This is a genomic window from Aurantimonas sp. 22II-16-19i, from assembly GCF_002088275.1.
GTDB lineage: Bacteria > Pseudomonadota > Alphaproteobacteria > Rhizobiales > Rhizobiaceae > Jiella.
In genome coordinates this window covers 1-56,848 of record NZ_AQQS01000005.1, presented here as the reverse complement: position 1 = coordinate 56,848, position 56,848 = coordinate 1, and the positions used below count along the sequence as shown (strand labels likewise).

The 56,848-nt window shown below is 67.8% G+C and carries 49 protein-coding genes; 28 read left to right on the top strand and 21 right to left on the bottom strand.

Translation table 11 applies throughout. The annotated features are described in order from the left end of the window. The first annotated feature begins 58 nt into the window (after positions 1-58). From ATO4_RS28050 to ATO4_RS06470, 5 genes are all read left to right on the top strand, one after another. Positions 59-1,306, top strand: a complete 1,248-nt coding sequence (locus ATO4_RS28050; RefSeq protein ID WP_210191032.1) for a TRAP transporter small permease subunit — start codon at positions 59-61, stop codon at positions 1,304-1,306. A 3-nt stretch (positions 1,307-1,309) separates the two neighbouring features. After that, positions 1,310-2,665, top strand: coding sequence for a TRAP transporter large permease subunit (locus ATO4_RS06485; protein WP_210191031.1), 1,356 nt, complete (start codon positions 1,310-1,312; stop codon positions 2,663-2,665). Positions 2,666-2,831: 166 nt separating this feature from the next. Further along, complete coding sequence (locus ATO4_RS06480; RefSeq protein WP_083590714.1) at positions 2,832-4,649, top strand: potassium/proton antiporter; 1,818 nt, start codon at positions 2,832-2,834, stop codon at positions 4,647-4,649. Between the two features lie 128 nt (positions 4,650-4,777). Next, complete coding sequence (locus ATO4_RS06475) at positions 4,778-5,971, top strand: phosphoglycerate kinase (RefSeq protein WP_083590619.1); 1,194 nt, start codon at positions 4,778-4,780, stop codon at positions 5,969-5,971. Further along, a complete protein-coding gene (locus tag ATO4_RS06470; RefSeq protein WP_083590618.1) occupies positions 5,968-6,780 on the top strand; it encodes an SGNH/GDSL hydrolase family protein in 813 nt (270 codons plus the stop codon). Before ATO4_RS06475 ends, ATO4_RS06470 begins: the two co-directional genes overlap by 4 nt. Positions 6,781-7,024: 244 nt before the next feature. On the opposite strand, the gene ATO4_RS06465 is transcribed toward ATO4_RS06470, so the two are convergent. From ATO4_RS06465 to ATO4_RS06425, 9 genes are all read right to left on the bottom strand, one after another. Further along, on the bottom strand, positions 7,025-7,450 hold the full coding sequence (locus ATO4_RS06465; RefSeq protein WP_083590617.1) for a MucR family transcriptional regulator: 426 nt from the start codon (positions 7,448-7,450) through the stop codon (positions 7,025-7,027). A 1,424-nt stretch (positions 7,451-8,874) separates the two neighbouring features. After that, on the bottom strand, positions 8,875-10,536 hold the full coding sequence (locus ATO4_RS06460) for a DUF882 domain-containing protein (protein ID WP_083590616.1): 1,662 nt from the start codon (positions 10,534-10,536) through the stop codon (positions 8,875-8,877). A gap of 324 nt (positions 10,537-10,860) precedes the next feature. Then, a complete protein-coding gene (locus ATO4_RS06455) occupies positions 10,861-11,841 on the bottom strand; it encodes an alpha/beta hydrolase (protein ID WP_083590615.1) in 981 nt (326 codons plus the stop codon). A gap of 121 nt (positions 11,842-11,962) precedes the next feature. After that, the gene (locus tag ATO4_RS06450; RefSeq protein WP_083590614.1) at positions 11,963-14,788 is read right to left on the bottom strand and encodes an SEL1-like repeat protein; all 2,826 of its coding nucleotides are present in this window, start codon (positions 14,786-14,788) and stop codon (positions 11,963-11,965) included. Positions 14,789-15,251: 463 nt separating this feature from the next. After that, positions 15,252-16,409 (bottom strand): glutathionylspermidine synthase family protein, encoded by a 1,158-nt coding sequence (locus tag ATO4_RS06445; protein WP_083590613.1) that lies wholly within the window; start codon positions 16,407-16,409, stop codon positions 15,252-15,254. Positions 16,410-16,481: 72 nt separating this feature from the next. Then, the gene (locus tag ATO4_RS06440; protein WP_083590612.1) at positions 16,482-17,066 is read right to left on the bottom strand and encodes a DUF1190 domain-containing protein; all 585 of its coding nucleotides are present in this window, start codon (positions 17,064-17,066) and stop codon (positions 16,482-16,484) included. A gap of 10 nt (positions 17,067-17,076) precedes the next feature. Continuing rightward, positions 17,077-17,478: a DUF350 domain-containing protein gene (locus ATO4_RS06435; RefSeq protein ID WP_083590611.1), complete on the bottom strand. Its 402-nt coding sequence runs from the start codon at positions 17,476-17,478 to the stop codon at positions 17,077-17,079. 107 nt (positions 17,479-17,585) lie between these two features. Next, a complete protein-coding gene (locus ATO4_RS06430) occupies positions 17,586-18,248 on the bottom strand; it encodes a DUF2491 family protein (RefSeq protein ID WP_139802291.1) in 663 nt (220 codons plus the stop codon). Next, positions 18,245-19,303, bottom strand: a complete 1,059-nt coding sequence (locus ATO4_RS06425; protein WP_083590610.1) for an ion channel — start codon at positions 19,301-19,303, stop codon at positions 18,245-18,247. Before ATO4_RS06425 ends, ATO4_RS06430 begins: the two co-directional genes overlap by 4 nt. Before the next feature lie 150 nt (positions 19,304-19,453). Between ATO4_RS06425 and ATO4_RS06420 the strand changes: the two genes are divergently transcribed. The 4 genes from ATO4_RS06420 to ATO4_RS06405 all read left to right on the top strand — a co-directional run bounded on the left by ATO4_RS06420 (position 19,454) and on the right by ATO4_RS06405 (position 22,441). Next, positions 19,454-19,885: a DUF2170 family protein gene (locus ATO4_RS06420; protein ID WP_083590609.1), complete on the top strand. Its 432-nt coding sequence runs from the start codon at positions 19,454-19,456 to the stop codon at positions 19,883-19,885. Further along, on the top strand, positions 19,882-20,628 hold the full coding sequence (locus ATO4_RS06415) for a PspA/IM30 family protein (protein WP_083590608.1): 747 nt from the start codon (positions 19,882-19,884) through the stop codon (positions 20,626-20,628). Before ATO4_RS06420 ends, ATO4_RS06415 begins: the two co-directional genes overlap by 4 nt. A gap of 135 nt (positions 20,629-20,763) precedes the next feature. Then, entirely contained in the window at positions 20,764-21,621 is an 858-nt protein-coding gene (locus ATO4_RS06410) for a DMT family transporter (RefSeq protein WP_139802290.1), read from the top strand. A gap of 136 nt (positions 21,622-21,757) precedes the next feature. Then, a complete protein-coding gene (locus tag ATO4_RS06405) occupies positions 21,758-22,441 on the top strand; it encodes a fumarylacetoacetate hydrolase family protein (protein WP_083590606.1) in 684 nt (227 codons plus the stop codon). 171 nt (positions 22,442-22,612) lie between these two features. Here ATO4_RS06405 and ATO4_RS06400 read toward each other — a convergent pair whose 3' ends face one another. Both ATO4_RS06400 and ATO4_RS06395 read right to left on the bottom strand, forming a co-directional pair. After that, positions 22,613-23,614, bottom strand: a complete 1,002-nt coding sequence (locus ATO4_RS06400; RefSeq protein ID WP_083590605.1) for an SDR family oxidoreductase — start codon at positions 23,612-23,614, stop codon at positions 22,613-22,615. A 192-nt stretch (positions 23,615-23,806) separates the two neighbouring features. Next, entirely contained in the window at positions 23,807-24,514 is a 708-nt protein-coding gene (locus tag ATO4_RS06395) for a GntR family transcriptional regulator (protein WP_083590604.1), read from the bottom strand. A 186-nt stretch (positions 24,515-24,700) separates the two neighbouring features. Here ATO4_RS06395 and ATO4_RS06390 point away from each other — a divergent pair, with 186 nt between their 5' ends. The 6 genes from ATO4_RS06390 to ATO4_RS06370 all read left to right on the top strand — a co-directional run bounded on the left by ATO4_RS06390 (position 24,701) and on the right by ATO4_RS06370 (position 30,823). Further along, the gene (locus ATO4_RS06390; protein WP_083590603.1) at positions 24,701-25,657 is read left to right on the top strand and encodes a tripartite tricarboxylate transporter substrate binding protein; all 957 of its coding nucleotides are present in this window, start codon (positions 24,701-24,703) and stop codon (positions 25,655-25,657) included. Positions 25,658-25,732: 75 nt separating this feature from the next. Then, complete coding sequence (locus tag ATO4_RS06385; RefSeq protein WP_139802289.1) at positions 25,733-27,274, top strand: tripartite tricarboxylate transporter permease; 1,542 nt, start codon at positions 25,733-25,735, stop codon at positions 27,272-27,274. Next, positions 27,261-27,761 carry a tripartite tricarboxylate transporter TctB family protein gene (locus ATO4_RS26950; protein WP_139802288.1) on the top strand — a complete coding sequence of 167 codons (501 nt, stop codon included), beginning with the start codon at positions 27,261-27,263 and terminating at the stop codon, positions 27,759-27,761. The genes ATO4_RS06385 and ATO4_RS26950 overlap by 14 nt, the downstream gene beginning before the upstream one ends. A gap of 184 nt (positions 27,762-27,945) precedes the next feature. Further along, a complete protein-coding gene (locus ATO4_RS06380; protein WP_083590602.1) occupies positions 27,946-29,022 on the top strand; it encodes a tartrate dehydrogenase in 1,077 nt (358 codons plus the stop codon). A gap of 65 nt (positions 29,023-29,087) precedes the next feature. Continuing rightward, complete coding sequence (locus ATO4_RS06375) at positions 29,088-30,257, top strand: mandelate racemase/muconate lactonizing enzyme family protein (protein WP_083590601.1); 1,170 nt, start codon at positions 29,088-29,090, stop codon at positions 30,255-30,257. A 113-nt stretch (positions 30,258-30,370) separates the two neighbouring features. Next, entirely contained in the window at positions 30,371-30,823 is a 453-nt protein-coding gene (locus ATO4_RS06370) for an Imm50 family immunity protein (protein ID WP_083590600.1), read from the top strand. A 59-nt stretch (positions 30,824-30,882) separates the two neighbouring features. Here the strand turns inward: ATO4_RS06370 and ATO4_RS06365 are convergent, their stop codons facing one another. The 4 genes from ATO4_RS06365 to ATO4_RS06350 all read right to left on the bottom strand — a co-directional run bounded on the left by ATO4_RS06365 (position 30,883) and on the right by ATO4_RS06350 (position 34,711). Beyond that, positions 30,883-31,878, bottom strand: a complete 996-nt coding sequence (locus ATO4_RS06365) for an Ldh family oxidoreductase (RefSeq protein ID WP_083590599.1) — start codon at positions 31,876-31,878, stop codon at positions 30,883-30,885. Beyond that, complete coding sequence (locus ATO4_RS06360) at positions 31,875-32,810, bottom strand: hydroxyacid dehydrogenase (protein ID WP_083590598.1); 936 nt, start codon at positions 32,808-32,810, stop codon at positions 31,875-31,877. Before ATO4_RS06360 ends, ATO4_RS06365 begins: the two co-directional genes overlap by 4 nt. A gap of 345 nt (positions 32,811-33,155) precedes the next feature. Further along, positions 33,156-34,334 (bottom strand): UxaA family hydrolase, encoded by a 1,179-nt coding sequence (locus tag ATO4_RS06355; RefSeq protein WP_083590597.1) that lies wholly within the window; start codon positions 34,332-34,334, stop codon positions 33,156-33,158. 86 nt (positions 34,335-34,420) lie between these two features. Then, on the bottom strand, positions 34,421-34,711 hold the full coding sequence (locus tag ATO4_RS06350; protein WP_083590596.1) for a UxaA family hydrolase: 291 nt from the start codon (positions 34,709-34,711) through the stop codon (positions 34,421-34,423). 255 nt (positions 34,712-34,966) lie between these two features. On the opposite strand from ATO4_RS06350, the gene ATO4_RS06345 reads away from it, so the two are divergent. Together ATO4_RS06345 and ATO4_RS06340 are read left to right on the top strand one after the other, a co-directional pair. Next, positions 34,967-35,698 carry a GntR family transcriptional regulator gene (locus tag ATO4_RS06345; RefSeq protein ID WP_083590595.1) on the top strand — a complete coding sequence of 244 codons (732 nt, stop codon included), beginning with the start codon at positions 34,967-34,969 and terminating at the stop codon, positions 35,696-35,698. Positions 35,699-35,777: 79 nt separating this feature from the next. Beyond that, on the top strand, positions 35,778-36,788 hold the full coding sequence (locus ATO4_RS06340; protein ID WP_083590594.1) for a putative sulfate exporter family transporter: 1,011 nt from the start codon (positions 35,778-35,780) through the stop codon (positions 36,786-36,788). Positions 36,789-37,420: 632 nt separating this feature from the next. On the opposite strand, the gene ATO4_RS06335 is transcribed toward ATO4_RS06340, so the two are convergent. From ATO4_RS06335 to ATO4_RS06325, 3 genes are all read right to left on the bottom strand, one after another. Further along, on the bottom strand, positions 37,421-38,917 hold the full coding sequence (locus ATO4_RS06335; protein WP_083590712.1) for a tripartite tricarboxylate transporter permease: 1,497 nt from the start codon (positions 38,915-38,917) through the stop codon (positions 37,421-37,423). Beyond that, positions 38,917-39,399 carry a tripartite tricarboxylate transporter TctB family protein gene (locus tag ATO4_RS06330; protein WP_176222880.1) on the bottom strand — a complete coding sequence of 161 codons (483 nt, stop codon included), beginning with the start codon at positions 39,397-39,399 and terminating at the stop codon, positions 38,917-38,919. Before ATO4_RS06330 ends, ATO4_RS06335 begins: the two co-directional genes overlap by 1 nt. A 276-nt stretch (positions 39,400-39,675) precedes the next feature. Beyond that, positions 39,676-40,596 carry a tripartite tricarboxylate transporter substrate binding protein gene (locus ATO4_RS06325; protein ID WP_176222879.1) on the bottom strand — a complete coding sequence of 307 codons (921 nt, stop codon included), beginning with the start codon at positions 40,594-40,596 and terminating at the stop codon, positions 39,676-39,678. Between the two features lie 533 nt (positions 40,597-41,129). Between ATO4_RS06325 and araD the strand changes: the two genes are divergently transcribed. Together araD and ATO4_RS06315 are read left to right on the top strand one after the other, a co-directional pair. Continuing rightward, entirely contained in the window at positions 41,130-42,860 is a 1,731-nt protein-coding gene (gene araD / locus ATO4_RS06320; RefSeq protein ID WP_083590591.1) for an L-arabinonate dehydratase, read from the top strand. Between the two features lie 10 nt (positions 42,861-42,870). Then, positions 42,871-43,683: an aldolase/citrate lyase family protein gene (locus tag ATO4_RS06315; RefSeq protein WP_083590590.1), complete on the top strand. Its 813-nt coding sequence runs from the start codon at positions 42,871-42,873 to the stop codon at positions 43,681-43,683. Between the two features lie 49 nt (positions 43,684-43,732). Here ATO4_RS06315 and ATO4_RS06310 read toward each other — a convergent pair whose 3' ends face one another. From ATO4_RS06310 to ATO4_RS06300, 3 genes are all read right to left on the bottom strand, one after another. Further along, positions 43,733-44,713 (bottom strand): LacI family DNA-binding transcriptional regulator, encoded by a 981-nt coding sequence (locus ATO4_RS06310; RefSeq protein ID WP_083590711.1) that lies wholly within the window; start codon positions 44,711-44,713, stop codon positions 43,733-43,735. 140 nt (positions 44,714-44,853) lie between these two features. Continuing rightward, a complete protein-coding gene (locus ATO4_RS06305) occupies positions 44,854-45,996 on the bottom strand; it encodes a mandelate racemase/muconate lactonizing enzyme family protein (RefSeq protein WP_083590589.1) in 1,143 nt (380 codons plus the stop codon). 67 nt (positions 45,997-46,063) lie between these two features. Next, the gene (locus ATO4_RS06300; protein ID WP_083590588.1) at positions 46,064-47,119 is read right to left on the bottom strand and encodes a LacI family DNA-binding transcriptional regulator; all 1,056 of its coding nucleotides are present in this window, start codon (positions 47,117-47,119) and stop codon (positions 46,064-46,066) included. Positions 47,120-47,336: 217 nt separating this feature from the next. On the opposite strand from ATO4_RS06300, the gene ATO4_RS06295 reads away from it, so the two are divergent. The 9 genes from ATO4_RS06295 to ATO4_RS06255 all read left to right on the top strand — a co-directional run bounded on the left by ATO4_RS06295 (position 47,337) and on the right by ATO4_RS06255 (position 56,804). After that, complete coding sequence (locus ATO4_RS06295; protein ID WP_083590587.1) at positions 47,337-48,641, top strand: sugar ABC transporter substrate-binding protein; 1,305 nt, start codon at positions 47,337-47,339, stop codon at positions 48,639-48,641. A 111-nt stretch (positions 48,642-48,752) separates the two neighbouring features. Next, positions 48,753-49,478, top strand: coding sequence for an SDR family oxidoreductase (locus ATO4_RS06290; protein ID WP_083590586.1), 726 nt, complete (start codon positions 48,753-48,755; stop codon positions 49,476-49,478). A 5-nt stretch (positions 49,479-49,483) separates the two neighbouring features. Next, positions 49,484-50,344: a sugar ABC transporter permease gene (locus tag ATO4_RS06285; protein ID WP_083590585.1), complete on the top strand. Its 861-nt coding sequence runs from the start codon at positions 49,484-49,486 to the stop codon at positions 50,342-50,344. A gap of 4 nt (positions 50,345-50,348) precedes the next feature. Then, positions 50,349-51,182: a carbohydrate ABC transporter permease gene (locus ATO4_RS06280; RefSeq protein WP_083590584.1), complete on the top strand. Its 834-nt coding sequence runs from the start codon at positions 50,349-50,351 to the stop codon at positions 51,180-51,182. Between the two features lie 5 nt (positions 51,183-51,187). Beyond that, complete coding sequence (locus ATO4_RS06275; RefSeq protein WP_245308600.1) at positions 51,188-52,189, top strand: alcohol dehydrogenase catalytic domain-containing protein; 1,002 nt, start codon at positions 51,188-51,190, stop codon at positions 52,187-52,189. Beyond that, on the top strand, positions 52,189-53,259 hold the full coding sequence (gene ugpC, locus ATO4_RS06270; protein WP_083590583.1) for a sn-glycerol-3-phosphate ABC transporter ATP-binding protein UgpC: 1,071 nt from the start codon (positions 52,189-52,191) through the stop codon (positions 53,257-53,259). The genes ATO4_RS06275 and ugpC overlap by 1 nt, the downstream gene beginning before the upstream one ends. A gap of 112 nt (positions 53,260-53,371) precedes the next feature. Beyond that, the gene (locus ATO4_RS06265) at positions 53,372-54,832 is read left to right on the top strand and encodes an NAD-dependent succinate-semialdehyde dehydrogenase (RefSeq protein ID WP_083590582.1); all 1,461 of its coding nucleotides are present in this window, start codon (positions 53,372-53,374) and stop codon (positions 54,830-54,832) included. Further along, entirely contained in the window at positions 54,829-55,770 is a 942-nt protein-coding gene (locus ATO4_RS06260) for a sugar kinase (RefSeq protein WP_083590581.1), read from the top strand. The genes ATO4_RS06265 and ATO4_RS06260 overlap by 4 nt, the downstream gene beginning before the upstream one ends. Next, entirely contained in the window at positions 55,767-56,804 is a 1,038-nt protein-coding gene (locus tag ATO4_RS06255; RefSeq protein WP_083590580.1) for a tagatose 1,6-diphosphate aldolase, read from the top strand. Before ATO4_RS06260 ends, ATO4_RS06255 begins: the two co-directional genes overlap by 4 nt. The last annotated feature ends 44 nt before the right edge of the window (positions 56,805-56,848 follow it).

The window sequence follows — 56,848 nt, the reverse complement described above, 5'->3', positions numbered from 1 at the left end:
GCGGTCGTGCCGGACCAGGGGCCGGCGCGCTTTTTTTCCCCTCACCAGGATCAGACCCATGCCGAGCTTGACGTTCGTACTGCCGCACTGGCTGTACTGGGCGCTGCTCGTCGTCTTCCCGCTCTTCGCCATGGCCATGGCGCGGCGCGGGCGAAGCGACGGGCCGCGCGTCTATTCGCTGCCGCTTGCCTATTTCGTGCTGGTTACCGGCGGCATGCTCGGCCTCCATCGCTTCTATCTGAAGAGCATCCCCTGGGGGCTGGTCTTCCTGCCGCTCTTTGCCGCGATCCTCTACGCCAACGCCCACCAGCGCGATGCCCGGTCCGCCTATTCCGACGCCGCCAACATCGTGCGCGTCTCGACCAGCACGATCGAGCGGGAGGAGCCGCGGCTGGCCGAGGCCGACGCCTCGCTGGCCGGGCTGCGCGCCGAGGTGGCCGCAGCCGAGGAAGGCTCCTTCACCCGGCGGGCGGCCGAGCGCCGGCTGCAGCGCGAGGAGCGACGGCTGGAGAGCTCGCGCCAGCGCCTCGAAGCCGCCCGCATCGATCTTCGCGAGCAGCAGGCGATCGCCCAGACGACCGGGGAAAGTCGCGATTTCTGGGAAAACGTCGCCTTCATCGCCTTCGTGGCGATCCTCTGTCTCGTCGCCGTCGATGCCCTGCTGCTGCCCTTCCTGGTCCGCAGCGCCAACCGGAAGCTGGCGACCGAGGGGGCGGACGAGGAACCGCTGCAGCCTCTCAGCGGCGAGTTTCTCAAGGACCGCGCCAACATCCATCCCGGCCCGTCCGGCTGGATCGACCGATTGTCCTTCTATTCCGGCGAGTTCGTCTCCTACTGGGCGGTCATCGCCGTCTTCGTCTACTACTACGAGGTCGTCGCCAGATACGTCTTCAACTCGCCGACCAACTGGGCCCATGAGGGCATGTATCTCATGTTCGGGATGCAATATCTCATCATGGGCGCCTATGCGATGCTGAGCGAAAGCCATGTGCGCGTCGATATCTTCTATGCGCCGCTGTCGCCGCGCCGCAAAGCCTTGGCCGACATCCTGACCTCGGTGTTCTTCTTCATCTTCGCGGGCGTGCTCCTCGTCACCGGCTGGATCTTCGCGGCAGACGCGACGCGCGTGAGCGAGGTCTCCTTCACCGACTGGCAGCTCGCCTACTGGCCGTTCAAATGGGCGATCGTCGTCGGCGCGGCCCTCCTCGTCCTGCAGGGCCTCGCCAAGCTCGCCCAGGATTTCCGAACCCTCGCAAGCGGGGTGCCCAGCACCCCCGGCGCCTCCAGCACTCCCGGAAAGGCCTGAACGATGGGTCTCGAAATCGACATCGGCTGGCTGACGCTGATCATGTTCGGCAGCCTGCTCCTGCTCTTGATGGCCGGGCTGCCGCTGGCCTTCGTCACCGGCGGCCTCGCCTGCGTCTTCCTCTTCATCCTCGGCGACTGGCAGACGCTGAACATCGTGCCGTCGCGCATCTTCCCGCTGATGACCAACTACCAGCTCTCGGCCATCCCGCTGTTCATCTTCATGGCGGCGATGCTCGAGCGCGCCGGCATCATCAACGACATGTTCGACGTCATCTACAAGGTGCTCGGCGGGGTGAAGGGCGGCCTCGCCGCCGCGACGATCATCGCCTCGACGATTCTCGCCGCCATGGTCGGCGTCATCGGCGCGGCGGTCGTCACCATGGGCATCATCGCGCTCCCGGCCATGCTCAAGCGCCACTACAATCCCGAGATCGCCATGGGCTCGATCATGGCCGGCGGCACCCTCGGCATCCTGATCCCGCCATCGATCCTCGCCATCATCTACGCCGTCGTCGCCGAACAGTCGGTGGGCGAACTGTTCATCGGCGCGGTGTTTCCGGGGCTGCTCCTGTCCGGCCTCTACATCCTCTACGTCGTCGCCCGGTCCTACATCGACCCGAGCCTCGGCCCGCCGGCGCCCCTGGAAGAGCGCATCTCGTTCCGCGAGAAGATCCAGGTGATGTCGAAGATGTCGGCGCCGGTCGCGCTCATCGTCGTCGTCCTCGGCGTCATCTTCTCCGGCGTCGCGACGCCGGTGGAAGCCGCCGGCATCGGCACCTTCGGCGCCTTCATCGTCGCGGCGATCCACCGCAAGCTCGACTGGCCGACCGTCCAGGGCGCATGCCTCACGACGCTGAAGGCCACCGCCATGGTCATCTGGATCATGTTCGGCGCGACGATCTTCGTCGGCCTCTACGTCCTCGAAGGCGGCCAGCAGTTCGTCGCCGGCGCCATGCAGGGCATGGGGCTGGGGCCGTGGGGGATCCTGATCTTCATGCAGATCATCCTGATCTTCCTCGGCATGTTCCTCGACTGGGTCGGCATCCTGCTTCTCTGCGTCCCGATCTTCGTGCCGATCATCAAGGGCCTCGGCGCCGCCGCCTTCGGCCTCGATACCGCCGACGACCTCGTCCTGTGGTTCGGCGTCCTCTATCTCGTCAACATGCAGATGAGCTTCCTGTCGCCGCCCTTCGGCTACGCGCTGTTCTATCTGCGCGGCGTCGCCCCGCCGGAAATCCCGATGGCCCGGATCTTCAAGGCGGCGATGCCCTTCCTGACGATCCAGCTGATCGGCCTCGTCCTGTGCATGGTGTTCCCGGAGATCATCACCTGGCTGCCGAAGGTCGTCTATGGCTGAGACGGAAGGACAGGCGCGGGGCGAGCCGTGAGTTCGCTCTCGCCGCGGTCGTTTTGTCGGCCCCGTCGAATGGTCATGGCGCGGCAGCCCCCTATATCGGCTGGGGCGGAGCTTGGGTTCCGCCTTCTCCTGTGACCGCCAGCCGAAAGATCGACCGCAGCATATGCTGGAGTCCCTCTATGTCCTGATTCTCGTCTCGACCGTGCTCATCGTGGTCGCCGCCTTCTCCAGCCTGCTCGCCTTCCGCTTCGGGGCGCCGCTGTTGCTCCTGTTCCTGTCGATCGGCCTTCTCGCCGGCGTCGACGGCATGGGCATCGATTTCGACAATGCCGGCCTTGCCTATTTCGTCGGGACGATCGCCCTCGCGGTCATCCTGTTCGATTCGGGCTTCGGCACCCGCCTCTCCACCTTCCGGCTCGCGGCGGCGCCGGCCCTGACGCTGGCGACCGTCGGCGTTCTGGCGACCGCCATCCTCTTCGGCCTCGCCGCGACCTGGCTCCTCGCCATTCCGCTGGTCGAGGGCCTTCTCCTCGGCGCCATCGTCGGCTCGACCGACGCGGCGGCAGTGTTCTTCCTCCTGCGCGTCGGCGGCATCACCGTGCGCGAGCGGGTCCGCTCGCTGCTCGAGATCGAATCCGGCACCAACGATCCGATGGCGATCTTCCTGACCGTCGCGCTGGTCGAGACGATCCGCACCGGTTCCGGGGTCGAGGCGGTCGGCATCGACGTCGCCCTCGGCCTTCTCGGCCAGATGACCATCGGTCTCCTCGGCGGCCTCATCGGCGGCGCGATGATCGTGGCGATGGTCCGGCGGCTGACGATCGACCGCGGCCTCCTGCCGATCATCACGCTGGCCCTGGCACTGTCGGTGTTCGCCGCCGTCGGCGCCGTCGGCGGCTCGGGCTTCCTCGCCGTCTACGTCGCCGGCCTCTATGCGGGCAACGCCAAGCTGTCCAACGCCGCCATCATCAAGCGCTTCCAGGACGGGCTGACCTGGCTCGCCCAGATCGTCATGTTCCTGATCCTCGGCCTTCTGGCGACGCCGTCCCAGTTCGAGGCGATCCTGTGGCCCTCGCTGGCGCTGGCCGCCTTCCTGATCTTCGTCGCAAGGCCATTCGCCGTCTGGCTCTGCCTCCTGCCCTTCGACTTCCAGCGCCGCGAGATGGCCTTCGTCTCCTGGGTCGGCCTGCGCGGCGCCGTGTCGATCCTGCTCGCCATCGTGCCGCTGATCGGCGGGCTCGACGATTCCCGCCTGTTCTTCAATGCCGCCTTCATCATCGTCCTGACGTCGCTGCTGGTCCAGGGCTGGACCATCGCCAGCGTCGCAAGGCGGCTCGGCCTGGTCGTTCCGCCGCGCACCGGCGCCATCGAGAAGCACGAGCTGGAGCTGCCGGGCTCGCCCGACCACGAGCTCCTCTCCTACCGCGTCGTCGAGGGCAGCCCGGTCGCCCGCGGCGAGCGCATCCCGCGCTGGGCCCGGCCGTCTCTCGTCATCCGCGAGGGCCGCTCGATGGCGTATCAGTATGCCGGCCGCCTCAGGGCCGGCGACTACGTCTTCCTGTTCATCTCGCCGCGCTATCCGCCGCTGCTCGACCGGCTGTTCGCGCGTCCCGCAGACCTCAGCCCCGACGATTCGGAGTTCTTCGGGGAGTTTTCGGTCGATCCCGGCGCCAAGGCCGCGGCACTGGCCGAGGCCTACGGGATCCGGCTGCAACCGGGCGAAGAGGCGATGACGATCTCGGAATTCATGAAGGCGCGGCTCGGCGGCGAGGCGGACTATGGCGACAGGGTGCCGGCGGCGCCCGTCGAGCTGATCGTGCGCCAGATCGGCCTCGACGGCGCCGTGGTCGCGGCCGGCCTGTCGCTCGTTCCCGAAAGCGGACGCGGCAGCGCGATCCCGCTGTTCTTCAGCCGGCGCGACCTGGTCGCGATCATGCGCCGCGCCTTTTCCCGCTGGACGAAGGATTCCTCACGGCGGCGCTAAGATCGGCTGATCTGGACGATGCCTTGCCGGAGCGATACGAGAACGACAGCGAGACAGAGCGGGCATGGCGTTGGGTCGCCGCAGAGACCCGCACCGCATCGTTGGCCACACCCCAAGGAGGACCTATCGTGACGCCATTCAACACCCTCGACGACGCGGACGTGGCCGGCAAGCGCGTGCTCCTGCGCGTCGATCTGAACGTTCCGATGAAGGACGGCGTCGTCACCGACAGGACCCGCATCGAGCGCGTCCTGCCGACCATCCGCGAGATCGCCGACAAGGGCGGCCGGGTCGTGCTCCTGGCGCATTTCGGCCGCCCGAAGGGACAGCCGAACACGGAGATGTCGCTGGCGCCGGTGGCGCCCGTCCTGTCCGAGATGCTGGGCAAACCCGTCGGCTTTGCCGAAGACTGCGTCGGACCGGTGGCGGCAGGGGTGGTCGCCGCGCTGCAGGACGGCGACGTCGTGCTCCTGGAGAACACCCGCTTCCACGCCGGCGAAGAAAACAACGAGCCGGCCTTCGTCGACGCCCTCGCCTCGCTCGGCGACCTCTACGTGAACGACGCCTTCTCGGCCGCCCACCGCGCCCATGCCTCGACTGAGGGCCTTGCCCACCACCTGCCCGCCTATGCCGGACGGACCATGCAGGCCGAGCTGGAAGCCCTGGAGAAGGGCCTCGGCCAGCCCGAGCGGCCGGTGGTCGCCGTCGTCGGCGGCGCCAAGGTCTCCTCGAAGATCGATCTGTTGCAGAACCTCGTCACCCGCGTCGATGCGCTGGTGATCGGCGGCGGCATGGCCAACACCTTCCTCGCCGCACAAGGGATCTCGGTCGGCAAGTCGCTGTGCGAGCACGATCTCGCCGAGACGGCCCATGCGATCGTCAAGGCCGCCGAGGCGTCCGGCTGCGCCATCGTCCTGCCCACCGACGCGGTGGTCGCGCGCGAGTTCAAGGCGGGCGCTGCGAGCGAGACGGTCGACGTCGACGCGGTGCCGGCGGATGCGATGATCCTCGACACCGGCCCGAGAAGCGTCGAAGCCGTCAATCAGTGGCTCGACAAGGCCAAGACGCTGGTCTGGAACGGCCCGCTCGGCGCCTTCGAGATCGCGCCCTTCGACAAGGCGACGGTCGCGGCCGCGCGCCATGCGGCGGAGCTCACCCGGGCAGGCAAGCTGATCTCGGTCGCCGGCGGCGGCGACACGGTCGCGGCCCTCAATCAGGCTGGCGCGGCGTCCGACTTCAGCTATGTTTCGACGGCGGGTGGCGCTTTCCTGGAGTGGATGGAAGGAAAGGCCCTGCCAGGCGTCGAGGTTCTGAAGCGATGACAGCACCGCAAGGCCGCTTTTCCGCCGAGCCGGCAAGCAGCTTCGAAGATTTCGCCAACCAGTTCGATCCGGGCGGACTGGCCGCCTCGTTCAAGACCGGCGTGATCTCCTGGCTGCTCCTGCCGGTCTATGTCTGGCAGGGCCTGCAGACGCGGCGCCGCGTCCTGCGCATGGTGCCGCCGATGGGCAGGACCAGCGGTTGTCTCGGCGCCGAGACGGCGGGCGATGCGGAGGTGAAGCTTCTGGTCATCGGCGATTCCTCCGCCGCCGGCGTCGGTGTCGACCGCATCGACGACTCGCTCGGGCCGAAGCTCGCCGAGCGAATCGCCGCCCTCACCGGCCTCTCGGTGTTCTGGCGCGCCGCCGGCGCGAATTCCGCCGTCTCGGCCGAGATCCGCGACCACGTCGTGCCCAATCTCCCGCGCGAGGCCTTCACCCACATCGTCCTGATGATCGGCACCAACGACGCCAAGAATTTCCACGGCGGCCGGCGCTTCAAGAAGAGCTTCGGCAGCCTCCTCTACGCGCTGAAGGCGAAATGGCCGGAGGCGCGGATCGTCTGGTCGCCGCCGGTGGATCTGAAGCGCGTGCCGGCCCTGCCGCGTGGGCTCGCCCATGTCCTGGAACTGCGCGCCCGGATCGTGCGCAAGATCGGCGCCCGGCTTTGCGCCGAGCGGGGCGCGATCGTCGCCACCACCCTGCCCCGGGTCGAGCCGGCGGGCTTCTCCCGCGACGGCTTCCATGCCTCGGTCGAGGGCTACGCCTATTACGCCAACCACCTCGTCAACTACGTCATCGGCAAGCGGTAGCCCAAAAAGGCTCGCGTCGTCGACGTGAGAGCGTGGCTGAGCCGCGAGGGCTCGCAGGCTGGTCGGTCGGACCGCTTCTCACGCCGACGGCCCGGAACACGCGAAGTGCCGGGCCGCCGATCATATCCGTCTCTCGTCGTTACGCCTGGCGGAATGTCGCACAGACGAACGGAAGTCTCTCAATGCGCCGTTGGACACTGGAGCGCCCATCCCGCGTCCCACAGAACGCCAGGGCGCCCCGGGATCACCGACCCCGGCGACGCTTGTGGCCGAGACCCATCTGCTTGGCCAGGCGCGACCGCGCCGCCGCGTAGTTCGGTGCGACCATCGGATAGTCCGGCGCCAGATCCCACTTCTCGCGGTACTCTTCCGGCGTCAGGCTGTAGTGCGTCATCAAGTGCCGCTTCAGCGACTTGAACTTCTTGCCGTCCTCGAGGCAGATGATGAAATCATCGGTCACGGACTTCTTCACCGGAACGGCCGGCTTCGGCTTCTCGGCCTGCGGAGCCGCCGCCACGGTCGTCGTCCGGCCGAGTGCTCCGTAGACGTCGGAGATCAGGCCGGGAAGCTCGGAAACGGGAAGGGAGTTGTTGCTCACATAGGCAGCGACGACCTCGGCCGTAAGCTCCATGAGCATCTCATTGTTGTCGATGGACTCGATCTGATCCAATTTATCACCCGATCTTTTTGATATGAGGCAGTGTCACAAGCTGTCTGGCCCCGTCTGCCTGAAAGCACTGCCGACCTTCCGCGAACGCTCTGGAGCACGAGAACCGTCGCTGTGCCTTGCCACCTGTATTTATGTGGTTTTACTTGCTGTCAATAGGACCTTTCTGATTTTTTAGATTTTTCCCCTTAACAAGCGCCGAAATGAGCGTTCAGCGCCAAGCAAAATTCCGGAGGAGCTTGTCGTTCCGCGCCAACTACGCGACGTCCTCACGACATCATGTTCGCTGAGCTGTCACAACCGTTAGATGATTTCTACCGGAAGAGGCGAAGATGTCTGGCTTTCGGAGCGTGCTGAAATGATTGCTGCGTGAATGTACCTTGCGCGTCGACTGCGAGAGAATTGCGCCGGGCTGAAACGCGATCAATGGCACTGCCGGGAAGAACAGGGAGAGCGTCAACTGCTGCAGAGGGAGCGATGGATCGCCGATTCGGTGATCGTCGATGCGTGAGGCCAGCGATAGAATTGCCGCAACACCGCCTGACCTTGCGCGGACCAGGCGTAGCGACATCGATCTTGCGATTCTCCGGTTTGCGGACGGGCCTGGCCCGGAGAAGCCCGGTCGCACCGCAGGGCCCCGAGCCGGTCCACGGGGCGGATCGGCGCCAGGAGTCTGGCCCACGGCGCATGATGGACCCTCCAATCGGTCAGACCGGATCGTGAGACGCTCGCGCATCAATCGCGCGGCCTTCCCAGGCCAGGCACTCCGAGGGAGCGCTTCGCGCGTCGTGTGATGCGCCGTGCCCGCGCGGATTTGCCGCGGGCTTGCGACATCGGCCGGAGATCGACGACGCCGCTCTCACGGCGGATCCTGCGACAAGATATGAACCGGTCGAACGCCGGGCGATGGCACGCCGCGAAGGCTCGGGAGGCATGAGATCGGCCTCTGCCGGCTCGTCCGCGCGCTTCCCGTCTTAGTTAAACGTCACCCTGGGTCTTGCCGTTAAACGGCTGCCACTGTCCCCTGCCCTGGCATGGGTGACGTGCGAAACGCCGAACAGTGGCGGGCGAGACGGACACGGGTTTCGTGCCGCGAGCGTTCCTGGAGCGGGATGAGATCGGCTTCGATCGACCTCCCGCTCCATCTGATTGTTGCCGCATGATCTTTCCCGAAACCGGCTCCCACTTTTCGGGATCATGGTCCAGATGGCGGCATCCGCTGTCATGCCGGTCGCGTCACTGCTGCAGGACGGTCTTATGCGCGAGGCCGATGGCCTGCCATTCCTGCCCGCCCGGAGCCGCCATGCCCCGGGATCTGTGCTGGGCTGGGTCGGACGAAGCCCTGTTGCCGTCCGGGTCTCGGTCCGGATCAGGGGCACGCCGTCGGTCGCAAGAGCCGCGGGCTTCGCGGCCCGCGGCGGCGCCCGTCAGTCCGCCACACGCACGCCGGTGAGGGTGAAGCCCTTGGCGAGAAGCGCCTCGGCGAGATCTCCGCCGGGACGGCTCGCGCCATCGTCAGAGGCGGTGCGCGGCGCCGGAACCAGCGATGCGAAGGCAATGCGCGACGAGATGGAGACCTGGCTCCCATCCCGCTGCGACCCGGCGGTCGAGCGCGCCTGGCGCACGACACGGCCGCCCTTGCCGGCGATGATCTCCGCCTCGATGGTCTCGTCGCCGGAGGCTGACTTCGCCACGGCGTCGATCGGTGCCCGCTGCGGGCGAGCAGGCTCGCGGAAGGATGCCGTGATGAGGCCACGGTCGGGTGCGGGCTCGCGCTCGGCCTCGGCGACGGCCGGACGCTTCTGCGGCAGGATGGCGGCGATCTCCTGGCGCTTGCCGGCAGCCACCGCGCCGAGCGCCTCGACGGCCTCGCGGGAGCTCTCCGCCTTGCCGCCGCTGCTGAGGAGGGCGACGATGTTCGGCCGGTCCGTCGGCGTCGGCACGGAATAGGCGAGCTGGCCGCTGGCGAGCTGCGGCTCGGACGTGTCGTCCTGAAGCGCTGCGATCAGCGCACCGACCTCTGTCGAGTTCTGCTCCGGGGCGGACGAAACGCGGGCGGCGAAGGTCGGCACCGGCACACGGGAGACGTCGAGCGCGGCGATCTCGGTCGCTGCGGGAGCGGCAGGGGCTCCCGCCGCGGCCGGCGAACTGGTGTCGAAGCTGTCGGCAACCGGGACGGCGACGCCGTTCGGCAGGTCGCGGGACGGACGGCGCTGCGGCACGACCGCGGCGACCTGCACTTCTTCGCGTGCCGGGGCCGGGGCGGCACGGGCGGGCGCCTGAGCCGGTGCCGCGGCGTCCGCCTCGTCCTCGGCAGCCTCGGACGCATCGCCGCCCCCGAAGAGCATCGCGATCAGCGACTTGCCGCCGCCGGAAGACGAGGACCGCGCATTGGCGACCTGGATGTCGGACTGGCCCCGGCGCGACTTGTAGGATGCGAGCGCCTGCTGGTAGCCCGGCAGCGGCTTGCCGTCGGACGGAACATGCACCGTCCCGCCATTCGGGAAGACGGCGAGCAGGTCGCGCCGGTTCATCCGCGGCCAGTGGCGAGCGTTGCCGATGTCGAAGTGAACGAAGGGCGAGCCGGAACGCGGGTAATAGCCGACGCCGCCGACCTGCATCTTCAGGCCGATGTCGCGCATCTTCTTCAGCGGCACGTCGGGAATGTAGAAGTCGAGCGCCCGGCCGAGCGTGTGCTGGCTCTGCTTGGCGACGCCCGACGAGCGCGAGCGCAGCATGGCGTTGGTGGCCGGCGAGCGATAGCCGCAGATGACGTTGATGTAGCCGTTGGAGCCGGACTGCCGGTAGGCCTCCCAGACCAGATCGAGGAGCCGCGGATCCATCGTCGTCGCCTTGGCCTTGCGCCAGTCGCGCATGAACCAGTTGATCTTCTTCAGCTCGGAGGAGTTGTAGCGTCCGTTGACCTTGTAGGAAAACGCCGCCTTCTCCTTGGTGTGGAGATTGTAGAACCTGAGGGTCCGCGTCTCAGCCTGAGACTCGCTGGTGAAGGCGCCGGCCAGAAGTGCGGCGACGGCCAATGCAGCGATACGCGAGGCGAAACGCCCAGCGCCGACAGTTCGTCCGAACATGCGGCATCCCCCTAAGAATGTGTCCCACGCCACCTGTCCCCCGGCAGCGCCCGTTCCAGGAACGGCTCTTACTCTTTGTTTGAACTTGCCTAAAACTGCGGCATGAAAATGACAGCAGGCAAGTTTTCATCGGCGATCATGCCGAAAATTCGTTAATGCGGCATTAAGGATACGGATCTGGCTTGCGCTAATCCGTTGATTCGCACAAGAAATCTTTGTCGGTTGCTTCGCGCGCCTTTCTTTCGCCGCCTAAGCAACACGCGACGCGAGCATTCGGTCGTCCCCGCAAGCACGCCAATCGAATGCCGACGCGGGAGCGGCGCATCACCCGGGGAAGTCGATGCGCTCGCGAAGATAGGCTTCCATGCCGCCCAGCGATCGCTCGCCCGCCTTGGAGGGAAACGCCTCGAAGACGTGGACACCGCCATTGGTCAGGTGCAGCTCCGCCGCATTGCCCGCAGCCACCCACCGCGCCGCCATGAACAGCGTGTCGTCGACGAGGAGATCCCTGGTGCCGCAGCTGAACCGGGCCGGCGGCAGGCCCGCGAGGTCGGCATGGAGCGGCGAGACGCGCGGGTCCTTGAGCGAATACTTGTCCGGCACGAAGCGCAGCACGAACTCCTTGACGTCGTCGGCGCCGAGGACGAGACGCTCCTCGCCACCCGCCCGCACGCTGGGCGTCAGGGAGAGGTCGTAGCAGCCGGCGACCAGAAGAGCGGCGCCGAACGGCCGCAGCCGGTATTCGTCGCGCAGCCGCACAAGGGTGAGGACGGCGAGATGGGCGCCCGCCGATTCGCCGCCGATCGAAAGAAAGCCGCGCGGCGCCGGCAGGTGGCCGTTGGCCAGCGCCACCGCCACGTCGAGGCAGTCGTCCGGGGCTGCGGGAAAGGGATGTTCCGGCGCAAGGCGGTAATCGACCGAGACCGTCGTAAGCCCGGTCGCGTCGGCGAGCCGGCGCAGGCGCGGATCGGATTCCTCGGGGCTGCCATACACCCAGCCGCCGCCGTGAATATGCAGGAAGCTGCCGCGGGTCGCGCCGTCGGAGGGGCGGATGATGCGGACGGGAATTTCCCGGCCCGCCGAGCCGATGTGGATGTGCGTCTCGGCCTTCTTGTCGAGCGGGGCGTAGGGGAAGATGCCCTTGCCCTCCTTGCGGGCCCGACGGACCTTGTCGATCGGCAGGGACCAGGGATCGGGGCGCTGCCGGTGCTCCTTGCGCAGCCACTCGATCTGGGCGACGAGCTCGGGATCGATGGCCCCGGCGTCGAAGGCTTCCGGGTCGATCTCCAGTCGCGGCTTTGCCATTCTCGTCATCCTGTCGGTGGGTTGCGTTCGCCGATGAAAGCTAGGCGAATGCGCGCGGCGTGGTAGGGCCGGCAGGCGATCCTCGCCCTTCGGCGCCATCGGCAGGGACGCCCGCGCGAACTCAGCCCTTGTCCGCGGCCGCCCGCCAGGCGGTGATCGCCTCCAGCGTCGCGGGACCGAACACCCCGTCGCTCCTGCCACGATAGAAACCGGCGCCGCGCAGATAGTCCTGGATCGCCTGGCGGACCGGCGGCTCGAAGATCTGGCCGCTCCCCGTGACGATCAGTTCCTCCGCGTCCGCATAGCCGCGGGCAAGGCCCTTCATCATGTTCTCGGCCGCCGAGACGACACTGGCGCCCGGTTCGCCGACGCCGAAGGCGTCCATGAAGCCGACATAGAAGTGGCCGCCCGGAACGTCCTGCTCCGCCGCCTGGCGGTAGTACTCGTAGGCCTTGGGATAGTTCTCGGGCACGCCCTGGCCGCTATATTCCATCTTGCCCAGTTCGACGAACGCTTCCGGCACGCCGAAGGCCGCCGCTTCCCCAAACAGCTGGTAGGCGCCGGGATAGTCCTGCGCCACATAAGTGCCGTTCACCTTCTCGATGCCGATGAAGTATTTCGCAAAGCCATTGCCGGCGGCCGCCGATTTCTGGAGGAGTTCGACCGCCTTTTCCGGGCTCTCCTCGACGCCGCGACCGTCGTAATAGGCGAGAGCCAACTCGTATTGGGCGACCGCCTGGCCGGCGTCCGCCGCCTCGCCGTAGAGCCGCGCCGCCTCGTCCGCGCGTCCCGCCGCCTGGTAGGCCCGGCCGAGCTGGAAGGTGATCCGCGCGTCCCCCGGGGCCAGGCGATGAGCGGCCTCGCAGGCCGGAACCGCCTTGTCGACGTCGATGTCGCCCGGGACCTTCACCCCCGGGATCTCGGCGGGCTTGGTCAGATCGTCGGAATCGGCAGCGAGACGATCGCATTCGGCGAGAACGCTCGCCGTCGCCGTTCGCTCGCCGGGCGCCTCGGGCGGGGTCAGCCCGGGGGCGAGCGCCTCGCCATCCGCCGACGGCACCAGCGGCAGGGGGTCCACCGGCGTGAGGGCCGGGTCGGGAATGGGCGCCGGCGCAGGATCGGCCGCGGCGGCTGGAGGCGCAGGCGGAGCGGGAGCCACGGGCGGGGCGGCATCGGCCGGCACCGCCGGCATCAGCGGCACCGCAGGCCCGCCATTGACCGACAGGCTCGGCGACAGCATTGCCAGTTCATTGACCGGATCGGCGGCGGCGGCGATCTGGAACGTCGTGCCGACGATCGGCAGGGGCTCCTGCGGCTTTACCGACAGGCGCAGCGAGCGGGGATCGTCGAGGAAGGCGCGCAGCGCGTTGGCGACGGTCTCGGCCAACGCCGCGTTGCCGGTCGCACTGGCGATCGCGTCGCGGGCCGCCGACGGGATCGCCGCGCGAAACAGCGGGGCGTCGATGTTCTGCTGCCGCGCGGCGATGGCCAGCACCTTGTCGACCAGCGAGGTGTTGGCGAAGTTGAGTTCGGCTTCGTCGAAGCTGGCCTGGACGCCGACCAGCGCCGCCGGGTTCTTCGCCGCCAGCACCATGCGCACGTCCGCCGGCGTGAACTCGGCGAGCGCGACCGAAAGCGTCAGGCTGGCTTCCTTGCCGACTTCCAGGACCTCGGTCAGCTTCAGGTCCCGCTTGGCGGTGTCGCGCTGCATCAGGGTGGTGAAGGTGAAGTCGAAGAAGTCCGGGCCGAGTTCCTGAAAGTCGGCAACGCGGCTCTCGGTCAGTCTGGCGAACTGCTCCGGCGTGAAGGCGAGGTTCTTGACGCTGAAGGTCGCCGATTGCGGCAGGCCGTCCGAGACGCCGTTGGTCGTCAGCTGGATCGCGGCGATCTTGAGGATCTCGCCTGTCGGGTCGAAGCCGATCACCGAGCGGATGTCGATCCCCCGCAGGTCGACCGGACCGAGGCTGTCGCTGGCCGGCGTCGCGCCCACGGCGGCGAGCCGCGGGTCGAGGATCGAGATCGAGGCGATGGTCGCCACCCGGTCGTTCGGACCGTTCTCTTCCGTCGCCCGGATGCTCGTCTTGGTCATGAAGATCGAGCTTGCGGTGAACGTCCCGTCGGCCTCGATCGCCGGCTTCAGGACCACCACCGAGGGGGCGACGAAGCCGCTCCAGTTCGGCTGGCCGTCGTCCTTCGTCAGGCGCAGATTGGTGATGAACAGGTCGCCGCTGTCGAGGACGGCGGAATCGTAGCGGACCCTCGGGCCGCTCGTGCTCGACCCGCCCTGCAGGGCGTTCAGCCGGTCGACCAGCGTATCGGCGAGCAGCGTCGCCGCGTCGGTCGGCGCTCCCGCCGCATCGTCCGGCGCCCCGGGCGCCGCGACGTCGCCGGCGGCGGCCGAGCCGGCGGCAGGCGGCGCGGGAACCGCCGGAGCGGCGATGTCCGGATCGGGGATCGCAACCGGCTCGGGGGCCGTCTCTCCGCCGCCCGCAGCGTCCGAAAACGGATCGTCCGCAAGTCCCGGTGCGGGCGAAGGCGCATCGGCGACGCCGCCCTCCCCGGCGGGCGGGGCGGCGGGTGCAGGCCCGTCCGCGGCCTCGTCCATCGCGTCATCCGCCGGGGCGGCCGAGCCGGCCGCGGCATCGGATGGCGCCGGCCGGGGCGTCTCGGCGGCTCCGGAAGCAGCGGCGGCCCCGCTGTCCTTCGCCTCGACCTGCCCCTTCAGGATGGTGGCAAAACTGGCATAGGGACAGGCGCCGAAGGCATCGATATGGGCCTGATAGGCCTCCGGCGTCCCGATCTGCCGGGCGATCTCGAAATGGTCCTTCGCCTCGCGGCAGTCGCTCGCCGCCTGGGCGATCAACTGTTCGGCATGGGCCGGCGCGGCGACGAGAAGGGCTGCGCCGGCCAGAAGCGCGAGGCGGCGGGAGCGGTGCGTCATGGTCATCGGTCGAGGCTCGCAAGACTGTGGATGATTGGCCCCTGCCCGCCGCCGCGGATGCTGCGCCGGATGGGCGCAGCCCGTGGCAACGGGTAGACTTGCGTCGCCGCTGCCCGACACGAATTTCGGGGAGCGTCGAGGCGGCCGCGAAAGCAGACACGGCGAATGTGACGTCGAAGGCGCTTCTTCCGTCGCCGACCAAGGCGCCCGAACCCCACGAGCCTTTCACGCACCGCCAGTCCTCTCGGACGGCGCGGCTGCGGCTCGCCACGGATGGCACCGCCGACGGTGATACCCCGGCGGCGTTGCAGCGACAAGAACTTTCCGTAAGGTCATGAAAAGCCGCCGGGGCGATGCGCGCCCACGGCACCGGCGGACCGCCGCGCGGCTTTCTACCGGTTACCGCCTGCGCAACGGCCGCACGACGGCGCAGGCGCCGCGCCACCCGGAGCCGCGCGGCGCCCCCGCGTCAGTCGACGATGATGTGCGGCACGAACCGCGACAGGTTGCGGGTGATCGGCGAGCGATCCTCGCGCATGCCGAGGCCGCAGGCCCGGTCCCCGACCACCCAGGAGCCGAGGACGGCATAGGCGCCGTCGGTCTCGAACAACCGGGTCAGGCCCTGCACCACATACCCCTCTTCCCCGTAGGATCCTTCGGTGACCTCGACGCTGGCGCCGTCCCGGATGAGCTCGACATTCTCGCCCTCGCGCGAGAACAGCGGCTTGCGCACGGCATCGGCCAGCGACCCGGCCTGCGGATCCCCGTCGAAGAAGGACGGCAGGAGGTTGGGATGCCCGGCGTGGCGCTCCCACAGCAGCGGCAGGATGCCCTTGTTCGACAGGAGGGTCTTCCAGACCGGCTCGACGATCGTCGCGCCGGCGCTGGAGAGGTGCTTGGCGAAGGGTTCGCGCAGCATGTCCTCCCAGGGGTAGAGCTTGAACAGGAGGTCGATCACCCGATCCTCGGTGTCGGTGAAGCGACCCTGATGGTCCACCCCGATGTCGCGGATGTCGAGGAGGCTGGTGCGGTGGCCGGCCTGGACGGCGCAGTCCATCAGATAGGCGGCGGTGCCGCGGTCCTCGTCGCTTTCGGTCCAGGCGGCGAAGTGGAAGATCGGATCCCTGGAGAACGCCCCGAAGGCCTCGACGAGGCTCTCCTGGATCGAATTGTACTGGTCGGCATCCTCGGGCAGCGCGCCGCGCCCGACGTTGTCGGTCAGCCAGTTGTACTGGAAGAAGGCCGCCTCGAAGATCGAGGTCGGCGTGTCGGCGTTGTATTCGAGAAGCTTGGCCGGGCCGGTGCCGTCATAGGCGAGGTCGAAGCGGCCGTAGAGATGCTTGTCGCCGCGCTGCCAGGACGCGGCGACGAGATCGCGCATGTCCTCCGGGACCTGCAACCGCTCCATCGCCTGCTGGTCGCGCACCACGTCGCCGACGAGATCCATGCACATGTCATGGAGTTCCTGCGACGGCGCCTCGATGGCTTCCTCGATCTCGGCCAGCGAAAACGCGTAGGCCGCGCCGTCGACCCAGTAAGGCTCGCCATACATCTCGTGGAAGCCGAAGCCGACGCTTTCGGCCATCTCGCGCCAGTTCTCCCGCTCGGGAATCGCGATGCGCTTCACCGGAACCGCCCTTTCGAGACAGCCGGGCCCGCCCGGCTTGCGGGCGCCCCGCCAAAGCCGGGGCTCGCCCCCTCACCCACCGAAGAAGCCGCCGCGCGACGAGGAGCGGCCACCGAAGCCGTAGCGCGAGGCCGTCGTCGTATTGACGTTGACCGGCCGGCTGGTGCGCTGGCCGTTGCTGATCGTCGAGGTCAGCGTGTCGCCGGAGCGGTTGCGGTAGATCGGCGTCGAGGAATAGCCGGACGAGTAGCGATAGTCGCGATAGGCGCCGTAGCCCGACAGGTTCGACAGCGCCGAGGAGATCAGGTAGCCGGTCATGAACGGCACGAAGAAGCCGGTGCCCGAGCCGCTGGTCTGCCCGGCCGAATTCTGCGTGCCGGGGTCGCCGGCCTGGAAGCACTTGCCTTCGCCGATCGCCGCCTCGCATTCCTGCAGGTTGGAATAGTGAGGCGCCTCGGCGAGGTGCTTCTGCAGCGCCTGCTGATACTCGGCCTCGCAGATCTGCGCGTCGACGCCGGCATCGGCGCATTGCTGCGGCGTCGAGAAGGCGACGTCCTGGGGCGCATCGTCGCCGCAGCCATAGAGGACCATGCCCGTGGCGGCGATGGTTCCGAGCGTCAGGATCGGCGGTGTCCTGCGGGTGAACCGTCTCTTCATCCTTGCCTCCTCAGTAGGTCATGCAGGCTGCGTTGAGGATGCCGACGGCGAACGCGATGCCGCCGGCCCAGAGCCCCGCGGCGATCTCGCCGTCGGTGATCCGCTGGTGCAGGCCGGTCATCGTGCGCGAGGCGAGGAAGAAGGCGAAGAGCTGGGCGAGCAGCCCGATGATCGACCAGATGATGAAGTCGACGATGCTCACCGAATTCGCGGCAGCAGACGACAGCGGCAGCGAGAAGCCGAGAATCGCGCCGAGGAAGGCGACGACGGCGGCGGTGTTGCCGCTGCGGATCAGCTGGATCTCCTTTTGCGGGGTCAACGTCGTGTAGACCCAGGAGAACAGCGCATAGAGCGCCAGGCCGAGGACGAAATAGACGAGAAAGGCCGGCAGGCCCGCAGCGTAACCAAACATTCAGATCCCTCTCTTTGCGCGGCAGGCGCATCGCGAACCGTCAGATCGCCGCCGTCTCCGCCGCGCCATGGTTCGGCGCCCGGACGAAGGCGGCAGCGGCAAATCCCTTAGACCCGTCGCACATCTCCCGGCGACAGGCCATAGCCGAGCAGGAATGCGACCGATCCGCCCTCGCGGCTGGCCCGCTCGGCAATGTCGCGCTCGATGTTGATGAGCAGCATCTCCTGGGTGCGCCCCAGCGGGCGCGCATAGAGCATGCAGGTCTGGTGGATCGAGCGCAGCCGCTCCCCGTCGTCGATCTCCTCGACGAATTCGACGAGTTCGGCCCGCCCCGCCCCTTCGCCCCAATAGCGCTGGAAGACGATGCCGTCGGCATCGTAGCTCGGCTGGCCGATCAGCCCGGCGGGCCCCGCCCAGCGGTTCCACTCGGAGCGGTCCGCCGGCACGACGCTGTCCCAGGCGGAATAGAGGCTGATGTCCTTTATGGCGTCGCCCGGCTTGCCGGTGCTCGAGAGCGCCTGCAGCAGCCGGTCGTCCTCGTCGTAGTAGCGCGACAGGATCGTCTCGCCGTCGAGGCGCGCCTCGCCATAGGCGACGACGATGAAGTTGCCGCCCGCCGGCAGCGCCATGCCGGGATTGGTGCCGGCCGCGTCGGCCTCGAGGGCCAGCGTGTCGATCTCGATCGCGCCACCGAGGGCGATGCCGAGCGGTCCGCGCTCCTTCGGAAGATTGTCGGCCTTGTCCTTGCCGCCGAACAGCGAGAAGATCATGCGCTTTCCTTTGCGAAGGCGTCCCAGGCGATGCTCCCGGGATCGAGCCTCTGGTCGGCGATGTAGTAGAGCACGTCGCCGGATTGGATCTCGACCGTTTCCTTGCAGTTGAGATCGACATTTCCATGACGATTCCTGCCGACGAGGGTGACGGCATGGCGGCGGCGCATGAGGCGAAGCGCCACATCGTAGGGAAAGGTCGCAGTGCCCTCCGGCACCCGGACCGAGAAGGCGGTGTCCTCCTTGCCGGCCGACAGCAGGAGATTGGCGACGACCGAGGTGCCCGGATCGCGGGCGGCGCGGACCATCAGCTCGGAGGAGAGCGAGGTCACGGATTCGATGCGCGAGTTCTGCAGGCGCAGGATGTCGGCGGTGGATTCGAAGTCGAAATAGGCGACGACATGGGCACCCTTGCACTTGGCGGAGGCGACGAGGGCGGCCGCCAGCGTCTCGTCGTCGCTGGCCCCGCGCACGATGATCGAGCGGGCATTGACCGCGCCCGCCCGTTCGAGACCGTGGGGATCGGCGAGCCGGTCCACCCGGACGTAGTCGACCTTGTCGGGGGCGGGGTTCTGTTCGAGATCCTTGGCGATCAGCACCGTCACCGCTTCGCCTTCCCGGCGCTCGCGATGGATCAGCCCGATGAGCCGCCGCGTCGTCGCTTCCTGCCAGCCGATGACGACGTCGTGATCGGTGCGTTCGCTGAAATTTCCAAGACCCTTCATCCGCCCCCTCCAGGTGTTGCTCACCGCCGCGAGCAGCTTGCCGAGCACGGCGGTGAAGATGGCGATCGCGCCCGGCAGGACGAAGAAGGCCGCGACCAATCGTCCGGGGCCGGTCTGCGGCGACAGGTCACCGTAACCGACGGTCGTCGCGGTGACGATGTAGTAGTAGACGAAATCGACCGGCCGCGAGACGAAGTCGCTCTCCCCGGCCGCTACGAGCAGCAGCCAACTGACCGCCAGATGGGCGAAGGACAGCGCTGCGATCGCGCCCCAGGTGAGTTCGGCGAGCGCAACGTAGAAGCGACGAAGATATTGCGAAAACAACGGCACGCGGGATCCGGTTCAAACGGTTTGCGAGGATATGCGACCGAATCTTCCGATAGGTCAATATCGGCGACGAGGGGGCGGAAATCGTTTTGGACAGCGCTACATCGGTGATGTAGAACGGCATCCCAAACCTTGGCAACCGAGGGATACCCAGTGAAAAAGTGGAATCTTGCCAGCCTGACCGAGCTTTTCGCGTCCGACCCGGAGGCGCTCGGCGACGTCGACGTGACCGTCGTGGAGACCGGCGACGTGATCCGCGTGACACTGAAGGAGAAGGGTGATCTCGACGTGCTGGTGGCCGCCGGCGGCGATCAGGTCCTGGCCAGCGTCATGTTGGCACCGGCCGATACGATCCCGCGCCGCGAGGCCTTCGAGCGCATGGTCCTGTCGACCCACAAGCTCCTGCCGCTCTCGACGTTCGGCATCGTGACCATCGACGGCAAGGAGTATTACGAGCTGTTCGGTTCGCTGTCGGCCAACTCCACCGCCGAATCCATGGTGGAGGAAGTGGCCGTCCTTGCGACCAATGCGGTCGATGCCGCCAACATGATCGAGGAATGGAAGAACGGGGAATTCGACGCATGAGTGTCTGGAACAAGCTGTTCAGCGCCGTCAAGGGCGGCGTCAACGAGGCGGCGGAGTCGGTCGCCGACACGCAAGCGCTGCGGATCCTCGACCAGGAGATCCGCGACGCCGAGAACGCGCTCCGGCGCGCCCGGTCGGATCTCGCCGGCATCATGGCCTCGAACAAGTCGCTGCAGCGGCGCGTCGCCGAGGCGCGCGACAAGGAGCGCAAGGACACCGAGAGCGCCAGGGCCGCGCTGCAGGCGGGCCGCGAGGATCTCGCCCGCGGCCTTGCCGACCGCATCTCCAAGACGCGGACCGAGGCGAGCCGCGACGAGGCCGAGCTCGAGCGCCTGAACCAGCGCCAGCAGCAGATGATCAAGGCGGTCCAGGACACCGAGCAGCGCATCCAGCAGATGCGCCGCGAGGTCGAGAACGTGAAGGCCAACGAATCGCTGATCAAGGCGCAGTCGGCCATCGCCACCACCCAGTCGGGCGTCAACTCCAAGCTCGGCAACGCGATGGATTCGCTGGAGCGCATCCGCAAGAAGCAGGAGATGACGCAAGGGCGGCTCGAGGCGGGCGAGGAGCTCGCGGCGCTGGAATCGGGCTCCGATCTCGATCGCCAGCTGCTGGCGGCCGGCATCGGCGGCCAGACCCAGTCGGCCGACGACGTCCTCGCCCAGATCATGGGCACGAGTTCCACGCCTTCGATCGCCGGGCCGAAGGATCAGGCCGCCCTCGAGCGGCCGAAGGACTCCTGACCCCGCCACAATGAACCACCGCCGGCGCCTGCGGGCGCCGCCACACGGAACCACGGCCGGCGCCTGCGGGCGCCGCCACGCATGTTTCGAGCCCCGGCCATCGTGCCGGGGCGTCGTTTTTCCGGTTGCCCCTCCTTGCCCCGCTTCTCCCCGCTTCTCGCCGGCATCCTGTTCACGCTGGCCGCCGGCTGCACCTTCGCCGTCCAGGATTCCATCGGCAAGTATCTGACCAGCCTCGTGCCGCTGATCCAGGTGCTGTGGGGACGCTACGTCTTCCAGACACTGATCATGGGGACCGTGCTGTCGGCGACGCGCGGCACCGCCTTCCTGAAGACGACCCATCCGGTGCTGCAGATCCTGCGCGGCCTGTGCCTGCTCGCGGCGACCTCGCTGATGTATGCCGCGCTCACCCATGTGCCGCTCGCCGACGCGACGGCGGTGATCTTCTTCGCCCCGATCCTGGTGACGGTCCTGTCGGTGGTGTTCCTGAAGGAGACGATCGGCATCCACCGCATCGGCGCGATCCTGGCGGGTTTCGTCGGCATGCTGGTGATCCTGAGACCCGGCCTCGACTCGATCGAGCCGGCGCTGTTCCTCGTGGTGATCGCGGCAGTCTTCAACGCCTGCTACTTCCTGCTGACCCGGCGGCTTTCCGGCCGCGAGGATTCGGCGTCGACGATGTTCAACACCTCGGCGCCGGGAGCCATCCTCCTCACCCTCATCGTCATCCCGCTCTGGCAGACCCCCGACACCGAGGCCCTGGCGCTGATGGTCGCGATCGGCTGCACCGGCTCGCTGGCGCATTTCTTCCTGGTGCGCGGGTTTTCCCACGCGCCGGCGTCGCTGCTGTCGCCCTTCCTCTACATCCAGGTGCTCGCGGCGAGCGTCCTGACGGTCGTCGTCTTCGGCGATCCCCTGCGCATCACGACGGCGGTCGGAGCCGCGATCCTGGTCGCGAGCGGTCTCTACATCTGGTGGCGCGAGAACCGCTGAGGCGGCGCGGAGCGACCGGGCGGCGTTGAGACATGAAGAGCGATTGCGCCCGGCCTTTCGCCCGGCTACGCCTCGTGACGAACAGCCGGCCGCCGCAAGTCCATCAAGGCCGGCTCCCGACCATCGAGGCGATGCCATGACCTATGCCTTCCCACCCGCCTGGATCCCGAGCCTGCCGATCAGGGGGGCGAGCGAGGAATTCCCGGTCCGCCGGGTCTATTGCGTCGGGCGGAACTACGCAGAGCACGCCGTCGAGATGGGCCACGACCCCGACAAGGAGCCGCCGTTCTTCTTCCAGAAGAACCCCGACAACCTCGTCCTCGGCGCCGAATTCCCCTACCCCGGCGCGACGAAGGACGTCCATCACGAGATCGAGCTGGTCGTCGCCCTGTCTGGAGGCGGCACCGATATTGCGGTCGAAGCGGCCCTCGAGCACGCCTTCGGCTATGCCGTCGGCCTCGACATGACCCGCCGGGATCTCCAGGCCGGCGCCAAGAAGCTCGGCCGGCCATGGGAAGTCGCCAAGGCCTTCGAGAAATCCGCGCCGATCACCGAGATCGTCCCAGCCACGGCCATCGGCCACCCCGCCTCCGGCGCAATCACCTTGTCGGTCAACGGCGAGCTGCGCCAGGCCGGCGACCTGTCGCAGATGATCTGGAAGACCGCCGAGATCATCGCCCATCTCTCGGCCCTGTTCGAACTCGCGCCGGGGGACCTGATCATGACCGGGACGCCCGCCGGCGTCGGCCCGGTGGCGCGCGGCGACCGGCTGGAGGGCAGCGTCGAGGGGGTCGGGCGGTTGGCCGTCGCGGTGGTCTGAGGACGGCGAGAGCACCCCGCCCGGCGCGCCGCCCCTGAGGTCGGGGCGAGGCCGGCGACCAGAGGCGGCAGATCGGGCACCGAGCGGCGCCTGACATTCGCTGGCGCGGTGCAGCGCCGGTTCCGCCCGGCACAGCCGATGCCGGAGAGCCGGGCGCAGAGCGTGTCTTGGTCAGGCGCCCGGCTGCGGGTCGCCGCCGGTCGCGCCGAAGACCTGGCCCGTGGAGTAGCTGAAGGCCGGATCGGCGAGCGCGACATAGAGCGGCGCCAGTTCGACCGGCTGGCCGGCGCGTCCGATCGGGGTGGACGAGCCGAACTGGGGGATGTTCTCGGGCTTTTGTCCGCCGGCCACCTGCAGCGGCGTCCAGATCGGCCCCGGCGCCACGGCATTCACGCGGATGCCCCGCGAGGCGAGCTGCTTGGCCATCGTCTTGGTGAAGGACAGGATCGCCGACTTGGTCATCGAATAGTCGATCAGGATGTCCGGCGGCGACGCCGCGACCTCGCTGGAGCTGTTGATGATGGCCGCGCCCGGTTTGAGATGCGGCAGGGCCGCCTTGGTGAGCCAGAACATCGCGTAGAGATTGGTCTTCATGGTCTGGTCGAACTGCTCGTCCGACAGCTCCTCGAGCCCCGGCACCCACTGCTGATAGGCGGCATTGTTGACGAGGATGTCGAGCCCGCCGAGCTCCTCCGCCACCTTCTGCGGCAGCGAGGTGGTATAGCCCTGATCGCGCAGGTCACCCGGGAAGGCCGCGAACTTGCGCCCCTCGCGCTCGACCACCGTCTTCACGTCCTGCGCGTCCGGCTCCTCCTGCGGCAGATAGGCGATGGCGACGTCGGCGCCCTCCTTGGCGAAGGCGATCGCCGTCGCGCGGCCGATGCCGCTGTCGCCGCCGGTGATCAGCGCCCGCTTGCCCTTGAGGCGGCCGCTTCCCCGGTAGCTTTCCTCGCCGTGGTCGGGACGCGGGTCCATCTTCCCGGTCAGGCCCGGCCAGGGCTGCTCCTGGCGCGGATATGGCGGCTCCGGAAGGTCGGCCGCCTGACGGGTCATGGCTGCGTCCTGGCTGCCGGACTGCCGGTTTTGGGCAAAGGCGGGGGCCGTCGCGGAAGCGGCGCCCGCCATGGCGGCGCCGGCGACGAAGGCGCGGCGGGTTGGGTCGAACTCGGTCATCGAAGGCTCCGGTCGTTTGGGTTACGCGGTCGCCCGAGAATCGGTGCTCGATCATCGGCGACGTCACGGCGCAGGAAGCCCCCGCCGGCGCGCCCCGTTCCCCCTGCCTCTCGACGAATTAACTTCCGGGGCAAGCATCCGGTTGTCGTGCGGCGCGGCTGATGATCGCCGTCGCGCCTTCCGTGGCTCGGATCACAGATGCTTCATGCCGTGGCGGTTCAGAAGATCGATGATCAGCTCGCGCGCCTTTTCCTTGTGCTCCTCCGCCTGTTGGCGCGCCGAGGCGGCATCGCCCCGCCGCAGGGCGGCGATGAGCGCCTGGTGCTCGTGGATCGACTGCAGGGGCTTCGGCCTCAGGCTCAGGGTCAACCGGCGCGCGCGGTAGGACTGGTCGATGTTCACCTTGGCGATCCGCGCGAGGCGCCCGTTGCCGCTCGCCTCGACCAGGACTTCGTGGAACCGTCCGTCGACATCGGCCCAGCCGAGAAGATCGTCGCGGTCCAGCGCCTGCGCCAGCTCGGCGTTGAGACGTTCGAGCGAGACGCAGATCCGCTCCCGCTCCACCGGCGGCTTGCCGCCGATGAGAAACGCCGCCATGCCCTCCACGGCGATGATGACCTCGTAGACCTCCCGCATGTCGCCGGGAGACAGCGCGCGAACGACCACGCCGCGCTTGGCCCGCAGCTCGACCATGCCTTCGCTCTGCAGCCGGATGATCGCCTGGTGCACGGGGGTCCGGCTCATGCCGAGCCGATGCGCCATCTCGAGTTCGGACCCTTGAAAGCCCGGCGGGAAGATGCCGTCGCGGATCGCCTGCTTCAGCGCGTCATAGGCGGCTTCGACCAGAGGCGGCTTGCGCTCGACATTGTCGATCTCGAAGAGCGCGGCGGCGTCGGACATGAAGGGCTCCCGGTGGAGGGACAGTCTAGCGCGAGCCGCCAGGTGACGCAAACCTTGCATTCCTGGTTGCATGCATCATTGAACGCAAGATTGACATTCAGCCGACAATCGTCTGAGATAGAGCCGGTGCGCCCTCCATGGCTGGGAGGCCAGGGGCGGTCTTGCACGATCCAGGGAGGATTACCGATGAAGCTCACGACCATTCTTGCCGGCGCCGCGATGGCGATCGGCCTGTCGGCCATGCCCGCCGCCGCGCAGGATTATCCGACGAAACCGGTCAACTACATCATTCCGTTCAACGCCGGCGGCGAGTCCGACATCGCGGCGCGCCTGCAGCAGCCCGTGTTCGAGAAGCAGACCGGCCAGAGCATGGTCGTCCAGTATCTGGAGGGCGCCGGCGGCGCCCAGGCCTGGTCGCAGCTGAACGGCATGGAGGGCGACGGCTACACGATCATGGGCACGAACCTGCCCCACATCATCATGCAGCCGATGGCGCAGGAGGTCGGCTACAAGACGGCGGACATCACCAACGTCTACATGTTCCACTACACGCCCGACGCGATCATCGTGCCGGCAGACAGCCAGTTCAAGACGCTCCAGGAACTCGTCGACTACGCCAAGGCGAACCCCGGCCTGCTGACCTTCTCCGGCTCCGGCACGAATTCCGCCAACCATGTCGCGCAGGCGACCTTCGATCGGCTCGCGGGCGTCACCACCACCTACATCCCGTTCTCCGGCACCAGCCCGGCGACGACCGCCGTCCTCGGCAACCAGGTGCAGGCGGGCTTCAGCTACACGACCGCCGCCATCAATCAGGGCGAGGCGGTTCGCGTCCTCGCCGTCGCGGCGGACGAGCGCGTGCCGAGCTTCCCGGACGTGCCGACCTTCAAGGAGCTCGGCTTCGACATGACCGGCGGCGCCTATCGCGGCGTGGCCGTTCCCTCGTCGGCCTCGGAAGAGGTGCGCCAGCAGGTCTCCGACGCGATCGGCAAGATCAACGCCGATCCGGAATTCGTCCAGAAGATGAAGGATGGCGGCTTCGTCGTGATCGACGTGCCCTATGGCGAGATGGAAGCCTTCATGGCCGAGCGGAAGGCCGACTACGAGGAAACCGCCAAGCAGATGGGCATCACCCAGAACTGATCCGGCAGGCAGACCGAGCGGAAGCGCCAAGCGCGCTTCCGCTCCCATTTTCTCGCGCCACCTGAAGCGGACGCCATGGACAAGCTCGTCTACCTCGCCGACGCCCTGACGCCGATGAACCTGCTCCTCGCTCTGGTCGGCGTGGTTGCGGGCATCGTCATCGGCGCAATGCCCGGCCTTTCCGCGACGATGGCCGTCGCGGTCCTCGTTCCCTTCACCTTCACCATGGATCCCGCCTCCGGCCTGATCGTCCTCGGGGCGATCTACACGGGCGCGATCTACGGCGGCTCCTATTCGGCGATCCTGGTCAACACGCCCGGCACGCCCTCGGCCATCGCCACCACCTTCGACGGCTTCCCGATGGCCAAGCGGGGCGACGGCGCGCTCGCCGTCAGCCTCGCCACCCTCGCCTCGGTGACCGGCGGGCTGGTGGGGGCGCTGATGCTGATGTTCCTGGCACCACCGCTCGCACAGGTCGCCCTCGCCTTCGGCCCGCCGGAATATTTCTGGCTGGCGGTGTTCGGCCTGACGCTGATCTCGGCGCTGTCCGTCGGCAATCTCCTCAAGGGCATGATCGGCGCCTGCCTGGGGCTTCTCCTGTCGATGGTCGGCATCGCGGTGATCGGCGCCGACGTGCGCTTCACCATGGGCAGCCATGTCCTCCTCGGCGGCATCAACATCGTCGCCGGCCTGATCGGCCTCTACTGCATTCCGGTCCTGATCGACCTCGTCGCGACGCGCGATCCGCATCTGCGGGTGTCGTCCGAAAGCGGCGGCTTCCGCCTCAAGGAGGCGTTCGCGATCACGATGAAGGAGAAGTTCAACCTGATCCGCTCCTCGCTGATCGGCACGATCGTCGGCATCCTGCCGGGCGCCGGCGGCTCGGTGGCGAGCCTCGTCTCCTATTCCGAGGCCCGCCGCTCGTCGAAGCATCCCGAGCGCTACGGCACCGGCGAGCCGGGCGGGATCATCGCGACGGAGGCCGCCAACAACGCCACCGTCGGCGGCGGCTTCATCCCCACCCTCGTCCTCGGCATTCCCGGCACGCCGCCGGACGCCGTCATCCTCGGCGCGCTGCTGGTCCAGGGCATCCGCATCGGGCCGACGCTGTTCACCACGCAAGGGTCGATCGTCTACACCTTCATTTTCGGCCTGATCATCGGCACGCTGATCATGCTGCCGGTCGGCCTGCTCATCGGCCGCTATGCCTACAAGAGCATCGTCGCCATCCCGAAATCGGCGCTGGTGCCGACCATCGCCTTCATGACCGTCGTCGGCAGCTTCGCCATCCACAACAACCTCAACGACGTCGCCGTGATGCTCGGCCTCGGCATCGTCGGCTGGCTGCTCAACCGCAACGGCTACGCGCCCTCGCCGATCGTCCTCGGCCTGGTGCTCGGCCAGATCGCCGAGCAGGGCTTCGTCCAGAGCTACCTGATCGGCAACGCGCAGGGGAACGTCCTCGGCATGTTCTTCGGCCGGCCGATCTCGATGGCCATCGTGGCCTTCGCCGCGCTGACCCTGTTCTATCCGCTGATCGCCGCCGCGATCGGCGCGAGGCGGGCTCGCAAATCCCCCACCGACATCACCGTGGAGAGCCGCGATGGCCGCCCTTAGAAAGCCCCACGACCTCCCCGGCACGGCCCTCGCCGTCCTGTTCGTCGCGCTCGGGATCGTCCTCATCCTGCAGACCGGCAGGATGTCGCCGCTCGGATCGGTCTTCCCGATCACCGTGTCGGCGGCGATGATCGTCTTCTCGCTCGCCCTCATCCTGCGCAATGTCGTGCTCGGCATGCGGGCGGTGCGACCGGCGGCGAGCGAGCCGGACGCGGCGCCGCCGTCCGAGACGGGCCACGAGTCGACCCCGCGGCGCCTGCTCTTCCTGCTGGCGATGATCGCCTGGATCGTGCTGATCCCGATCCTCGGCTTCTTCGTCGCGAGCGTCGCCGCCTATTTCGCGATCATGCTGGTGGCGACCCACGACCGCACGCCGCTGCGCGAGGGCGCCCTTCTCGTCCTCATCGGCTTCGTCATCCTCACCGTCTTCTATCTGGTGATGGCGAAGGTCCTGCTCATCCCGATGCCGACCGGCATGTTCTTCTAGAGCATGATCCCGAAAGGTCGCTTGCCGGCTTTCGGAGAAGATCATGCGGAAACAAACATCCTGAGCAGGGTGGCGATCCGAAGAAAAGCCACCCCGCTCTAAGCCGCCCGCCCCAGCGTCTATCGGCGCGACCACCCGGGCGAGACCGGCTCGCACACGTCAAGAGATCACGGAGTATCCCGCCATGTCCGCAACCAACCGCCTGAAGATCGCGACCATCCCCGGCGACGGCATCGGCCGCGAAGTCGTGCCCGAGGGCATGCGGGTCCTGGAAGCCGTCGGCCGGAAATTCGACATCGCCTTCCAGTTCGACGAGGTCGACTGGAGCTGCGACTACTACAAGACGCACGGCCGGATGATGCCGGAGAACGCCCTCGAGCAGTTCCGCAAGCACGACGCCGTCTTCCTCGGCGCCGTCGGCTGGCCGGATGTTCCCGACCACGTCTCGCTCTGGGGCCTGCTCATCCCGATCCGCCGGGACTTCCATCAATATGTGAACCTGCGGCCGGTGCGCCTGCTCAAGGGGACCACCAGCCCGCTCGCCAATCGCGGCCCGGAGGACATCGACTTCTTCGTCGTGCGCGAAAACGTCGAGGGGGAATATTCCGAGGCCGGCGGCAGGCTCTATCGCGGCACCGAGGACGAGATCGCCATCCAGGAATCGATCTTCACCCGGCGCGGCGTCGACCGTGTGCTGCGCTACGCCTTCGAACTGGCGAAGACGCGGCCGCGCAGGCACGTGACCTCGGCCACCAAGTCGAACGGCATCATCCATTCGATGCCGTTCTGGGACGAGCGCTTCGCCGCGGTGAAGGCGGACTATCCGGACATCGCCGCCAGCCAGTACCACATCGACATCCTCTGCGCGCATTTCGTCCAGCATCCGGACTGGTTCGACGTCGTCGTCGGCTCGAACCTCTTCGGCGACATCCTCTCCGATCTCGGCCCGGCGGTGGCCGGCTCGATCGGCATCGCGCCGTCGGCCAACATCAATCCCGAGGGTGACTTCCCCTCGATGTTCGAGCCGGTGCACGGCTCGGCGCCGGACATCGCCGGCAAGGGCATCGCCAACCCGATCGGCCAGATCTGGTCGGCGGCGATGATGCTCGAGCATCTCGGCCATGCCGACGCCGCCGCCGCCGTGATCGCGGCAATCGAGACGGTGATCGCCGATCCGGCATCCCGGACGAAGGACATGGGCGGCAAGGCCAACACCGCCGAATGCGGCGCGGCGATCGCCAGCGTGATTGCGACTGGGTGACGCCGTCATCCCCGGCAAGACAGAGGGAGGGTGAAGGTCACCACCCCTGAAGAAGGACGCGAGCCATGCGCATCACCGACATCCGCGAGAAGACGGTCTCGATCGCCAGCCCGATCGCCAACGCCTTCATCGACTTCTCGAAGATGACCTGCTCGGTCGTCGCCGTGGTCACGGACCAGATCCGCGACGGGGAGCCGGTGATCGGCTTCGGCTTCAATTCCAATGGCCGCTACGGCCAGGGCTCGCTGATGCGCGAGCGGTTCATCCCGCGGCTGATGGAGGCCGATCCCGCGGCGCTGATCGACGAGGCGAACGACAATCTCGATCCCTTCGCCATCTGGAAGACCATGATGACGAACGAGAAGCCGGGCGGCCACGGCGAACGCTCGGTCGCCGTCGGCACCATCGACATGGCGGTCTGGGATGCCGTGGCGAAGGTCGCCGGCAAGCCGCTCTACCGCCTGCTCGCCGACCGCTACCGGGAGGGCGTCGCCGACGATCGGGTCTGGGTCTATGCGGCCGGCGGCTACTACCATCCCGGCAAGGAAATCGAGGGCCTCAAGGACGAGATGAAGTCCTATGTCGACCGCGGCTACACGGTCTGCAAGATGAAGATCGGCCTCGCCCCCCTCGCCGACGACCTGAAGCGCATCGATGCGGCCATCGAGGTGGTGGGCGATCCGGCCAATCTCTGCGTCGACGCCAATGGCCGCTTCGACCTTCAGACCGCCGTCGCCTATGCGAAGGCACTCGAGCCCTACGGCCTCTACTGGTACGAGGAGGCCGGCGACCCGCTCGACTACGCGCTGCAGGCCGAACTCGCCCAGCACTATTCCGGCCGCATGGCGACCGGCGAGAACCTGTTCTCCTGCCAAGATGCCCGCAACCTGATCCGCTATGGCGGCATGCGCCCCGACCGCGACGTCCTGCAGTTCGACTGCGCCCTCTCCTACGGCCTCGTCGAATACATGCGGACGCTGGAGATGATGGCGGAGAACGGCTGGTCCAGCCGGCGCGTGGTGCCCCATGGCGGCCACCAGATGTCCCTCAACTTCGCCGCCGGCCTGCATCTCGGCGGCAATGAGAGCTATCCGGACGTGTTCCAGCCGTTCGGCGGGTTTGCCGACGATGTGGAGGTGGTCGACAGCATGGTCGGGCTGCCGGATGCGCCGGGGGTGGGGTTCGAGCGGAAGGCGGCGCTGTATGGGCTGTTGAGGCAGGAGTTGTTGGGGTAGGACGGAAGGAGAGCGTTTTGAAACAGAATTGGCTATTCTGTTTCAAAACGCGGACCCTGGCCGATGGGCCTAATCATTTGCAGACCATTCGCATTTGAGGCTAAATATCGTACATGGTGAATGGCTCGGACGCTGCAATCTATCATGAAGTGCCTGGTGGCCCCGAACTGCTACAGTGGTTCGGCCAGGTGCCGAATTTTCATGATGCGGAAATACTTAGCCTTGAGTTGCAGAGGAAAAAACCGAGCATATTACGGCTGCATGGCTGGACTAGCACTGCAGAAGAGGACGGGACTTATGTGCTTGACCGGGAAGCTGTCGTAAGTTTCACTCTATACGACGTCATGGACCTCCAAGTGGAGGGTTTTAGCCACCAAAACGTTATCGGTAGCTTAAATTTACGTCGCGCGACTGACCGAGCCGAGCGGAGAGGCTACCTATCGCTCGCTCCGTTACCGGGCGACGTTGAAATAGAACTCGAGCCTTGTTTCGGCTTGGATGGCTTCATTCGTGCTAGAGCAGTTACGATTGCGTTTGTTCCTGGCGCGCCAGTCGATGGTTTTTGAAACACTTTCATCGTAGTCTGCTTCAAATCGGAGGCGACGCGCGCCCTCGACCGCCCCCGCTACACCCCCTCGATCGTGGCCATCACGTCATCCTCGATGACAATGCCCTCGCTTGCCGCCTTTTGCCTTGCGGCAATCCCCCGTTGGCCGGGGATGCGGACGTTGGGCTCTTCGCCCATCGTCGCCGTCAGGTCGCCGAGGCGGGAGAGCGCGGCGTCGCCGCCGATCGCGGCGGGGTCGAGGACGAGGATGAACTGGCCGAGACGGGGCGCCGGGCCCTTGTCGTCGAAGAGCGAGGAGGCCTCATAGGCGTAGTTCGCGCCGGTGAGGCCGGCGGCCAGCATCTCGACCATCAGCGCGAGTGCCGCGCCCTTGGCGTCGCCGACAGGGACCATGGTGCCGGCGAGCGCGGCGTCGGCATCGGTCGTCGGGTTGCCGTCCGGGTCGAGTGCCCAGCCTTCGGGGATCGGGACGCCCTTCTGCTTGGCCGCCATCACCTTGCCGCGCGCCACCTTCGACAGCGACAGATCGATGACCACCGGCGGCGCGCCGGGGATCGGGGCGGCAAAGGCGATGGGATTGGTGCCGAAGAGCGGGCGCGTGCCGCCATAGGCGGCGATGGCCCCCGGCGCATTCGCCACCATCAGGGCGACCAGGCCCTTTTGCGCAAAGCGCTCGACGGTGAGGCCGAGGACGCCGGCGTGGTGGGAGTTGCGGATCGCGATGGCGAGGACACCGGATTGCGCGACGATCTCCGGCGCGCGCTCGATGGCGAGATCGAAAGCCGGATAGGCGAAGCCTTCGCCGGCATCGACGCGCATGGCCGCCGAGCGCGTGAGCTCGATCTCGGGGGTCGCGTGGCCCTTCACCTTGCCGGCCTTGGCCTGCGCCGAATAGGCAGCGACACGCCTGAGACCATGGCCACCCTGCCCGGACGCTTCCGCACCGACGAGAGCATGGGCGACCGAGGCGGCCTGGGCCGGGCCGACATCGGCCCGCGAAAACGCCTCGGCGACGAGACGCTCGGCCTCTGCGATCGACAGGATGGTGGTCACGCGGTCTTCTCCAGATGCTTCAGGACGTTCTCGGCGGTCACGGAGCTGACCCTGACGTTGGATTCGGCCGTGAGGCCGGCAATATGCGGCGTCAGGATGAGATTGGCGATGCCGGAAAACTTCGCGCCGGCCTCGGCCGTCAGCGGCTCGGTCTCGAAGACGTCGAGGGCCGCGCCCCCGAGCGCGCCGGATGTCAGCGCCTCGGCCAGCGCCGCCTCGTCGATGACGCCGCCGCGGGCGGTGTTGATCAGGATCGCGCCCCGCTTCATCCCGGCGATGGCGCCGGCATCGATCATGTGGCGGGTCTTTTCGGTCAGCGGCACATGCAGGCTGACGACGTCGGAGGTTTTCAGGAGATCCGCAAGCTCCAGCCGCTCGCAACCCTCAAAGGCGGGATCGCCCTCGGGCAGGAACGGATCGAAGGCGGCAATGGAAAAGCCGAGGACGCGGGCGCGCTTGGCCGCCTGCCGGGCGATGGCGCCATAGCCGACGAGGCCGAGGCGCTTGTCCATCGCCTCGCCGCCCGCCATCAGCCGCTGGCGGGGCCAGGCGCCGGATGCGACATCCTCAGGTGCCGTATAGGCTCCGCGCAGCAGCATCAGCGCGGCCGTCACGACATATTCGGCCACCGCGACGTCGTTGGCGCCGGTGGCCGGGTAGACGGCGACGCCGCGGGCCTTGCAGGCGTCGAGGTCGATGTTGTCGAGACCGACGCCGAGCCGGCCGACGCATTGCAGCGTCGCCGAGGCTTCAAGAAGCGCCGCCGTCACCTTGGTGCGGTTGCGCACCACGAGCGCGCGCGCGGACTGCACGGCCGCCGCAAGATCGTCCGGCCGGTCGACCAGTTCGGGATCGTAGAGCGTGTCGTGACGGGCGCTGATCATGCCGACCGCAGCCTCGTCCATGAATTCGGAAATGACGACCTCGGGCATGGGAGGCTCCTGTCGGGGTTTTTGTTGCGGGCGGGCGCGGGTCAGGTGTCTGCGGCGGCATACCCCCCTCTGGGCTGCCGCCCATCTCCCCCACAAGGGGGGAGATCGATCTCGCGCGAACGTTGGGCCTGCACTTCGATTGTTGCACTGGCCCAACGGCGAAGAAGGGACGATCTCACCAAAGCCGCCGATCTCCCCCCTTGTGGGGGAGATGCCCGCCCTTCGACAAGCTCAGGAGGGCAGAGGGGAGCGCGAAGGGCGCTCACCAGGCAGGATCGCCGCGCGGCGCGAACGCAGAACGGCCACCGCCCGCAGATGCGGGCGATGGCTCGGATGCCGAAGCGATCAGGCGCTGCGGTAGAGCTTGGTCATCACGAACTCGCGGTGGCCGAGGGCCTCCGCGGCGGTGACGCGGCCATTGGCCGTGCGCATGATGTTCTCGATCAGCGCGTCGCCGGCCTGGTCGATGGTCATGTCGCGGCGCAGGATGCCGGAGACGTCGACGTCCACATGCTCCGACATCGTCCGCACGGTGCGCGGATTGGCGGTGATCTTGATCACCGGCACGATCGGATTGCCGATGACGTTGCCCTGGCCCGTCGGGAAGGTGTGGATGACGTAGCCGGCGGCCCCCATCAGGGTGACGCATTCGGCGGCCGCCGAGGACGTGTCCATGAAATAGAGGCCATTGCCCTTCTGCGGAGCTTCGGCGGGCTCGAGGATGTCGATGAACTTGCACTCGCGGCCGATCTTCTCGAGATTGCCGAGCGCCTTTTCCTCGATGGTCGAAAGCCCGCCCTCGATGTTGCCCTTGGTCGGCTGGGACTCGGACAGATCGTCGGTCGCATGGGCGAAGATGACGTCGTCCTGATAGGCCTTCCACATCTTGTACCAGCGCTCGCCGGTCTCGGCGTCGACGGCCCGTTCCTTGCAGATGTGCTCGGCGCCAGTGATCTCGGAGGTCTCGCCGAAGACGCCGTAGATGCCTTCCGGGATCAGCTTGTCATACATGTTGCCGACGGTCGGGCAGGAGCCGAGGCCGGTGGTGGTGTCGCTCTCGCCGCATTTGGTCGAGATCCAGAGTTCCGACACGTCGCATTCGGTGCGCTGGAGCTCGGTCGCCCACTGCACGAATTGCTGCGCCTTGCGCGAGACGTCCATGATCGTCTTCAGGTCGCCGTTCTGCTCGATCGAGAAGGCGGCGACGGGCTTGCCGGTGGCGGCGATGCCGTCGGCGATCTTCTGGGTCCAGCCGGGCTCGATGCCGACGACGATGCAGGCGGCGACGTTCGGATTGGCACCGGTGCCGATCATCGTGCGGAAATGCAGGTCGAGGTCGGCGCCGAACTGCAGCCGGCCATAGGCGTGCGGCAGCGCGAGCGTGCCCTTGATGTTGTTGGCGACGGCTTCGCAGGCGGCGTTCGAGATGTCGTCGACGGGCAGGATGACGACGTGGTTGCGAACACCCACGCGGCCGTTCTCGCGGCGATAGCCCTGGAACTTGCGGTTCGTATTGATCGGCATGGCTGGCTTCTTTCAGAAAAATCGGTTCGGGCGAAAAGCGGCGGAGGCGGACGTTGCGTCGACGCCGGCCGCGGCGAAGGGCAGGCTCACCAGCGATTGGTCTTCAGGTTGTGGACATGGACGTGGTGGCCCTTCTTCACGTCCGTCTTGAACCGGCCGATGTCCTCGCCGTACTTCACCGCGACGTCGCCGGCCGCGACGTCCGACAGCGCGACCTTGTGGCCGATCGGCACGTCGTCGTTGCAGGTGAGCCGGAACGAGGAATTGTCGTGGGTGACGACGCAGAGCATGTCCGTCCCCGCCTTCAGGTCCTCGACGACGACGACGCCGACATTGTCCTTCTGATCGTGGACCAGCAGCTGCGGAATATTGCTCATCGGGTGTTTCCTCTGACGTTTCTCTGGATCTGAATTCCGGCTCGCGGGCGAACCGCCGACAGCGTTGCCCTGCCCGGCACGACGCATCCCCGAGCCCCGTACCTGCCGCGCTTTCCGACGATGGGGCTTTGACGCTCGCCGCAAGTCTTGTATAAGACATAAATTATGATTTTGCCGGACTGTCAAGGCCGGACGATCGAGGCGCATCGACACCGGACGGGTCGCAGCCGAGCCGCCGGGAAGCAGGAGACGCGCATGAGCGAGACGACGACGAGCGAGGCGCCGGCCTTTCGGCCGCTCTATCAGCAGGTCCGCGACACGCTGGTGCGGCGGCTGATCGTCGGCTCGTGGACGCCCGGCATGATGCTGCCGAGCGAGTTCCAGCTGGCGAGCGAACTCGGCGTCAGCCAGGGAACCGTACGCAAGGCCCTCGACGCCATGACGGCGGAGCATCTCCTGTTGCGCAGGCAGGGCCGCGGGACCTTCGTGGCGCTACCCGAGGAAGGCCGCATCCTGTTCAAGTTCTTCCGGCTGGTCGCCGATGGCGGCGAACGGCTGTTCCCCCAGAGCCGGGTGCTGGGGCGGGTGAAGGCCAGGGCCAGCGCCGCCGACCGCGAGCAACTGGGGCTCGCAAAAGGCGCCGACGTCTGGCGGATCGACCGGGTCCGCCATCTCGGCGAGGCGCCGGTGATATCCGAGCGGATCACGCTGCCGGTGGCGCGCTTCGAGGCGCTGGGCCAGATGGCCGACATCCCCAACAACGTCTACGCGCTCTATTCGGAAGTTTTCGGCATCACCATCGGCAAGGCGGCGGAGAAGCTCAAGGCGGCGATCGCCGACGCGACCCTCGCCGAACGGCTCGGCTGCGAGACCGGACACCCGGTCCTCAGCATCGAGCGGCTCGCCCTCGCCCTCGACGACACGCCGGTCGAGCACCGCATTTCCTTCTGCCTGACCGACAGCTTCCACTACCGCTCCGATCTCTGACCGGGGCCCCGCACGCTCGGCCGGGCGCGCTCACGTCCCCTCTCCGGCCACAGCCCGATCCAACACGACAGGTCCGCCGATGTCCGCGTTTTCCCCCTCCAGCGTCCGCGACCGCTATTGGCCGCTGTTTCCGGGCATCCTGCTCGCCTTGACCGTCGCCACCGCGGCGCGGTTCGTCGCCGATCACTACGGTGCGCCGGTGATGCTGTTCGCCCTCCTGATCGGCATGGCGTTCAACTTCCTGGCGGTCGACGCGCGCTTCAAGCCGGGTCTCGAATTCTCGTCGAAGAGCCTGCTGCGGATCGGCATCGTCCTCCTCGGAGCGCGGATCACCACGGCCGACATCGCCTCCCTCGGCCTCTCCACCTTCCTGACGGTGATCGGCCTCATCGCGCTCACCATCGGCACGGGCTTCGTCTGCGGGCGCATCTTCGACAAGCAGTGGCGCTTCTCGCTCCTGACCGGCGGCTCGGTCGCCATCTGCGGCGCCTCCGCGGCACTCGCCATCGCCTCCGTCATTCCGCACAACGAGCGAACCGAGCGCAATCTCCTGTTCACCGTCGTTTCGGTCACGACGCTCTCGACCATCGCGATGATCGTCTACCCGATCCTGTTCTCCGTGCTCGGGCTGACGCCGAGCCAGAGCGGCTTCCTCGTCGGGGCGACGATTCACGACGTCGCCCAGGTGGTCGGCGCCGGCTATTCGATCTCCACCGACGTCGGCGACGTCGCGACGATCATCAAGCTGCTGCGGGTCGCCATGCTGCCCGTCGTGCTGCTGATCATCGTCCTGGCGCTGGCGGGACAGAAGACGGGCGAGGCGAAGTCCGTCCGCCTGCCGCTCTTCGTCATCGGCTTTGCGGCGCTGACGGCGATCAACAGCCTCGGCCTGCTCCCGGCGGCGGTCGCCACGGTCGCCGTCGATCTCTCCGGCTGGCTGCTCGTCATCGCCATCTCGGCGCTCGGCGTGCGCACCAACATGAAGGACATGCTGCAGCTCGGCTGGCGCCATGTCGCCATGGTCGTCACCGAGACGCTGGTCCTCCTGATGCTGGCCATCGCCGCCGTCGAGATGGGCCTCGCCGGCTGATCCGCCGCGGCAATTGCCCCAGGCGGAATGGCCGGCGGCGCCGTCTGCCACCCGCCGGGCGGACGGCGACGGTGCGGCCCATCCGGGCCGGCGTCGGGCCGGCCGACGGGCGACTCCACCGCATCCACCGGACGCGGGATGTCCGGGTGCGGAAACGGGAGGGCCCTGCGTCGAGGCTTCGTCCTGTCCGGGCCCCGTCGCAAGAGCGCGGCACGACGTTGCGGGCAGCGTACGATCTGCGCCAGGATCAGGCGCTCGAGGCGCGGCCCTCACCGTTTCCAAACGGGGCCCGGCGATGGAAGACGAAGCGTCGGAGGTCGAGGCGATCCGTCGTCCCCGATGCCCCCGGCATCGGCTTTGCGGGGAAGCCGACGCGACCCCGTGCGCCTCTCGCAAGCCCGCGACTGGAGAACGAGCTTTCGCCGACGTGCCTGCGGGCAGCCGGCCCCATGTCGAGCCCCGAGAGCGTGCGGTCTCAGATCAGGTGGATTGGCGCTGACGAGCCGTGGCTTGCCGTGAACGGCAGGCCGCTAGAGCATTGATCCCGAAAAGTCGGAACCGGCTTTCTGAGAAGATCATGCGGCAAGAAGAGAATAGAGCGGGACGTCGATCGCAGCTGATCCCATCCCGCTCTAACGCGGCCGCCTGCCGAGCGTCGGCAGCCGCGCCAGATACGGCGCCAGCGGGACTGCGACCGTCAGGATGAAGATCACCGCGAAGATCACGGCGGAAATCCAGCTCGCCGTCGGGAAGCTCAGAATGTCACCGTCGTTGAGTAGCAGGCCCCGCCGCAGATTCTGCTCGAATTGCGGTCCGAGCACGAGGCCGATGACGAAGGGAGCGAGCGGAAAGCCGCCGATCCTGAAGGCGTAGCCGGCAATTCCGAAGAGCACGGCGACGACACCGTCGAGCGGGTTGCCCCGCACCGTGATGGCGCCGATCAGCGAGAAGGCGATGACGCCGACCATGATGATCGGCTCGGGGATCGACAGGAGCTTGCCGAAGGCGCGCACGATCGGAAAGGCCACCGCCAGCATCACGATGTTGATGAGGATGAGCACGACGAAGATGGCGTTGACGACGTCGAGGTGCTCGGTCATCAGCCGCACGCCGGGCGTGATGCCGTGGACGACCATGGCCGACAGCAGGATCGCCGTCACCACGTCGCCGGGAATGCCGAGGGCGAGCGTCGGGATCATCGCGCTGCCGGTCACCGCGTTGTTCGCCGATTCCGCCGCGATCAGCCCGTCGGGCTCGCCCTTGCCGAAATTCTCGCGGCGCGGCGAGGCCTGCTTGGCCGAGGCGTAGCTGATGAAGGCCGCCGTGGCCGCGCCGGTGCCCGGCAGGGCGCCGATCAGGCAGCCGATGAAGGAACTGCGGACGAGGTTGAAGACCCGGCCCTTCCAGGCGGAAAGACGCGGCAGGACGAGCCGCGCATGGGCGACGCTCGGCGCCCCGTCATGGCGCTGGGCCAGCCGTGAAAAGGCTTCCGACAGCGCGAACAGGCCGATGACCACCGAGATCAGGTCGAGCCCGGCGGTCAGGAATTCGATGCCGAAGGTGAAGCGGGCGCCGCCCGTGACCGGGTCGGTGCCGATCAGGGCGACGAAGAGCCCCGCGGCGCCCATCGCCAGCCCCTTGACCATCGAGCCGCGCGAGACGGCGGCGATGCAGGTGAGCGCGAGGAGGATGAGGGCGAACACCTCGACCGAGCCGAAGCGGGTGGCGAAGCGCGCCAGCTGCGGCGCGGCGAGAATGAGGACGACGCAGGAGATCAACCCGCCGACGACCGATGCGGCGGTCGCCCAGCCGAGAGCGGCCCCCGCCTCCCCCCGCTGCGCCATCGGATAGCCGTCGAGCATCGTCGCGGCCGACTGCGGCGTGCCCGGAGAATTGATCAGGATCGCCGAAATCGAACCGCCATAGACCGAGCCGCAATAGACGCCGAGCAGCAGCGCGAGGCTCGGGACCGTTTCCATGCCGAAGGTGAAAGGCAGGCAGATCGACAGCCCGACGACCGAGCCGAGGCCGGGCAATGCCCCGATGACGACGCCGAGGGTCGTCCCGATGACGATCGCGAACAAGGTGGCGGGCGCGAAGGCCTCGCCCAGAAAGGCGATATCGGACATCACAACACACCGCCGGACAGGAGCACGGGAAGACGGATCTGGAGAAGATGGTGGAACAGGAACCACAGCCCCGGCCCGAGGACGAGGAAGGCGAGCGCAAGGGCCAGCGGCGACCGCGTCCCCGTCATGAACAGGATGAGCGGCAGGCAGATGAGGATCGGCAGGAGATAGCCCGCAAAGACGATCGCGATCGCCAGCACCAGGGACAGGGCCATCACCATGAGGACGGCCGGCCTGCCCGGTTCGTCGGCTTCCGGCGGCGCATCTGCGGCGCGCATCGCAAGGAACTGGCGCAGAAGATCGACGATGCCGAGGCCGACCCATGCGAAGAGCAGGATCCGCGGCAGCGCGTCCGGCGTGTCGCCGGCGGCAAGGTTGCCCTGGCCGCCTCCCTCACCGGCAAAGGCCGCGACGAGAAAGACCAGCCCGAGAAGGGTGAAGCCGAAGGACACGGCGAGTTGGGGGGCACGGCTGCGCGTCAACGCAAAACTCCCGATGAGCCGGCGACCCGGAACCGGTCGGCCAGGGTCGCGCGAGCCAGCTGCTGGGCGGCGAACGGTATTGATGGAGGCGCCACGCGACGCTCGCGGGCGGCCGCCTCCCGCCCGCGAGCCTGGTGCATGATCCCGAAAAGTGGGAACCGGTTTTCGGGAAAAATCATGCGGCAACAATAAGATGGCGCGGGATGTCGATCGAGGCTGATCTCATCCCGCTCTAGCGCCGGGACCTGGTGTCCCGGCGCCGATCGTCATCCGAACCTACTGAACCAGGCCGGCATCCTTCAGGATCGTCCGGTTCTGTTCGGCGTTCCGCTTGACGAAGGCCGCGAACTCCTCCGGACCGCGATAGAGGATCCCGGTGTTGGTATCCTGCGCGAGCTTCTTGAAGCGGTCGGTCTCGATGGCTTTCCGGCAGGCCTCGGAATAGGCCGCCAAGGTCTCCCCCTCGACGCCGGCGGGGGCGACGAGCCCCTGCCAGACGGAGAAGTCGAGATCGTAGCCGGCCTCCTTCATGGTCGGAACGTCCGGATAGGCCTCGAGCCGCTCGGGCGCAAAGACGGCGAGCGCCTTGACGTCGTTGTTCTCCAGCACCGTCGCCGTGTCGACGAAGAGGTCGATCTCGCCGCCAGCCATGGCGTTCATTGCCGGGCCGGTGCCGTTGAACGGCAGATGGACCGCCTTGAGGCCGGCCTTCGAGGCGAACGCCGCCATCGCGAGATGGGGGATCGTGCCGGGACCGGAGGAGCCGTAGACGACCCGGCTGTCCTTGCCGCGCGCCACCCAGTCCTCGACCGAGCCAGCCTCGCCATCCGTCTTCGACAGGAGGAAGACCGGCGTCGACGTCGTCTGGCAGACATAGGCGAAGTCGTCGGCGCCGTAGGACGTCTCGCGCAGCGACGGCTGGATCGCCAGGGGTCCGATCGGCAGGTAGCCGACGGACGAGCCATCCGCCGCGGCATTGGCTGCCGCTGCCGCGCCGATGGTGCCGCTCGCGCCGTCGATGTTGCGGATGACGACCGTCCGGCCGAGCGCCTCGGAAAAGCCCGGCTCGAACACCCGGGCGACCGTGTCGGTGCCGCCGCCGGCACTGAACGGAACGATCATCTCCACCGTCTGAGCGCTGGCCGCGCCAGCAGCTGTCGACAAGGCGAGCGCAAGGGCTAGGGTCGTTCTCTTCATCATTTCCTCCCGGATCGTCGAGCCGCTGGCGCGGCCTTCTCTGAATCACCGGCACGCTCCCCGCTCCGGCAACACACAAATCGTAGCGATACGAAAATTCCTGTCAATCATGGCGGCGGAAAAGACGGAAGAAATCGGCCTCCGCTCTCGCTCTACACATGGAGCGTTTTGCGGTTGGTCGTCGAATTCGCTCCACCCGCCAAACTCTCTTTGACAGAACAAAATCGTAGCGCTACGAAGCTGCCAGGCCGGTCTGGGAGGGCGAGCCGAAAGCAGCCGAGCCGAAAGCAGCAAGGGGAGGAAATCCGATGCCGAGACACGCCGCGCTCACGGCCGCCAATCCCGCCGGGCCGGGGAAGACCGCGATCTGATGGCCCGTGTGCCTTGCCTCGCGACGGCGCTGCCGCAGACGCCCGGCCATCGCGCCTTTGGGCGACATTGCAGGCACATGCCGTGCCGCGCGGCCGACACTCCACCGGCGCCGGGCGCCACGTGGCACGCCACGCTGATTCCTCGAACCAGATGACGATTGCATGACCAAAAGCCTGTCCGAGCTCCGCAGCCAGAGATGGTTCGCCTCCAGCGACATCCGCGGCTTCGCCCACCGTCAGCGAACCCAGCAGATGGGCCTCAGGCGCGAGGAGTTCATGGGAAAGCCGGTGATCGGCATCATCAACACCTGGAGCGAGATGAGCCCCTGCCACGCCCATCTGCGCGACCGGGCCGAGGCGGTGAAGCGGGGCGTCTGGCAGGCCGGCGGCTATCCCGTCGAACTGCCCGCCCTCTCGGTCGGCGAGGTCATGGTGAAGCCGACGACCATGCTCTACCGCAATTTCCTGGCGATGGAGGTCGAGGAACTCCTGCGCTGCCATCCGATCGACGGCTGCGTCCTCCTCGGCGGCTGCGACAAGTCGACCCCCGGCCTTCTGATGGGCGCGATCTCTATGGACCTGCCGGCGGTCTTCTGTCCGGCGGGACCGATGTCGAGCGGCCGATGGCGCGGCACGGTCACCGGCGCCGGAACCCACACCAAGACCTATTTCGACAAGCTTCGCCGGGGCGAGATCTCCGACGCGGACTGGGTCGACCTCGAAAGCCGCATGACCCGCTCGGCCGGCACCTGCAACACCATGGGCACGGCCTCCACCATGACCTCGATCGTCGATGCGATGGGGCTGACGCTCACCGGCGCCTCGTCGCTGCCGGCGGTGGATTCCGCCCATCCGCGCATGGCCTCGCTCTGCGGCGAGCGCATCGTGGCGATGGTATGGGAGGACCTGAAGCCCTCGGGCATCCTCACCCGCGACAGCTTCATGAACGGGCTGGCGGCCTACATGGCGCTGGGCGGCTCGACCAATGCCTCGATCCATCTCATCGCCATGGCGGGACGCGCCGGCATCCCCCTCACCCTCGAGGACATGGCCGAGATGGCCGCCCGGATCCCGGTTCTCGCCAACCTCTTTCCCACCGGCTCCCACCTGATGGAGGACTTCCACTTCGCCGGTGGCCTGCCGGCCCTCCTGCGCAAACTGTCCGGCCATCTCCAGCTCGACGCCCGCACGGTCGAGAACCGCACGATCGGGGAAGCGATCGCCGACGCCGAGTGCTGGAACGACGAGGTCATCCGCGGGCTGGACAACCCGGTGACGCCCCTGTCGAAGGGGCGCACCCTGGCGCTCCTGAAAGGCAATCTCGCGCCGGGCGGAGCGATCATCAAGTCGTCGGCGGCGGACCCGAAATTCCTCAGGCACGAGGGGCCGGCGCTGGTCTTCGACGATCCCGGCACGATGATGCGGGTGCTCGACGATCCGGATCTCGACGTCACCGAGGACACCGTGCTCGTGTTGCGCAATGCCGGGCCGGTCGGCGCGCCGGGCATGCCCGAATGGGGCAACCTGCCGATCCCCAAGGCGCTGCTCAAGCGCGGCGTCAAGGACATCGTGCGCATCTGCGACGGGCGCATGAGCGGCACCCACTACGGCACCTGCATCCTCCACGTCGCCCCGGAATCAGCCGTCGGCGGCCCGCTCGCTTTGCTTCGCACGGGCGACGTCGTCGTCCTCGACGTGGAGGCCGGGCGGCTCGACATGCGCGTCGACGATGCGGAACTCGAGGCTCGCCGCGCAGCGCTCCCGCCGCGTGGCGCCCTCTACGAGACGTCCTTCACGGCGCTCTACCAACGCCATGTCAGCCAGGCCCCCGAGGGCTGCGACTTCGATTTCCTCTCCGGCGTCCGCAACCTGCCGGAACCGGCCATCCACTGAAGGCTCCACCATGACCATCGACATCACCAACCGCTTCCGCCGCATGCTGACCGAGGATCGCCCGATGCCGCCGCTGGGCACATGGCTGATGTCGGCTGCCCCCGGTCCCACCGAGGCGATCGGCCATTGCGGCTTCGACTTCGTCGTCGTCGACATGGAGCATGTGCCGGTCGAGGTGGGGCAGCTTCCCGACATCCTGCGGGCGGTCGGCTGCACCCCAGCCGAGCCCCTGGTGCGCCTGCCCTGGAACGACAAGGTGACGATCAAGAAGGTGCTCGACGCCGGGGCGCAGACGCTCATGGTGCCCTTCGTCGAGACGGCGGAGGAGGCTGCCGCCGCGGTGTCCGCCGCGAAATATCCGCCGGTCGGCATCCGCGGCGTCGCCGCCGTCCACCGCGCCTCGCGCTACGGCTCCGCAACCGATTATCTCAAGCGGGCGAACGATGAGGTGATGGTCATCGTGCAGCTCGAGACGCCGGAAGCGGTCTCCCGCTTGCGCGAGATAGCCGCCGTCCCCGGCGTCGACGCGATCTTCGTCGGGCCGGGCGACCTGTCGGCCGCCATGGGTCACCTCGGCGACATCGCTCACACCGAGGTGCAGGCTTTGCTCGAACGAGCGGCGAGCGACGCCCGCGCGATCGGCACGCCGATCGGCATCGTCGGGCCGAACCCGGCGATGGTGCGCCGTTTCCTCGACTACGGCTACGATTTCTCCGCCATGGCCTCGGACATCGCGATGATGACCGGCCGGGCCCGCGACTGGCTCGGCGAGCTGCGCGGCGAGGCGGCGAGCCAGCCCGGAAAGGTCACCTCCGCCTACTGACGCGGTCGCCCGCGGGCGCATCTCGTCAGGCCCTGCTTCAGGCGCATCTTCAGGCACTGCCGCGCTCGACGACCACGAAGCCGGTGTTGATCGCCGCCGCGTCCCGGCGCTTGCCCTCGGCAAGGTCGAGGATCAGGCGGGCGATCTCCTCGCCGATGACGTCGCCGAAGGGCCGGATCGTCGTCAGGGACGGGTTGCTGAACGCGGCAAATTCCAGATCCCCGAAGCCGATCACCGAAATGTCGCCCGGGACGCCCACCCCGCGCCGGGAGCACTCGAACAGGAGACCGAGCGCGACGATGTCGTTGGAGGTAGCAACCCCGTCGAGCCTCGGGTCCGTGGCGAGGGCGCGGGCGAGGAGGGCCGCCGCAGCTTCGGTGCTCGCCGGCTTGATGTGATTGACGATCTCCGCGGCGATGCCGCTGGCCTCGGCTTCGGCGGCAAAGCCCTCCGCCCGCTGCATGGCGCGGCGATCCTCGTGCATCCGGGCGCCGAGGAAGGCGAGCCGCTTTCGCCCCTTCCGCAGGAGATGGCGCGCCGCGGCGCGGCCTGCCTCGTGATGGGAAAAGCCCACCGCGTGATCGATCGGCTCGCCGCCGAGCTCCCACATCTCGACCACCGGATAATCGGCATCGCGCAGGAGATCGCGCGTCAGCGGCGCATGATGAAGGCCGGTGAGCACCATCGCCGAAGGCGACCAGGAGAGGTTCGCCCGAACCAGCTGCAGTTCCGCCTCGTCGTTATAGTCGGTATTGCCGAACATCACCTGGAAGCCGTGCCGCGACAGGATCGCCTGCATCGACGAGACCGTCTCGGCGAAGAAGGCGTTGCGCATCGAGGGAACGACGACGCCGACCACGCGGGTGCGCGCCGCGGCGAGGCCCCCCGCCATCAGGTTCGGCACGTAGCCGAGCGCCTCGATGGCGCCGGCGATCGCCGCGCCCGCCTTTCTGGAGACGGCGCTGGGCCTTCGCAGATACAGCGAGACCGTCGATGGCGAGACATTCGCGGCATCCGCGACGTCGCTCATCTTCACGCTCCGGCGGGTGCGGCGGCCTCGCCGTGTCGATGCTTCGTCCACCCCCGCTCCCCGGCGTCATCGATCGACGCCCCGGTCCGGACGCCCTTCATCCAACATCACATGATTCGCGCCGAAGATGTTACGATGCTTCAGGCCGGCAATGGCACCGCATACCGCTTCAAGGCGGCGAGATCGGGCGCGACGCCGAGGCCTGCCCCCTGCGGCACCAGCATGTCGCCGTCGATCACCGGAGGGAAGCCGGTCATCAGCTCTTCCCGCAGGGGATTGGGGTTGGCGTCGACCTCCAGAAGCCCCTCGCCGCCGACTGCGGCGAGCAGGTGCAGCGAGCCGATCAGTCCGACCCCGCCGCCGAGCCAGTGCGGGCAGTAGACGACGTCGTTGGCGAGGGCGTTCCTCGCGACCGGCAGGCAGCCGGAAATGCCGCCCCACTTGCCGATGTCGGGCTGCAGATAGCGCACGGCACCGCTTGCCGCCATCGCCGCGAAGGAAGCCGCGCCCCTGAGGTTCTCGCCGTTCGCGAGCGGCACGCCGCAGCCGGCCGCGACCGACCGCCAGGTGTCGATAGGCGTGTCGGCGCGGACCGGCTCCTCCAGCCATCGCGGCCGCAGCGGCTCGAACAGCCGCCCCATGCGAATAGCGGTCTCGGCGTCCCAGGCCTGGTTCGCGTCGACCATCAGGTCGGTGTCGTCGCCGAAGGTCTCGCGCATCGCGTCCAGATTGCGGCGGTCCTGCTCTTCGCCGAAGCCGACCTTGATCTTGAACCGGCGATAGCCCGCCGCCGCCTTCTGTGACGCGAGCGTCTCGGGCGCATCGGCATTGAGTCCGCTGGCATAGGCCTTGACCCGGTTGACGTCCGGCCCGCCGAGGAAGCGATGCAGCGGCTCGTCGGCCCGGCGCGCGAGCATGTCCCAGAGGGCGATGTCGATGCCGGCGATCGCCTGCGCCAGCGGGCCCGGCTCGCCGCTCTGGATCGCGAGGACCGCCGTCGCCTCGCTGAGCTGCGCGAATGCCGCGGCGGGTTCGTCGAAGGCCCGCCCCGTCACGAGCGGCGCCAGCACGGAGGTGATCAGCCGCGCGCGGTGCTCGGCCCCGACCGCGGGAAAATTGCACCAGACCTCGCCCCAGCCCTCGGCACCGTCGGTTCCGACGACGCGGACGAACAGTGCGGGCCTGTCGCGCATCACGCCGAAGGACGTCACCACCGGCGTCTCGATCGGCACCCGAAAGACCAGTGGCTCGACATGGGTGATGGAGAAGGCGTGGGAGGACATCGGGGGATCCTTCGTCAGGTGCGGCGCCGAGCGAGGAGACCGGGAGGCCCGTCGCACCGGAAGCCGATCATGCGGGTTTCGGCGGTGCCGACGATTCGCGGACCACGAGGGAGAAGTCGATCTCGCGATGCTTCATCGCCGGGTGTCCGGCGAGCGTCTGCACCAGATACTCGCCGGCCCTCGTCCAGATCTCGTCGGTCGGCATGTGGATGGTCGTCAGCGCCGGCTGCAGATGCCGGCTCCATTCGAGGTCGTCGAAGCCGACCACCGAGAGGTCCTGCGGCACGACGAAGCCGAGCTTCTGCGCTTCCAGCATCACCCCATAGGCGATGACGTCGTTGCCGCAGACGATCGCGGTCGGGCGATCCGGGCGCTGCAGAAGCGTGCGGGCCGCCTGCCGCGCCTCGTCGAGCTTGTAGTTCACCTGGATCTGCCATTCCGGCCCAGGGACGGCATCGACCTCCGCCAGAACCGAGGTGATGCCGCGCAGACGCGCCTGTGCGCGGTCGTTGTTGCGCTGCATGGCGGCGACGATGGCGATGGAGCGATGGCCGAGATCGACGAGATGGCGGGCGATGCAGCGCCCTGCCCCGGCATTGTCGACGCCGATGCTCGGATAGGGCTTGGTCGGATCGTAGACGCCGACATTGACGAAATCGATCTCCTGCGCCTGCAGGAGGTCGCGCAGGGCGTCGTGATGGGCGTCGCCGCGCAGGAGCAGCCCGTCGATCCCCCGGCTCACCAGATTGCGCGCCTGGGCGAGTTCGACGTCGAGATCGTATTCGTTGGTCGCCAAAAGGAGGAGGTAGTTCTGGCTCGACAGATAGCGCTGGAGCGACTGCAGCCCCTGCGCGAACATTGCGTTGTCGATCGTCGGGATGATCGCCCCGATCGTGCGGGTCCGCCGCGACGACAGGGCCCGCGCCGATGCGTCGGGAATGTAGCCGACCTCGTCGACGATCGCCCGGATGCGCTGGCCGAGTTCCGTGCTGACGGACTCAGGCCGGTTGAGGAACCGCGACACGGTCGCCGTCGAGACGCCCGCCTGCTTGGCGACGGCGCGGATGCCGATGCCGCGTGCCCGGCGGGTCATTGGGTCGAGAGCCGAAGAAACCGTTTTCATGAGCCGTGATGCATTCCCTTGATCCGGTTCGAATAAGCGAACTCCACCACGCCGTGCAAGATGTACTTATGACGCAGTGCAGCGACGTTTTCTGCGCAGAACAGCGCGAACCGCGTTGACGGGCACTTCGCGGCGGGAGTATGTAACCGGTTACAAGCGGCGACCGTGATCGAGGAGGAAACGATCCCGGGAGCCGTGGATGCAACGGGAGGAAACCATGGCATCACGCACACGCAACGCAATCGGCTGCATCGTCGCCGCGCTGGCGGCGTCCACGACGATCGGAGCCGCGTCCGCGCAAGGCTTCGACTGGAAGGCGCATGAAGGCGAGACCATCACCTTCCTCGCCAACAACAATCCGGTCGCCACCGCGATCCTGAAGCATCAGGACGAGTTCAAGGCGCTGACCGGCATCGACCTGAAGGTCGACAGCTACCAGGAACAGCAGATGCGCCAGCGTCTGCTCACCGTCCTCAACGCGCGCTCGGACGAGGTCGACGTCTTCATGACGCTGCCGTCCCGCGAGGGGATGCAGTATGCCGCCGCCGGCTGGTATGCCGACCTTGCGCCCTTCACCACCGGCAGCGTCGCGCCCGACTATGATTTCGACGGCCTCGGCAAGGCCCTGGTCGACGCGGCGAAGTTCGACGGCGTCCTGACCGGCATTCCCCTCAACATCGAGGGACCCGTCCTCTACTACCGGACCGACATCTTCGAGAAGTGCAACGTCCAGCCGCCGCAGACGATCGCCGAGATCGAGGCCGCGGCCAAGACGATCAAGGACTGCGATTCCTCGATCACGCCCTTCGCCTCGCGCGGCCTGAAGCCGGCCCTGCCCTACACCTTCTCGAACTTCCTGCACAACATGGGCGGGCAGTACATGAAGGACGGCAAGTCGAACCTGTGCTCCGCCGAGGGCAAGGCGGCGCTGCAGACCTATGCGAACCTCCTGAAGGACTACGGCCCTCCGGGCGCGGTCAACTATTCCTTCTACCAGCTGACGTCGCTCTATCGCGCCGGCCGCTCGGCCATGAGCTTCCAGTCGTCCAACGAGTTTCCCTCGGTGATGGAAGGCGGCGAGCGGCTGAAGGACACGGCGATCGTGCCGCTGCCGAAGGGCGACGGTGGCTCGGTGCCGACCACCATCGGCTGGGCGATGACCATTTCGGCCTTCTCCGAGAACAAGGATGCGGCCTGGTATTTCGTGCAGTGGGCGACGAGCCCGAAGATGCAGGCCAAGCTCGCCCTCGAGGGCATCGCGCCGCCGCGCCAGGCGGTGTCGCAGGATCCGGACTACAAGGCCTGGCTCGAAGAGCAGCCGCTGCGCCAGCAATGGCAGAAGACGCTCGACGAGCTCGCCACGACCGGCACCTCGGAGGTCGGCTTCCCGATCGTCCAGAACCCGGAATCGCGCGAATATATCGGCCAGGCCGTGGACCAGATCCTGCTCGGCGAGGCCGACGTGGAGACCGCCTGCGCCGCCGCCGACGAAGCGTTGAATGCGCTGATCGCCCGTGAATAGTCGCCGCCATCGGTCGCCGGGGGTCCTGTTCGTCCCGCGGCGGCCGCCTGCCTCATCCCGTGTCCGGCTCGTCGCCGGGCACGCTCCTCGCAAGCCCGCGGACCGTCCGGCATGAACAACTTCGCCCTTGCGCCCGGCTTCCGGGCCGCCGTCATCGGCGGCGCCGGCGGGATCGGGCTCGCGATCCTCCGCCAGCTCGGCGCGCTCGGCTGCGAGCTCCGGGCGACCGGGGTCGGCGAGGCCGAGATCGCCGGCTGCGACGCCCCAGAGGGCACCCGGCTCGACGTTCTCGACGTCACCGACAAGGCTGCCGTCGACGCCTATGCGGCGGCCGTCGGCCCGGTCGACCTGCTGGTCAACTGCGCCGGCATCCTGAGACGCGACGAGGAGTACGAGCTCGACGTCTTCCGCCGGGTGATCGAGGTCAATCTCGTCGGTACCATGGCGACCTGCCTCGCCTTCCGGCCTGGGCTCGCCGAGCGGCGGGGCTCGATCGTCAACATCGCCTCCATGAACGCCTTCGCGGCCCTGCCCCGGCTGCCGGGATACTGCGCCTCGAAGGGCGGCGTGGTGATGCTCACCCGCTCTCTGGCGCTGGCATGGGCGGCCGAGGGCATCCGCGTCAACGCCGTCGCGCCGGGCTTCATCGAGACCAACATCAACGCCGAGGGACGCAAGGACGCGGCCCATTACCGCAAGATCGCCGATCGCACGGCCTTCAAGCGCTGGGGCCAGCCGGAGGACGTCGCCGGGGCGGTCGCCTTCCTGGCCATGCCGGCCGCCGCCTACGTGACCGGGGCGGTCTACGCCGTCGACGGCGGCTTTCTCGCAGGATAGGGACGATGCAGACAGCCAAGGGTCAACTCGCCGCGCTCGGAGCGCCGGCCGTCGTCTTCACCGTGGCGATGATCGCCTTTCCGGTGGTCTACACGCTGTATCTCAGCCTGGTGGCGTTCAGCGCCACCGGCGCGACGAGCTTCGTCGGGGCCGGCAACTACGTCCGGATGGTGAGCGACGAGAATTTCTGGAACGGCGTCGTCGTCACCTTCTACCTCTACATCCTGTCCCTGGTCCTGCAGCTGATCTTCGGGACCGGCCTCGCCTTGCTGCTGTTTCGCGCCAAGCGCCTGCCGGGCTTCGTGCGCTCGCTGTTCATCTCGCCCTTCATGATGCCCCCGGTCGTCGCCGGGATGATGTGGCTGGTCATCCTCGATCCCTCGCTGGGCGCGGCCAACTACATCCTGACGTCCTTCGGCCTGCCGCCGTCCGAATGGCTCGCCTCGCCGCAATGGGTGGTGCCGACCCTGGCGCTGATCGATACCTGGCAGTGGAGCCCCTATGTCGCGCTGATCGTGCTCGGCGGTCTGCAGTCGCTGCCGCCGTCGGTCTACGAGGCCGCCGAGATCGACGGCGCGTCCGGCTGGAAGCGCTTCTGGCGCATCACTTTGCCGCTGCTCCTGCCGACGCTGGTCACCGCCATGGTGCTGCGCTCGGTCGATCTCCTGCGCTTCTTCGACCTCATCTACATCACCACCCAGGGCGGCCCCGCCAACGCCTCGCTGACGCTCAACATCTACGGCTTCCGCACCGGCTTCGAGTTCTTCCAGCTCGGCTATGCCAGCGCCCTGATGGTGACGTTGTCGGTGATCGTCCTCGGCGTCACCCTCGTCCTCAACCGCCTCCGTCACGCCGTTGCCTGGTAACGCCATGTCATCCCTCGCCAACCGCCCATCCGACCGGCTGATCGCCATCCTCGACGTCGTGCTGCTGGTTGTGGCCGGCATCGCCGTGCTGGCGCCGGTCGCCTGGATGGTGCTGTCGTCCTTCAAGGAGAGCTATGAGGTCACGGCCTATCCGCCGACGATCTTCTTCACGCCGACGCTCGACAACTACCGTTCGCTCTCCGAAACGACGCCCTTCCTGCAGTTCGGGATCAATTCCCTCATCGTCACGATCGGCTCGACGGCCCTCGGCATGCTGCTCGGCGCGCCGGCCGCCTTCGTCGTCTCCTGGACGCGGATCACCTGGCCGGCGATCGTCACGCTGCTCGCCCGCATGGCGCCCGGCACGCTGTTCCTCTTGCCCTGGTACGTGATGTTCCGGCAGGTCGACATGATCGGCACCTATGGCGCGCTGATCCTCACCCATGCGGTGATCACCATGCCGATCGTGATCTGGGTGCTGCTGCCGTTCTTCGACAACATTCCGCGCAGCGTCTTCGAGGCCGCGCAGGTCGACGGCTGCACGCCGGTGCGCATCTTCTGGCGCATCGCCCTGCCGCTGGTGGTGTCGGGGCTGGCGGTCTCCTCGATCCTGGCCTTCGTCTTCTCCTGGAACTACTTCCTCTTCGCGCTGGTCCTGTCGAACTCCGACACCAAGACGCTGATCGCCGCCTCCTTCAACTTCATCGGCGAAGGCTCGACCAACTGGGGCGGGCTGATGGCGGCCGCCACCCTGATCGCGCTTCCGCCCCTCGCCCTCGCCCTCGTCGTCCAGCGCTGGCTGATCTCCGGCCTGACGCTCGGTGCCGTGAAAGGCTGACATCGATGCTCACCAACGACCAGATGCGCGCCGCCGACTTCAGGGGCGACGATACCATCGCCATTAGAACCGTCGAGATGCCGAAGCCCGGCCCCGGGGAAGCGCTCCTGCGCGTGCTGCGGACCGCCCTCTGCGGCTCCGACTTCAAGCTCTGGCACAAGGGCGCCGAGTTCATCGCCGGCCACGAGATTTTCGGGCGGGTCGAACAGCCGGGCCACCCCTTGGACGCCCAGCGCTGCGCCGTCTACATCCCGCTCCATTGCGGCCATTGCGAAGCCTGTGCGGCCGGCAACACCCAGATGTGCATCGAGGTCTCCTCGCTGATCGGCTGGAACCGCGACGGCGGCTATTGCGAGTTCGTCGCCGTGCCCGACAACTGCCTGCTGCCGGTTCCGGGCGACATCGACGACGATCTCGGGCCCCTGCTCCTCGACACCATCGGCACCTCGGCCCATGCCGTGCGCGAGGCCGAGCGCTTCCTGCCGCGGGACGCCGGCCGGCCCGTCCTCGTCACCGGCGCAGGCCCCGTCGGCCTCGGCGTCGTCCTGGCGCTGAAGGCGCTCGGCTACGAGGCGGTCCACGTCTCCGATCCGAACCCGGCACGCCTCGCCATCGCCGCGGATTTCGGCGCGACGCCGCATCCCGTCGGCAGCCGCGACAAGCGCTTCTCGCTGATCGTCGAATGCTCCGGCGCCCATGCCGCGCGCAACCTGGCGATCGAGCTCGTGCTGCCGAAAGGGGTGATCGTGCTCGTCGGCGAGAATGCCGCCCCCTGGACCATCACCGAGGACAAGATCTTCAGGCGAAAGGATTTCGCGATGCTGCGGACCTTCTATTTCCCGAAGTCCGACTTCCAGCCCAACGTCGAGCTTCTGCGCGCCAACAAGGAGCGCTATCGCCGCCTCGTCGACGAGGCCTTCGGGCTCGATGCCCTGCCGGAGAAATTTGCCCGCTTTGCTGCCGGCGAGACGATCAAGCCGGTCCTCGCCTTCGGGGAGCCGCGCTGATGGCCTCGATCCGCATGCACAACCTCGTCAAGAAATACGGCGACTTCACCGCGATCCCGGACCTCAGCCTGGAGATCGCCGACCACGAATTCGTCGTCCTCGTCGGCCCGTCCGGCTGCGGCAAGTCGACGCTTCTGCGAGTTCTGGCCGGTCTCGAGGCGATCGACGGGGGCGAACTCTTCATCGGCGAACGCCAGGTCAACGGCGTGCCGCCGGCGCGCCGCGACATCGCCATGGTGTTTCAGGACTACGCGCTCTACCCGCACATGACGGTTCGCCAGAACATGTCCTTCGCGCTCGAGATGCGCGGCATGAAGCGCGACGACATCGCCGGCCGCGTCGAACATGCCGCCAGGCTCCTCGACATCGGCGCCTATCTCGACCGCCGGCCGAAGGCGCTGTCGGGCGGACAGCGCCAGCGCGTCGCGATGGGCCGGGCGATCGTCCGCGACCCGCAGGTGTTCCTGTTCGACGAGCCGCTCTCCAATCTCGACGCCAAGCTGCGCGCGCAGGTGCGCACCGAGATCAAGGCGCTGTCCCAGAAGCTGCGCACCACCATGGTCTTCGTCACCCACGACCAGATCGAGGCGATGACCATGGCCGACCGGATCGTGGTGATGAAATCCGGCTTGATCCAGCAGGTCGGAACGCCCGAGGAAGTCTACGAGACGCCGGCGAACCAGTTCGTGGCGAGCTTCATCGGCTCGCCGTCGATGAACTTCATGGAGGTGACCGGGGCGGGCGACCAGCTGACGCTGAGCGACGGCCACAGGCTGCCCGGCACCGCGGACCTCGCGCGCCGCGTGCCCGCCAAGGGTTCGGCGATCCTCGGCGTGCGACCCGAACATCTGGCGGTCGTGCCAGCGGCAGAGGCCGCCCTGATGGCGAATGTCGAACTCGTCGAACCGCTCGGCTCGGACACCCTCGTCCACTTCAAGGTCGCGGGCGCCAACGCCATCGCCCGCGTCGAGCCGGATCGCCGGCCCCGACCGGGCGACGTGATGCCGCTCGCTCCGGTCCCCGGCAAGGCGCATCTCTTCGAGACCGCCTCGGGCGCGATCATCCGGTGAGCGGACCGGGCCCGTCCAACGCGGGGCCGTCCGCCCCGATCCGCATCACCGCAACGCCGCGGCCGCAAGGTCGCTCGGCATTCACAGACCCATGCCAAGGAGGACAGCCGACATGTCCATCGCATCTTTGAAGGATCCGTCCCTCTTCACCCAGTCCTGCCTCGTCGCGGGCCGCTGGATCCCCGCCGACGGCGATCGGGGCATCGCCGTCACCAATCCGGCCGACGGCGCCCTGGTCGGCACGGTGCCGAGCCTTGGCATCGAGACGCTTCGCGAGGCGATCGACGCGGCAGAGACGGCGCAGAAGCTGTGGGCGAAGAAGAGCGCCAAGGAGCGCGCCGGCCTGATCCGCCGCTGGTACGAGCTGATCGTCGAGAATGCCGACGATCTCGCCCGCATCCTCACCGCCGAGCAGGGCAAGCCGCTCGCCGAGGCCAAGGGCGAGATCGTCGCCAATGCCGCCTATCTCGAATGGTTCGCGGAAGAGGCCAAGCGCGTCTATGGCGACATCGTTCCGCCGCCGGGCGGCGACCGCCGCGTCCTCGTCATGAAGCAGCCGGTCGGCGTCTGCGCGGCGATCACGCCGTGGAACTTCCCCAACGGGATGATCACCCGCAAGGCCGGCCCGGCGCTGGCGGCCGGCTGCACGATCATCGTCAAGCCGGCGTCCCAGACGCCGCTGTCGGCGCTGTCCCTCGGCGTCCTCGCCGAACGCGCCGGCATCCCGGCCGGCGTCTTCCAGGTCGTCACCGGCAAGGCCTCGATGATCGGCGAGGAGTTCTGCAAGAACACCAAGATCGCCAAGATCAGCTTCACCGGCTCGACCGAGGTCGGGCGCTGGCTGATGCGCGAGGGCGCCGACACGATCAAGCGGCTGTCGCTGGAACTCGGCGGCAACGCCCCGTTCATCGTCTTCGAGGATGCCGACGTCGACGCCGCGGTCGCCGGCGCGATGATCGCCAAGTTCCGCAATTCCGGCCAGACCTGCGTCTGCGCCAACCGCATCTACGTCCATCAGAGCATCGCCGCGGAATTCGCCGCAAAGCTCGCGGCGGAGGCCGACCGCCTGACGGTCGGGCGCGGCGAGGACGCGGGCGTGACGCAAGGGCCGCTGATCGACGATGCGGCCGTCGCGAAGATGGAAGAGCATCTGAAGGACGCCCTCGACAATGGCGCCGAACTCGTCACCGGCGGCCAGCGGCATGCCCTCGGCGGCACCTTCTTTCAGCCGACGGTGATCACCAACGTCACGCAGGCCATGAAGCTCGCCCGTGAGGAGACCTTCGCGCCGCTCGCCCCGATCATCGCCTTCACCGACGAGGACGACGTGATCGCCAAGGCCAACGACACCGAATTCGGCCTCGCCGCCTATTTCTACACCCGCGACCTCGCCCGCACCTTCCGCGTCGCCGAGGCGCTCGAGAGCGGCATCGTCGGCGTCAATTCCGGCCTGATCGCCAACGAGATGGCGCCGTTCGGCGGCTTCAAGCAGTCCGGCCTCGGCCGCGAGGGCTCGAAATACGGCATCGAGGAGTATCTCGAGACCAAATATGTCTGCGTCGCCGGCCTATGAGCGCCGCCGACCCGACACCGACATGGCGGCGCAAGGACGCGCGCGTCGCCTGCCTCGGCCTCTCGGCGCTCGACTACATCTGGGTCGTCGACGCGTTGCCGGGCCGAACCAGCGCCAAGGTCCGGGCCGGTGAGTTCGCGGTCAAGGGCGGCGGCATGGCGGCGACGGCGGCGGTCACCGTCGCCCGGCTCGGCGGCGAGGCGTCCTTCCTCGGCCGCGCCGGCGCCGACCGCGAAGGCGAGCTGATGCGGGCCGAACTCGCCGCAGAAGGCGTCGACGTGACACATTTCCGCCTGTTCGAGGGATCGCGCTCGTCGCTCTCCGGAATCTTCGTCGACCGGACCGGCGAGCGCCAGATCGCCAATTTTCGCGGCGCGTCGCTGCCGACCGCGGCGGATTGGCTGCCCTTCGACGAGTTGCGGAGCTTCGGAGCCCTCCTTGCCGATCCGCGCTGGCCGGACGGCGCGGCCGCCGGCTTCGACGCCTGCCGGAAGTTCCGCGTCCCGACGGTCCTCGACGGCGACGTCGCCGAGGCCGCCATCTTCGAGATGCTGCTGCCGCTCACCGACCACGCGATCTTTTCCGAACCGGCCCTGACCGCCTATGCCGGCAGCGCCTGCGAAACGGCCCTGCGCACCGTTGCCGAGCGGTACGGCTGCGCCGTGTCGGCGGTGACCCTGGGCGAGGCCGGCGTCCTGTGGCTCGAAGGCGGTGAGATCCACCGCGCCGACGCCTTCCCCGTGGACGCGGTCGACACCACCGGCGCCGGCGACGTCTTCCACGGCGCCTATGCCTATGCCCTGTCGCGGCAGGCCCCGACCAGAGACGCGATGATCTTCGCCTCCGCCGTCGCCGCGCTCAAATGCACGCGGCCGGACGGTCGCAGCGGAATTCCAACCCTCGATGCAAGCCTATCATTCTGGAGAACCCATTCATGACGACGTTCGGAAAGCTGCGCGGCCTGACGCGCCTCGCCGATGACGATGGCCATTTCACCATGGTCGCCCTCGACCAGCGCCCGCCGCTGATCGCGGCGATCGCCAAGGCGAGGAACGTCGGACCCGAGGCGGTGACCTTCGCCGAGATGCTGGCCGCCAAGCGCATGCTGGTCCAGGCTCTCGCCTCCGAAGCCAGCTCGATGCTCCTCGATCCGAACTTCGCGGTGCCGGCGGCCCTCGACATCCTCCCCGCCCGCACGGGTCTCATCGTGACGCTCGAGGAGCACCGCTTCGTCGATACGCCCGGCGGCCGCCTGTCCCGCTCGATCGACAACTGGTCCGTCGACAAGATCCGCCGCCTCGGCGGCGACGCGGTGAAGGTCCTCGCCTGGTATCGTCCGGACGCCTCGCCGGAGGTGATCGAGCATCAGAAGGACTATGTCCGCACGGTCGGCGCCGAGTGCCGCCGCCACGACATACCCTATGTCCTCGAACTCCTCGTCTATCCGTTCCCGGAAAGCGCCGGCCACACGACCGACTACGTCGAGTCGCCGGACAAGCGCGCCGAGCTCGTCATCGACAGCGTGCGCGAATTCGCCAAGCCGGAATACGGGGTGGACCTCTTCAAGCTGGAGACGCCGCTTCCCGGCTCGGCCCTGCCGGAACGCTCCGACAGCGCCGATTCCCGCGCTGCGGCGCGCGAGTTCGACGCCGTCGGCTCGATCTGCCGCGAGGCCGGCATCCCATGGGTGATGCTGTCGGGTGGCGTGACGCCGGAGCAGTTCGGCCGGGTTCTGAGCTATGCCTATGCCGCGGGCGCACAAGGGTTCCTGGCCGGGCGCACGATCTGGCTCGATGCCATCCAGTCCGCCTTCCCGGACGAGGCGAAGGTCCTCGCCCTCCTCGAGGCCGACGGCAAGCAGCGTCTCGATCGCCTGACGCAGCTGACCCGCGAGGTCGCAGAGCCCTGGCGCTTCCCGGCCTCGCACGGGACATTCACCCGCGAGGGAGCATTCGCCGCGAGCTACGCCTGACGGCACCGCATATGGCACGAAGAGGCCCTCCCCCGGCGACGCGC

Bases quoted from the DNA above. Each gene is read 5' to 3' on its own strand.
- ATO4_RS06460 (WP_083590616.1), bottom strand. From the start codon at position 10,536: ATGTTCGGACGAACTGTCGGCGCTGGGCGTTTCGCCTCGCGTATCGCT.
- ATO4_RS06405 (WP_083590606.1), top strand. From the start codon at position 21,758: ATGACCTATGCCTTCCCACCCGCCTGGATCCCGAGCCTGCCGATCAGG.
- ATO4_RS06345 (WP_083590595.1), top strand. From the start codon at position 34,967: ATGAGCGAGACGACGACGAGCGAGGCGCCGGCCTTTCGGCCGCTCTAT.
- ATO4_RS06450 (WP_083590614.1), bottom strand. From the start codon at position 14,788: ATGACCATGACGCACCGCTCCCGCCGCCTCGCGCTTCTGGCCGGCGCA.
- ATO4_RS06350 (WP_083590596.1), bottom strand. From the start codon at position 34,711: ATGAGCAATATTCCGCAGCTGCTGGTCCACGATCAGAAGGACAATGTC.
- ATO4_RS06355 (WP_083590597.1), bottom strand. From the start codon at position 34,334: ATGCCGATCAATACGAACCGCAAGTTCCAGGGCTATCGCCGCGAGAAC.
- ATO4_RS06430 (WP_139802291.1), bottom strand. From the start codon at position 18,248: ATGATCTTCTCGCTGTTCGGCGGCAAGGACAAGGCCGACAATCTTCCG.
- ATO4_RS06280 (WP_083590584.1), top strand. From the start codon at position 50,349: ATGTCATCCCTCGCCAACCGCCCATCCGACCGGCTGATCGCCATCCTC.
- ATO4_RS06385 (WP_139802289.1), top strand. From the start codon at position 25,733: ATGGACAAGCTCGTCTACCTCGCCGACGCCCTGACGCCGATGAACCTG.
- ATO4_RS06485 (WP_210191031.1), top strand. From the start codon at position 1,310: ATGGGTCTCGAAATCGACATCGGCTGGCTGACGCTGATCATGTTCGGC.
- araD (WP_083590591.1), top strand. From the start codon at position 41,130: ATGACCAAAAGCCTGTCCGAGCTCCGCAGCCAGAGATGGTTCGCCTCC.
- ATO4_RS06285 (WP_083590585.1), top strand. From the start codon at position 49,484: ATGCAGACAGCCAAGGGTCAACTCGCCGCGCTCGGAGCGCCGGCCGTC.
- ATO4_RS06360 (WP_083590598.1), bottom strand. From the start codon at position 32,810: ATGCCCGAGGTCGTCATTTCCGAATTCATGGACGAGGCTGCGGTCGGC.
- ATO4_RS06440 (WP_083590612.1), bottom strand. From the start codon at position 17,066: ATGAAGAGACGGTTCACCCGCAGGACACCGCCGATCCTGACGCTCGGA.
- ATO4_RS06305 (WP_083590589.1), bottom strand. From the start codon at position 45,996: ATGTCCTCCCACGCCTTCTCCATCACCCATGTCGAGCCACTGGTCTTT.
- ATO4_RS06290 (WP_083590586.1), top strand. From the start codon at position 48,753: ATGAACAACTTCGCCCTTGCGCCCGGCTTCCGGGCCGCCGTCATCGGC.
- ATO4_RS28050 (WP_210191032.1), top strand. From the start codon at position 59: ATGCCGAGCTTGACGTTCGTACTGCCGCACTGGCTGTACTGGGCGCTG.
- ATO4_RS06295 (WP_083590587.1), top strand. From the start codon at position 47,337: ATGGCATCACGCACACGCAACGCAATCGGCTGCATCGTCGCCGCGCTG.
- ATO4_RS06400 (WP_083590605.1), bottom strand. From the start codon at position 23,614: ATGACCGAGTTCGACCCAACCCGCCGCGCCTTCGTCGCCGGCGCCGCC.
- ATO4_RS06310 (WP_083590711.1), bottom strand. From the start codon at position 44,713: ATGAGCGACGTCGCGGATGCCGCGAATGTCTCGCCATCGACGGTCTCG.
- ATO4_RS06395 (WP_083590604.1), bottom strand. From the start codon at position 24,514: ATGTCCGACGCCGCCGCGCTCTTCGAGATCGACAATGTCGAGCGCAAG.
- ATO4_RS06375 (WP_083590601.1), top strand. From the start codon at position 29,088: ATGCGCATCACCGACATCCGCGAGAAGACGGTCTCGATCGCCAGCCCG.
- ATO4_RS06455 (WP_083590615.1), bottom strand. From the start codon at position 11,841: ATGGCAAAGCCGCGACTGGAGATCGACCCGGAAGCCTTCGACGCCGGG.
- ATO4_RS06315 (WP_083590590.1), top strand. From the start codon at position 42,871: ATGACCATCGACATCACCAACCGCTTCCGCCGCATGCTGACCGAGGAT.
- ATO4_RS06265 (WP_083590582.1), top strand. From the start codon at position 53,372: ATGTCCATCGCATCTTTGAAGGATCCGTCCCTCTTCACCCAGTCCTGC.
- ATO4_RS06470 (WP_083590618.1), top strand. From the start codon at position 5,968: ATGACAGCACCGCAAGGCCGCTTTTCCGCCGAGCCGGCAAGCAGCTTC.
- ATO4_RS06370 (WP_083590600.1), top strand. From the start codon at position 30,371: ATGGTGAATGGCTCGGACGCTGCAATCTATCATGAAGTGCCTGGTGGC.
- ATO4_RS06255 (WP_083590580.1), top strand. From the start codon at position 55,767: ATGACGACGTTCGGAAAGCTGCGCGGCCTGACGCGCCTCGCCGATGAC.
- ATO4_RS06390 (WP_083590603.1), top strand. From the start codon at position 24,701: ATGAAGCTCACGACCATTCTTGCCGGCGCCGCGATGGCGATCGGCCTG.
- ATO4_RS06325 (WP_176222879.1), bottom strand. From the start codon at position 40,596: ATGAAGAGAACGACCCTAGCCCTTGCGCTCGCCTTGTCGACAGCTGCT.
- ugpC (WP_083590583.1), top strand. From the start codon at position 52,189: ATGGCCTCGATCCGCATGCACAACCTCGTCAAGAAATACGGCGACTTC.
- ATO4_RS26950 (WP_139802288.1), top strand. From the start codon at position 27,261: ATGGCCGCCCTTAGAAAGCCCCACGACCTCCCCGGCACGGCCCTCGCC.
- ATO4_RS06300 (WP_083590588.1), bottom strand. From the start codon at position 47,119: ATGAAAACGGTTTCTTCGGCTCTCGACCCAATGACCCGCCGGGCACGC.
- ATO4_RS06275 (WP_245308600.1), top strand. From the start codon at position 51,188: ATGCTCACCAACGACCAGATGCGCGCCGCCGACTTCAGGGGCGACGAT.
- ATO4_RS06435 (WP_083590611.1), bottom strand. From the start codon at position 17,478: ATGTTTGGTTACGCTGCGGGCCTGCCGGCCTTTCTCGTCTATTTCGTC.
- ATO4_RS06260 (WP_083590581.1), top strand. From the start codon at position 54,829: ATGAGCGCCGCCGACCCGACACCGACATGGCGGCGCAAGGACGCGCGC.
- ATO4_RS06415 (WP_083590608.1), top strand. From the start codon at position 19,882: ATGAGTGTCTGGAACAAGCTGTTCAGCGCCGTCAAGGGCGGCGTCAAC.
- ATO4_RS06335 (WP_083590712.1), bottom strand. From the start codon at position 38,917: ATGTCCGATATCGCCTTTCTGGGCGAGGCCTTCGCGCCCGCCACCTTG.
- ATO4_RS06340 (WP_083590594.1), top strand. From the start codon at position 35,778: ATGTCCGCGTTTTCCCCCTCCAGCGTCCGCGACCGCTATTGGCCGCTG.
- ATO4_RS06380 (WP_083590602.1), top strand. From the start codon at position 27,946: ATGTCCGCAACCAACCGCCTGAAGATCGCGACCATCCCCGGCGACGGC.